The organism is Indolivaga macrotermitis (assembly GCF_900128985.1).
GTDB lineage: Bacteria > Bacteroidota > Bacteroidia > Bacteroidales > Dysgonomonadaceae > Dysgonomonas_A > Dysgonomonas_A macrotermitis.
Genome location: NZ_FQUC01000009.1, coordinates 57,672 through 115,342 on the forward strand (window position 1 = coordinate 57,672; position 57,671 = coordinate 115,342).

Annotated in this window: 57 protein-coding genes (2 of these 57 cut by a window edge); 33 read left to right on the plus strand and 24 right to left on the minus strand. The window is 36.3% G+C overall.

The genetic code is table 11. The features are described 5' to 3' along the window. The 13 genes from BUC12_RS12425 to radA form a co-directional block, all read left to right on the plus strand. Positions 1-342, plus strand: the 3' end of a protein-coding gene (locus BUC12_RS12425) for a glycosyltransferase family 2 protein (protein WP_139262055.1). It extends 627 nt beyond the left edge of the window; the window shows 342 of its 969 coding nt (coding positions 628-969); its start codon lies beyond the left edge, outside the window; the stop codon is at positions 340-342. A gap of 4 nt (positions 343-346) precedes the next feature. Further along, a complete protein-coding gene (locus BUC12_RS12430; protein ID WP_062179780.1) occupies positions 347-1,174 on the plus strand; it encodes a glycosyltransferase family 2 protein in 828 nt (275 codons plus the stop codon). A gap of 1 nt (position 1,175) precedes the next feature. Further along, the gene (locus tag BUC12_RS12435; RefSeq protein ID WP_062179783.1) at positions 1,176-2,090 is read left to right on the plus strand and encodes an alpha-1,2-fucosyltransferase; all 915 of its coding nucleotides are present in this window, start codon (positions 1,176-1,178) and stop codon (positions 2,088-2,090) included. Between the two features lie 20 nt (positions 2,091-2,110). Next, on the plus strand, positions 2,111-3,388 hold the full coding sequence (locus BUC12_RS12440; RefSeq protein ID WP_062179785.1) for a glycosyltransferase: 1,278 nt from the start codon (positions 2,111-2,113) through the stop codon (positions 3,386-3,388). A gap of 1 nt (position 3,389) precedes the next feature. Then, on the plus strand, positions 3,390-4,235 hold the full coding sequence (locus BUC12_RS12445; protein ID WP_062179788.1) for a class I SAM-dependent methyltransferase: 846 nt from the start codon (positions 3,390-3,392) through the stop codon (positions 4,233-4,235). Positions 4,236-4,264: 29 nt separating this feature from the next. Beyond that, positions 4,265-5,428: a glycosyltransferase family 4 protein gene (locus tag BUC12_RS12450; protein ID WP_062179791.1), complete on the plus strand. Its 1,164-nt coding sequence runs from the start codon at positions 4,265-4,267 to the stop codon at positions 5,426-5,428. Continuing rightward, positions 5,428-6,237 carry a glycosyltransferase family 2 protein gene (locus BUC12_RS12455; RefSeq protein WP_062179794.1) on the plus strand — a complete coding sequence of 270 codons (810 nt, stop codon included), beginning with the start codon at positions 5,428-5,430 and terminating at the stop codon, positions 6,235-6,237. Before BUC12_RS12450 ends, BUC12_RS12455 begins: the two co-directional genes overlap by 1 nt. Positions 6,238-6,242: 5 nt before the next feature. Next, on the plus strand, positions 6,243-7,148 hold the full coding sequence (locus BUC12_RS12460) for a hypothetical protein (RefSeq protein WP_062179800.1): 906 nt from the start codon (positions 6,243-6,245) through the stop codon (positions 7,146-7,148). 5 nt (positions 7,149-7,153) lie between these two features. Next, positions 7,154-8,032, plus strand: coding sequence for a glycosyltransferase family 2 protein (locus tag BUC12_RS12465; RefSeq protein ID WP_062179802.1), 879 nt, complete (start codon positions 7,154-7,156; stop codon positions 8,030-8,032). Between the two features lie 16 nt (positions 8,033-8,048). Further along, a complete protein-coding gene (locus tag BUC12_RS12470) occupies positions 8,049-8,867 on the plus strand; it encodes a glycosyltransferase family 2 protein (protein ID WP_062179807.1) in 819 nt (272 codons plus the stop codon). Positions 8,868-8,942: 75 nt separating this feature from the next. Beyond that, entirely contained in the window at positions 8,943-9,482 is a 540-nt protein-coding gene (locus BUC12_RS12475) for a shikimate kinase (RefSeq protein WP_062179810.1), read from the plus strand. Beyond that, complete coding sequence (locus BUC12_RS12480) at positions 9,482-11,179, plus strand: T9SS type A sorting domain-containing protein (protein WP_062179813.1); 1,698 nt, start codon at positions 9,482-9,484, stop codon at positions 11,177-11,179. The genes BUC12_RS12475 and BUC12_RS12480 overlap by 1 nt, the downstream gene beginning before the upstream one ends. Positions 11,180-11,199: 20 nt before the next feature. Continuing rightward, positions 11,200-12,564, plus strand: coding sequence for a DNA repair protein RadA (gene radA / locus BUC12_RS12485; RefSeq protein WP_062179816.1), 1,365 nt, complete (start codon positions 11,200-11,202; stop codon positions 12,562-12,564). On the opposite strand, the gene BUC12_RS12490 is transcribed toward radA, so the two are convergent. From BUC12_RS12490 to BUC12_RS12505, 4 genes are all read right to left on the minus strand, one after another. Further along, on the minus strand, positions 12,553-13,233 hold the full coding sequence (locus BUC12_RS12490; protein ID WP_062179818.1) for an RluA family pseudouridine synthase: 681 nt from the start codon (positions 13,231-13,233) through the stop codon (positions 12,553-12,555). The genes radA and BUC12_RS12490 overlap by 12 nt on opposite strands. A gap of 128 nt (positions 13,234-13,361) precedes the next feature. After that, the gene (fabG, locus tag BUC12_RS12495; RefSeq protein WP_062179821.1) at positions 13,362-14,108 is read right to left on the minus strand and encodes a 3-oxoacyl-[acyl-carrier-protein] reductase; all 747 of its coding nucleotides are present in this window, start codon (positions 14,106-14,108) and stop codon (positions 13,362-13,364) included. A gap of 33 nt (positions 14,109-14,141) precedes the next feature. Then, positions 14,142-14,738 carry a TetR/AcrR family transcriptional regulator gene (locus tag BUC12_RS12500; protein WP_062179824.1) on the minus strand — a complete coding sequence of 199 codons (597 nt, stop codon included), beginning with the start codon at positions 14,736-14,738 and terminating at the stop codon, positions 14,142-14,144. A gap of 159 nt (positions 14,739-14,897) precedes the next feature. Then, positions 14,898-15,650 carry a glycoside hydrolase family 25 protein gene (locus tag BUC12_RS12505; protein WP_062179826.1) on the minus strand — a complete coding sequence of 251 codons (753 nt, stop codon included), beginning with the start codon at positions 15,648-15,650 and terminating at the stop codon, positions 14,898-14,900. A gap of 284 nt (positions 15,651-15,934) precedes the next feature. On the opposite strand from BUC12_RS12505, the gene rplU reads away from it, so the two are divergent. Together rplU and rpmA are read left to right on the plus strand one after the other, a co-directional pair. Further along, positions 15,935-16,246, plus strand: a complete 312-nt coding sequence (rplU, locus tag BUC12_RS12510; protein WP_062179829.1) for a 50S ribosomal protein L21 — start codon at positions 15,935-15,937, stop codon at positions 16,244-16,246. Positions 16,247-16,267: 21 nt separating this feature from the next. Next, the gene (gene rpmA, locus BUC12_RS12515; protein WP_062179833.1) at positions 16,268-16,537 is read left to right on the plus strand and encodes a 50S ribosomal protein L27; all 270 of its coding nucleotides are present in this window, start codon (positions 16,268-16,270) and stop codon (positions 16,535-16,537) included. Positions 16,538-16,620: 83 nt separating this feature from the next. Here the strand turns inward: rpmA and BUC12_RS12520 are convergent, their stop codons facing one another. From BUC12_RS12520 to BUC12_RS12530, 3 genes are read right to left on the minus strand one after another with little or no spacing between them, the layout of a single operon-like run. Beyond that, on the minus strand, positions 16,621-17,361 hold the full coding sequence (locus tag BUC12_RS12520; RefSeq protein WP_062179836.1) for a DUF4276 family protein: 741 nt from the start codon (positions 17,359-17,361) through the stop codon (positions 16,621-16,623). Between the two features lie 18 nt (positions 17,362-17,379). Next, on the minus strand, positions 17,380-18,522 hold the full coding sequence (locus BUC12_RS12525; RefSeq protein ID WP_062179838.1) for an AAA family ATPase: 1,143 nt from the start codon (positions 18,520-18,522) through the stop codon (positions 17,380-17,382). A 26-nt stretch (positions 18,523-18,548) separates the two neighbouring features. Beyond that, on the minus strand, positions 18,549-19,448 hold the full coding sequence (locus BUC12_RS12530; protein WP_062179842.1) for a hypothetical protein: 900 nt from the start codon (positions 19,446-19,448) through the stop codon (positions 18,549-18,551). 306 nt (positions 19,449-19,754) lie between these two features. Between BUC12_RS12530 and mdh the strand changes: the two genes are divergently transcribed. From mdh to BUC12_RS12575, 9 genes are all read left to right on the plus strand, one after another. Then, positions 19,755-20,696 carry a malate dehydrogenase gene (gene mdh, locus BUC12_RS12535; protein WP_062179844.1) on the plus strand — a complete coding sequence of 314 codons (942 nt, stop codon included), beginning with the start codon at positions 19,755-19,757 and terminating at the stop codon, positions 20,694-20,696. 70 nt (positions 20,697-20,766) lie between these two features. Next, positions 20,767-21,504, plus strand: coding sequence for a hypothetical protein (locus BUC12_RS12540; RefSeq protein ID WP_062179847.1), 738 nt, complete (start codon positions 20,767-20,769; stop codon positions 21,502-21,504). Between the two features lie 6 nt (positions 21,505-21,510). Beyond that, a complete protein-coding gene (locus tag BUC12_RS12545; protein ID WP_062179850.1) occupies positions 21,511-22,227 on the plus strand; it encodes a hypothetical protein in 717 nt (238 codons plus the stop codon). 116 nt (positions 22,228-22,343) lie between these two features. Then, positions 22,344-23,468, plus strand: a complete 1,125-nt coding sequence (gene dnaN, locus BUC12_RS12550) for a DNA polymerase III subunit beta (RefSeq protein WP_062179852.1) — start codon at positions 22,344-22,346, stop codon at positions 23,466-23,468. A gap of 82 nt (positions 23,469-23,550) precedes the next feature. Next, a complete protein-coding gene (locus tag BUC12_RS12555; protein ID WP_062179855.1) occupies positions 23,551-24,321 on the plus strand; it encodes a 3'-5' exonuclease in 771 nt (256 codons plus the stop codon). A gap of 2 nt (positions 24,322-24,323) precedes the next feature. Beyond that, entirely contained in the window at positions 24,324-24,830 is a 507-nt protein-coding gene (locus tag BUC12_RS12560; protein ID WP_244893474.1) for an SRPBCC family protein, read from the plus strand. A gap of 137 nt (positions 24,831-24,967) precedes the next feature. Then, on the plus strand, positions 24,968-25,552 hold the full coding sequence (locus BUC12_RS12565; RefSeq protein WP_062179861.1) for a 50S ribosomal protein L25/general stress protein Ctc: 585 nt from the start codon (positions 24,968-24,970) through the stop codon (positions 25,550-25,552). A gap of 11 nt (positions 25,553-25,563) precedes the next feature. Beyond that, positions 25,564-26,127 carry an aminoacyl-tRNA hydrolase gene (pth, locus tag BUC12_RS12570; protein WP_062179864.1) on the plus strand — a complete coding sequence of 188 codons (564 nt, stop codon included), beginning with the start codon at positions 25,564-25,566 and terminating at the stop codon, positions 26,125-26,127. A 25-nt stretch (positions 26,128-26,152) separates the two neighbouring features. After that, on the plus strand, positions 26,153-26,578 hold the full coding sequence (locus tag BUC12_RS12575; RefSeq protein WP_062179867.1) for an RNA-binding S4 domain-containing protein: 426 nt from the start codon (positions 26,153-26,155) through the stop codon (positions 26,576-26,578). A 120-nt stretch (positions 26,579-26,698) separates the two neighbouring features. Here BUC12_RS12575 and BUC12_RS12580 read toward each other — a convergent pair whose 3' ends face one another. After that, a complete protein-coding gene (locus tag BUC12_RS12580; protein WP_062179870.1) occupies positions 26,699-29,242 on the minus strand; it encodes an ATP-dependent Clp protease ATP-binding subunit in 2,544 nt (847 codons plus the stop codon). A 338-nt stretch (positions 29,243-29,580) separates the two neighbouring features. On the opposite strand from BUC12_RS12580, the gene BUC12_RS12585 reads away from it, so the two are divergent. The 8 genes from BUC12_RS12585 to yidC all read left to right on the plus strand — a co-directional run bounded on the left by BUC12_RS12585 (position 29,581) and on the right by yidC (position 40,821). Beyond that, the gene (locus BUC12_RS12585; RefSeq protein ID WP_082141905.1) at positions 29,581-31,134 is read left to right on the plus strand and encodes a peptide MFS transporter; all 1,554 of its coding nucleotides are present in this window, start codon (positions 29,581-29,583) and stop codon (positions 31,132-31,134) included. Between the two features lie 26 nt (positions 31,135-31,160). After that, on the plus strand, positions 31,161-32,576 hold the full coding sequence (locus tag BUC12_RS12590; RefSeq protein WP_062179873.1) for a peptide MFS transporter: 1,416 nt from the start codon (positions 31,161-31,163) through the stop codon (positions 32,574-32,576). A gap of 161 nt (positions 32,577-32,737) precedes the next feature. Next, a complete protein-coding gene (locus tag BUC12_RS12595; protein ID WP_062179876.1) occupies positions 32,738-33,157 on the plus strand; it encodes a YbaN family protein in 420 nt (139 codons plus the stop codon). Between the two features lie 147 nt (positions 33,158-33,304). After that, complete coding sequence (locus tag BUC12_RS12600; protein ID WP_062179879.1) at positions 33,305-33,607, plus strand: DUF3467 domain-containing protein; 303 nt, start codon at positions 33,305-33,307, stop codon at positions 33,605-33,607. Positions 33,608-33,961: 354 nt separating this feature from the next. Further along, positions 33,962-35,509 (plus strand): cytochrome ubiquinol oxidase subunit I, encoded by a 1,548-nt coding sequence (locus BUC12_RS12605; protein WP_062179882.1) that lies wholly within the window; start codon positions 33,962-33,964, stop codon positions 35,507-35,509. 37 nt (positions 35,510-35,546) lie between these two features. Then, complete coding sequence (locus BUC12_RS12610; RefSeq protein ID WP_062179886.1) at positions 35,547-36,713, plus strand: cytochrome d ubiquinol oxidase subunit II; 1,167 nt, start codon at positions 35,547-35,549, stop codon at positions 36,711-36,713. Positions 36,714-37,161: 448 nt separating this feature from the next. Beyond that, the gene (locus BUC12_RS12615) at positions 37,162-38,772 is read left to right on the plus strand and encodes a CTP synthase (protein ID WP_062179889.1); all 1,611 of its coding nucleotides are present in this window, start codon (positions 37,162-37,164) and stop codon (positions 38,770-38,772) included. A 93-nt stretch (positions 38,773-38,865) separates the two neighbouring features. Continuing rightward, positions 38,866-40,821 (plus strand): membrane protein insertase YidC, encoded by a 1,956-nt coding sequence (yidC, locus tag BUC12_RS12620; RefSeq protein ID WP_062179892.1) that lies wholly within the window; start codon positions 38,866-38,868, stop codon positions 40,819-40,821. A gap of 81 nt (positions 40,822-40,902) precedes the next feature. On the opposite strand, the gene pyrF is transcribed toward yidC, so the two are convergent. From pyrF to BUC12_RS12690, 14 genes are all read right to left on the minus strand, one after another. Next, positions 40,903-41,730: an orotidine-5'-phosphate decarboxylase gene (gene pyrF, locus BUC12_RS12625; RefSeq protein ID WP_062179894.1), complete on the minus strand. Its 828-nt coding sequence runs from the start codon at positions 41,728-41,730 to the stop codon at positions 40,903-40,905. A gap of 17 nt (positions 41,731-41,747) precedes the next feature. Continuing rightward, positions 41,748-42,833 carry a peptide chain release factor 1 gene (gene prfA, locus BUC12_RS12630; protein ID WP_062179896.1) on the minus strand — a complete coding sequence of 362 codons (1,086 nt, stop codon included), beginning with the start codon at positions 42,831-42,833 and terminating at the stop codon, positions 41,748-41,750. Positions 42,834-42,935: 102 nt separating this feature from the next. Next, entirely contained in the window at positions 42,936-43,628 is a 693-nt protein-coding gene (locus BUC12_RS12635; protein ID WP_062179898.1) for an LrgB family protein, read from the minus strand. Then, positions 43,612-43,968, minus strand: coding sequence for a CidA/LrgA family protein (locus BUC12_RS12640; protein WP_062180019.1), 357 nt, complete (start codon positions 43,966-43,968; stop codon positions 43,612-43,614). Before BUC12_RS12640 ends, BUC12_RS12635 begins: the two co-directional genes overlap by 17 nt. 249 nt (positions 43,969-44,217) lie before the next feature. Further along, positions 44,218-45,048 (minus strand): UDP-2,3-diacylglucosamine diphosphatase, encoded by an 831-nt coding sequence (locus BUC12_RS12645; RefSeq protein WP_062179900.1) that lies wholly within the window; start codon positions 45,046-45,048, stop codon positions 44,218-44,220. A gap of 8 nt (positions 45,049-45,056) precedes the next feature. Continuing rightward, a complete protein-coding gene (locus tag BUC12_RS12650; protein WP_062179902.1) occupies positions 45,057-45,374 on the minus strand; it encodes a metal-sulfur cluster assembly factor in 318 nt (105 codons plus the stop codon). Between the two features lie 108 nt (positions 45,375-45,482). After that, a complete protein-coding gene (radC, locus tag BUC12_RS12655; protein ID WP_062179904.1) occupies positions 45,483-46,184 on the minus strand; it encodes a RadC family protein in 702 nt (233 codons plus the stop codon). A gap of 84 nt (positions 46,185-46,268) precedes the next feature. After that, on the minus strand, positions 46,269-46,835 hold the full coding sequence (gene efp, locus BUC12_RS12660; protein WP_062179907.1) for an elongation factor P: 567 nt from the start codon (positions 46,833-46,835) through the stop codon (positions 46,269-46,271). A gap of 154 nt (positions 46,836-46,989) precedes the next feature. Further along, positions 46,990-47,814, minus strand: coding sequence for a serine O-acetyltransferase EpsC (gene epsC / locus BUC12_RS12665; protein WP_062179910.1), 825 nt, complete (start codon positions 47,812-47,814; stop codon positions 46,990-46,992). Between the two features lie 5 nt (positions 47,815-47,819). Further along, positions 47,820-48,758 (minus strand): acyltransferase family protein, encoded by a 939-nt coding sequence (locus tag BUC12_RS12670; protein ID WP_062179913.1) that lies wholly within the window; start codon positions 48,756-48,758, stop codon positions 47,820-47,822. Between the two features lie 9 nt (positions 48,759-48,767). Beyond that, positions 48,768-48,947: a hypothetical protein gene (locus tag BUC12_RS12675; protein WP_062179917.1), complete on the minus strand. Its 180-nt coding sequence runs from the start codon at positions 48,945-48,947 to the stop codon at positions 48,768-48,770. Between the two features lies 1 nt (position 48,948). Continuing rightward, positions 48,949-50,199: a glutamate-5-semialdehyde dehydrogenase gene (locus BUC12_RS12680; protein ID WP_062179920.1), complete on the minus strand. Its 1,251-nt coding sequence runs from the start codon at positions 50,197-50,199 to the stop codon at positions 48,949-48,951. A gap of 24 nt (positions 50,200-50,223) precedes the next feature. After that, the gene (gene proB, locus BUC12_RS12685; RefSeq protein ID WP_062179923.1) at positions 50,224-51,318 is read right to left on the minus strand and encodes a glutamate 5-kinase; all 1,095 of its coding nucleotides are present in this window, start codon (positions 51,316-51,318) and stop codon (positions 50,224-50,226) included. Between the two features lie 120 nt (positions 51,319-51,438). Beyond that, the gene (locus BUC12_RS12690; protein ID WP_062179926.1) at positions 51,439-53,076 is read right to left on the minus strand and encodes a C69 family dipeptidase; all 1,638 of its coding nucleotides are present in this window, start codon (positions 53,074-53,076) and stop codon (positions 51,439-51,441) included. Positions 53,077-53,601: 525 nt separating this feature from the next. Between BUC12_RS12690 and BUC12_RS12695 the strand changes: the two genes are divergently transcribed. Further along, positions 53,602-54,405, plus strand: a complete 804-nt coding sequence (locus BUC12_RS12695) for a hypothetical protein (protein ID WP_062179929.1) — start codon at positions 53,602-53,604, stop codon at positions 54,403-54,405. Here the strand turns inward: BUC12_RS12695 and BUC12_RS12700 are convergent. After that, positions 54,402-56,618, minus strand: a complete 2,217-nt coding sequence (locus BUC12_RS12700; protein ID WP_062179932.1) for a tetratricopeptide repeat protein — start codon at positions 56,616-56,618, stop codon at positions 54,402-54,404. The genes BUC12_RS12695 and BUC12_RS12700 overlap by 4 nt on opposite strands. A 15-nt stretch (positions 56,619-56,633) precedes the next feature. Next, positions 56,634-57,671, minus strand: the end of a protein-coding gene (locus BUC12_RS12705) for a cation:proton antiporter (protein WP_062179935.1). Its footprint extends 1,248 nt past the window's final position; 1,038 of the gene's 2,286 nt are visible here — the last part of the coding sequence; its start codon lies beyond the right edge, outside the window; it ends in the stop codon at positions 56,634-56,636.

A 57,671-nucleotide genomic window follows, 5' to 3' on the forward strand; every position in this document is an offset into this window, starting at 1 on the left:
GAGCAACAGATATCAAAAAAGAATATTCGATTAGAGTATTTTCAGCATTATTTCCGGAATAATTTTACTCCCGATGAACTCAAATGCTTATTCGATTATAATAATACAAAAGTTGTATACAAAATTGAACTTTTGAATAAGTTGAGTTTAGTAAACAGGCGGGAACATATTTTCTATGATAAGTATTTTGATAATTATATTGATATCCTTATCTACAGGAATATTCCCGATAAACAAGCCTTAGGATGGGGGGATGTATTCAGGATTATGAAGAATAATGTATCTTTACATATTAAGAAAACAGTATTAAAAATAAAACTAAAGTTTATTTTAGGAAAATAAAAATATGTTGGAGACTCCCTTAATATCAATTATAGTTCCCTGTTACAATCAGGCTCAATATTTACCTGAAACATTACAATCAGTACTGGATCAGGAATTATTGCAGTGGGAATGTTTGATTGTTAATGACGGATCTCCTGATAACACCGGGGATATTGCTAAGCAATGGTGCGCTAAGGATACCCGGTTTAAGTATCTGGAGAAAGCAAACGGAGGCTTAGCCGATGCACGTAACTATGGGATCAGGCATGCGCAGGGAAAGTATATTTTGCCATTGGATTCAGACGATAAAATTTCACCTACTTATACAAAAGAAGCCATTGCGATTTTGGATAATAATGCTTCTGTAAAATTAGTATGCTGTAGGGCTATGCTGTTCGATGGGGATAACGAGGAGTGGAAATTATTACCATATAGTTATGAGAATCTTTTATTCGTACGTAATTGTATGCACTGCTCATCTGTTTATCGAAACAGCGATTATAACAATACACAAGGTTATAATACAAACATGAAGGGTGGCTGGGAGGACTACGATTTCTGGATAGGTTTACTTGAAAGGGAGGATAAAGTAATTTTTCTTGATAAGATACATTTCTATTACCGGACAAAAGAAGTCTCTATGCGTACTCAGATTTCTAAAGATATGGAAGACTGTTTACGCAAGCAGATATTTAAAAATCATATTGATAAATATCTGGCTGAAATAGACCCTATCGAACAGTACCGGGAGTTAAAAGAGTGTAGAATGGTAGAGAGTTCGTTGCAGTATCGAATTGGTGCTTTTATCTCAGCTCCCGTTCGTATTATTCGTTCCATTTTTAATAAGTAAAATGATTTATATAGAGTTAAACGGCAGGCTTGGCAATCATCTGTTCCAGATAGCAACAGGAGCATCCTTAGCTAAAAAGCATGGAGTGGGTTATAAAGCCGTATGTCATGATGGATATAAGTTGGCTCCTCCCGATAATTGTTATGTAAAGGAATACATAGAGCAGTTCAGACCCAATATATTACGTAATATTGATATCCAGATAGGGCGTCCGGTTGCAGATTGTGATTACTATTATGATATAGAATACATTTACAAAGAAATCCCTTATATTGATGGACATGATTTGCTGCTCTATGGAGCTTTCCAGTCTGAGAAATACTTCGATAAGGAATTAGTTCGGCAATTATTCTCTATTCCAGATGATATAAAAGAATATATTTATTCGAAGTTTGGAGATATACTCCGTATGGGGGTGACTTCTATTAACGTTCGCAGAGGTGATTATTGCAAGTTGCCACACCAGTATGCAGTTTGTGGAATGTCTTATTACAATAAAGCCATTGACCGATCGGGACGGGATAAAAAATATTTGATTATAAGCGACGATATAGATTGGTGTAAACGTCATTTCAAAGGAGATAACTTTTATTTTGTAGATGATGAAGAGCCTATTATTGATTTATATATTCAAACGCTTTGCGAAAATAATATAATCAGTAACAGTACTTTCAGCTGGTGGGGAGCCTGGTTGAATCCGAATCCCGATAAGGTCGTTATTTGTCCTGATCCTTGGTTCGGAAAGTCCTACAGTAATTATAGTACACAGGATCTAATTCCTGATGAATGGATACAAGTGGAGAACGAACTCTCATTCGATTTAAAACTGTTAGCCATATATTTACGGACAATAGAAAAAATTCAGAAGCTTGTGCCAAAGTCTCTCAAACAAAAAATAAAACAATTAAGAAAGTAAACAGAAAACAGAAAACAGAAATGAAAGTAGTAACACTAAGCACAAAAGATTCGTTTGGCGGAGCTGCCCGTGTTGCTTACCGTTTGCATGAAGAGATAAATGCAATGGGGATAGATAATATGCTTTTAGTTAATAATAAGCGAACATCCAGTTCTACAGTGTGTCTGGCTTCTGATTTTCATGATCATCTGAATCGTTTTACCTATCAACTGAAAAAATATGATATGAAGTATCAGGAGTTTAAACGGAGACGTAACTGGGCCCGTTATCCTGATATGCAAAATAAGATATTGTCGGATATAGCTGTTTCTTCATTAAATAATGCTTTAGATAAAATTGATTTTGATCTTATTCATATGCATTGGGTAGGAGAGAGCTATGTCGATTTTACAGAATTTAAGTCGGTAAAGAATCCGATAGTATGGACATTACATGACTGTTTTTCGTTTACAGGCTTATGCTCTTATTTCGAAGATTGTGATAAGTATAAGACTCATTGCGGAGCTTGTCCTCAGTTAGGATCAACGAAAGAAAAAGACTTTAGTTACAAAGTATTCGATATGAAGTATGACCGTTATGCACCGTTAAAGTTTCATATAGTAACTCCCAGTAAATGGCTTGCAAAAGCAGCATCAGAAAGTGTATTATTAAGAAAATATCCGATAACAGTTATTCCTAATGGTATAGATACTGAGGTTTTTAGACCAAAAGATAAAAAGGATGCAAAGAAATTATTATCTTTACACCCTAATAAAAAAACAATACTTTTTGGAGGTATATCAGCAATGGCTGATCCCCGTAAGGGCGGTAGTCTGTTGAAACAGAGCCTCGAAATATTATTAACAACTACTGACTTAGAAAATCAGGTGGAGTTGTTAATTTTTGGAGCTGAACAAAAAGATAATATTGACTTTGGATTTCCGGCTAAATATTTAGGGTATGTATCAGAAGAGGCAGATCTCTGTAATGCTTATAATGCGGCAGATGTAACGATTGTACCTTCTACACATGAGAACCTCCCAAATACTATTCTCGAAAGTTTATCATGCGGAACTCCGGTTGTTGCTTTCAATATAGGAGGAAATCCTGACATGATCGATCACACTGAAAATGGATATCTGGCGACTCCTTATGATACAACAGACCTTGCTAAGGGTATAGAATACTGTTTAAAGAAAAATAATGATAATATTTTAGGTAGAAACGCCCGTATAAAAGTATTGGATCATTTTAAAATAGAAGACATTGCAGAACGCTATGTCGAATTGTATAATAAAGTATTGAATAAAAATATATAATATGGATAATGTAAAATGTCTGATTTGCGGAGGTGATACAAAGCCTGTATTCACAACAAAGGTATTGCATAAATACGATGTTACTTATCATCGGTGCACATGTTGCGGATTTATTCAGACTGATACTCCATATTGGCTGGATGAGGCATATAGTAGTGCTATTACCTCTATGGATATAGGTCTGGTATACCGTAACTTAGTGTACTCTCCACAGGTAGAGCATGTGATAAAAACATCATTCGATTACAATAAAAATTTTTTGGATTATGCCGGCGGATATGGATTATTTGTCCGCATAATGCGCGATAAAGGTTTTGATTTCTATTGGGATGATAAATATTGTGACAATCTTTTTGCTCAATATTTCACATTGGAAGAACTTCCCCAAGGTCAGAAATTTGAAGCTGTTACAGCATTCGAAATATTCGAACACTTGGTTAATCCCTTAGAAGAAATAGAAAAGCTTTTCGGATATGCCGATTCTATTATCTTTTCGACAGAATTAATCCCTCATAAAGAAATAACATCGCACAATGATTGGTGGTATTTCGCACCCGAAGGAGGGCAACACGTTGCATTCTATTCGGAAAAGGTATTTGAAACTATAGCAAAGAAATTCGGATGTTCATTCTATTCCAATGGAAAAGATTTGCATATCCTGACCAAAAAGCCATTATCTAAGAACCCACTGGCATTTACTAAACGTACGACATGGGATAAGATTGCTGATAGGCTGATGGGAATATTACAAGGCACGAAAAACAATAAACCTGCACCTGTATATCTGCCAAGTAAAATAGGGCAGGATGTAGAATATATAAGGAATATTGTGCATAAAAAAGATTAAAGGATTAGGAATCAAAGGATCACATAATAATGAAGATACTGTATGATCATCAGATATTTGAACATCAACGTATTGGAGGAGTTTCCCGTTATTTTACAGAAATAATAAGAAATCTTCCGGATACGGTTCATCCTGAGGTTTCGGTACAATATTCATTTAATGAGTATCTGAAGAATTTAGATATCCCATTCGTCTGGAAGAATCAACTTCTTTCATATTATTCATTTTTACCATCTATAGAATTTAAGGGTAAAAAAAGGCTGTTTTCCTTCTTACAAAAAAGGAATCCTGCTAAATATCCCGATTATCTGGCAATAAATAAACAGAAATCGATCGAAGCAATTAAAAGAGGTAATTTTGATATCTTTCATCCCACATTTTTCGAAGATTATTATCTTGATTATTTGAACCGCAAACCTTATGTGTTGACTGTTCATGATATGATAATCGAGCTCTATCCGGAATTTATCAATAGTCCCCTATTTATTCAGCGCAAGAAAAAACTGGTAGATAATGCTGCCCATATTATTGCAGTATCGGAAAATACTAAACGGGACATAATCAATGTATTTGGTACCTCGGAAGGGAAAATATCGGTAATATATCATGCTTCATCTCTGGCAGATAATAAAAAGAAGCCCAACGAGTTGCCCGAGAAATATCTCCTATATGTAGGAGACAGGCGTTTAGGATATAAGAATTTTGGTTTTTTCATATCAGCTGTACAGCCGCTCCTTTTGTCTGATAAAGACTTATATGTGGTTTGTACCGGAGATCATTTTACCGAAGAAGAAACCCGCTTCTTTGACCAATTGGGTATAAGAGACCGGCTCAGGATTGTTTTTGTTGAAGACGATCAGATGTTTGGTTTGTATCAGTCGGCTCAGGTTTTTATATATCCATCTTATTACGAGGGTTTTGGGATTCCTGTGCTAGAGGCATTTCAAGCAGGTTGCCCATTGGTGCTGGCCGATGCCAGTTGTTTCAGGGAAGTGGCTAATGATGCCGGATTGTACTTTGCTCCAAAATCACCGCAAGCTTTGCGTCACGCAGTTCTTGAAGCTATGAATAATAAGGCGACAAGAGACAGTTTGATTCAGAAAGGACAAGAAAGGTTAAGCGATTTTTCATGGAGCAAAAGTGCTGAGCAAACAGCAGAAGTATATAGAAAAGTTTTGAATAATAGAGCATAATGAAAGTATCTGTAATAACTATATCTTTTAATAATGCAGCAGGACTTCGGCGTACTATCGAAAGTGTGATTGCTCAGGATTATATCGATTATGAATATATTGTTATTGATGGAGGGTCAACTGACGGAAGTAAGGATATTATAGAGCAATATGCCAATCACATTAATTATTGGGTTAGTGAGCCCGATAAAGGTGTATATAATGCAATGAATAAAGGTATTGCTATTGCAAACGGAGAATACCTTCATTTCTTAAATTCGGGCGACATATATGCTTCAACAAATGTACTGAGTTCGGTGTTTGCCAAGCCTTTCACAGAACCTTTGCTCAGAGGTTGCCAGATATGTGATTACGGTAACCGTACCGAAAGGTGGGAGAATTTAGGAAACAGACCTGTTACAGTATACGATATGTTTGTGAATACTATGTTGCATCAAGCCACATTTATTCGGAAAGATATGTTTCAAAAATACGGATTATATGACGAAATACTTAAAATAGTATCAGACTGGAAATTCTTTTTTCAAGCCATTCTAGGAGGAGAACAGACTGCGTTTGTCGATACGGACGTAGTTGTTTTTGAAATGGATGGTATCAGCACAAATAAGTCTCACGGAGAACAACATCTTGCCGAGCGTAAGCAGGTTATAACTGAATTAATGTCTGCTAATTTATTGCCGGATTACGAACGCTTAAAAACACTGGAAAATAATGTATATATCATTGAATTTGTGAAAAAGAATTCACTGGCAGGTTTAGTATTCAAAATACTGAACAGGATGTATAAGTTATTAGGGATAAACAAATAAGAGATATGACAAATAGCGAAATAAAAGTAGGATATTTAATATCGTACGATTATGAGTACATTAAAAATTCTTTACCACTCATTTATGATGATGTGGAGTATATAGCTATTGCTGTAGATATAAACCGTAGAACATGGATCGGTAAACCATTCGAAATACCTGAAGAGTTTTTCCAATGGCTGAAGGATTTTGATACACAGAAGAAGATTCACCTTTATGAAGATGATTTTTGCGATTTGAATCTCACCTCTATGCAGTGCGAAACTCGTGAGCGCAATATGCTTAGTCAATTTATGGGCGAGGGTGGATGGCATGTGCAAATAGATGCTGATGAATATTTTATCGATTTCAAAAGTTTCAAGGAGTATATTTCCAAACATATGAATTACGATGTGGAACAAGTACTGTTAGCTCCTTTTTATACAATATATAAGGAAGATGATAATGGTTTTTATGTCGTTAAAGAGGCAGAAGAGTATGTACCTGTAGCATTTAATAATCCTAAATTTATAAGAGCCAGATACACTGAATGTAAAAATACACATGTGGTTCCAAGTCCGATCTTACACCAGAGTTGGGCCAAAGATGTGGAGCAGATAAAGAAAAAAATAGAAAATTGGGGGCATAAAGACGATTTTGACACCGAAAAGTATTTTCAATTGTGGAATTTCGTAGATTCGTATACCTATAAGCATTTAAAAAATTTACATCCTTTAGCAGAGAATGGTTGGCGGTCTTTAGAGTATGTTCAAACAACTCAAATTCCTGAGCTTATAGAAATACTAAAGAAAGAAGAAGCCGAAAAAATGTTGGTAGAACAAGAGCAGCAGGAATTAAAACCATCTGATTTTATACCTCCGATACATTACCGAATTAAGCGGTTTCTGAAAAGAAAATTTAGACTCAAATAACGAGAATGGAAAAGTATCCAAAAATATCTATCGTAACTCCGAATTATAATCAGGCGAAATATCTGGAAGAGACAATCCTTTCAGTATTAGGGCAAGGATATCCTAATTTGGAATATATTATTATAGATGGAGGTAGTACTGATGGATCTGTTGATATAATTAAAAAATATTCGGACAGGCTCTCTTATTGGGAAAGTGTTCCGGATAAAGGAATGTATGATGCTATACAAAAAGGATTTGCCCGTTCAACGGGAGATATTATGGCTTGGATCAATTCCGATGATATGTATCAATCTAAATCTTTCTTTACTGTAGCCGAAATTTTTAATTCGTTTAAAGAAGTTACCTGGTTATTGGGATTTCCTTCTGTATACGATGCCCAAAGCCGTATTGTAGAATGTCCTCATACAATGCGTCAATGGTCTAAATATGACGTATATATAGGGCAATACCGGTGGATACAGCAAGAGTCGGTGTTCTGGAGACGGTCTTTATGGGAAAAAGCCGGATCAAAAATAGAATATACATTAAAATATGCCGGGGATTTCGAACTGTGGAATCGTTTTTTTCGCTTCGAAAAATTATATGTAACGACAGCAATTTTGAGTGGATTCAGAATGCGTGATGATCAACAATTGTCAATGTCTCAGAAAGATGCTTATGATAGTGAAATACAATCGGTATTATCAGCAAATAAATATACGGATGAAGAACGAGATATATTGGGACGTTATCGAAAATGCCGTTCCCGTTTTGATTTCTTCTCCCGATTTAAAATACTCAATGCAAAATTGTTATTAGACAAGTTTAAATTAGATAACTTTGGGTATCCGCCGGTAATATCATTTGATCGTAAAACGCAAAGTTTTACAATGAATAAATAAATTTCAGATATTTAGAATGAAACTTTCTATTATTACTATAAATCGAAATGATAAAGAAGGTCTTGAAAAAACAATAGCTAGTGTTATTAACCAGTCTTTTCAGGATTATGAGTTTATTGTCATAGATGGTGCTTCTACTGATGGAAGCTTAGAAGTAATACAAAGTTACTCTTCTCAAATTCATTATAGGTTAAGTGAATCCGATTCGGGCATATACAATGCTATGAATAAGGGAATAACCAAAGCAGAAGGCGATTATCTGTATTTTCTTAATTCAGGTGATGCCTTTGTTTCAGATAAAGTGCTGTTAGAAGTTTTTGATAATGAATTAACAGAAAACTTTGTCTGTGGGAATATCATATGGAATAGAGACGGTATTCTCACTGAAGATAAAAGCTATAAAGGACGCGACTGGCTATTTTCTTTATATGATTTATACTCAGGGTTCTTATCTCATCAGGCATTCTTTATCCGTAAAGAAATGTTTTATAAGTACGGGCTTTATGACGAACGGCTGCGTATTATGTCTGATTGGAAATTATTTTTTGTAGCCATCGGAATCAACCATGAAAAGGTTCAGTATGTTGATGTTACATTAACGATATATGACACAAACGGGTTGAGCAGTACTATAGGGGGAAAGGCGATCTTAGAAGAAAAGCAGATGGTGGCTAAAGAAGAATTATCACCGCAAGTTTATAAAGAATTAGATCGGTTATACTTTTTGAGCCGTCATGGTTTTTGGGTGGACTTTGTTGTATCTAAAAAATGGATAAATTTCATATCAAAAGTATTCCTGAAGATATGTACCACATTGCGTTTAGTGAAATTATAGTATAATAAATGAGAATTTATTATAATTAAAGGCTCACTTAGCCTATATTTAGTTATTTTTGCAAGAAACGCTTTAATGAAACGTATTTTTTTAATAGGGTATATGGGGGTTGGCAAAACAACCGCCGGAAGAGAATTGGCTAGAGTAATGAATCTTGAATTTATTGACTTAGACCATTTTATCCAAAACCGATATAGTAAGACTATTTCTCAAATGTTTGAGGATGAAGGTGAAGAGAAATTCAGAGAAATAGAGAATAAAATATTAAAAGAGGTCGCTCAATTTGAGGATGTTGTAATTTCGACAGGAGGCGGTGCCCCTTGTTTTTTTGATAATATAGATGTTATGAATACATCAGGAATTACAATATACCTAAAAGCCAGTCCCGAATTGTTATCTGCTAGGTTGAATACTTGTAAAGAAAAACGGCCTTTGATAAAAGATAAGAATGAAGAGGAGTTATTAGCATTTGTTGCTTATAATCTGGAGAAAAGAGAACCTTTTTATAGTCAGGCACAAATAACTTTCGAAACGGAAGAATTAGTCAATAAAGAAGAAGTAGAAACGTATGTTTTAGGTCTGCTTCGTACAATAGAAAATCTACAACAAAACTAATGGGTATTTTATCTATGGATAGGCAATTGAAATATTATATCTTAACAGTATTGCTAATAATAAGTGCTGCTGTTAAATCACAAATAAGTGAGGGTGGAACCCCTCCTAGTTTTCAATATACTACTTCATTGAGGGCTGCAGTTGCTCCATATGAAGTCTCTGTCAATATAGATAAAAAGAGACTGATGTGGGAAGATAGTATTGCTGCTATGAATCATGGAGCAATTCGTGTAGCCGAAACTTTTCCCGTAAATCTAAATATTGATAGTACCGGAGTTTGGTCAGTATTACCTGATTCTCAAAAAATATGGCGACAAACAGTTACTGCTCCCGATGCTGATGGCTTGATCATCAGTTATAAAGAATTCTACATACCCGAAGGGGGAAAGTTATACATATATAATAGTGACAAATCTCAAATATTGGGAGCATACACAAATCAGACTAACCGTGCAGGTGGAGGATTTGCCAATGAAATAGTACGAGGAGATACTTTTACTTTGGAATATGTAGCATCCGATATTTCGGACGAAAAGCCACGGATCGAATTACTTGATGTAGGTTATGTTTATAATAGAGCGGCTTTATATGCTGCTAGTGACAATGTACTGGTATATGGCGATGCCAGTAATAATTGTATTCAAAACATAAACTGTTTTCCTGCGAGTAATCCATGGAGAGATCAGAAGAGGGGAGTTGTTATTGTTATTAGTAAGCGTAATAGTCGTTGGTGGGCTTGTACTGGTAGTTTGATAAATAATACAAGGCAAGACGGAACCCCTTATGTACTAACAGCGGCTCACTGTTTCAGTAATGATCATGGCGTTACATATGCAGGATTCGAATCTATAATCTATTACTTTAATTATGAGGAGTGGGGATGTACAACCGGAACTAAACAACCGGATATAACCCAGACAGTTGTAGGGTCTACACTAAAGTCTTTCATCCCTTTAAAGCAAGGAGGTGATGGTGCTTTATTGCTATTATCCTCTTCTGTTCCTGCATCATACAAGGCATACTTTAACGGATGGGATAATAGTTCTGCAATAGCACAGAGTGGAGCAGTTATTCATCAGCCTTTAGCTGATATAAAAAAATTGACATTATATGATACACCTTTGGCTACTGCTACATTAACAGCAGAAGGTGTGACGGCTGCTACTTTAGCTCACCTAAGAGTGGTATATGATGGAAATGGAGTCACTAATTCAGGATCATCAGGAGCTCCTTTATTTAATGAAAATGGCTTAATAATTGGAATTCTTTCAGCGGGATCCAGTACATGCTCTTCCCCATTCGGCCCGGATTATTATGGTAGGCTAAATTATCTATGGGATAAGTACTCAGATAGTTCTTTACATTTTAAACAATATTTAGACCCTGATAATACAGGAGTAACATCTTTAGTTGGGTATGATCCTAATGGTATTGTTGCAGGAACTGATGATATTATAGATAGTTCAGTAGATTATACTTTATTCCCTAATCCGGCTGCAAACGAGATAAATATAAATTCCAAATCGATAATAAGAACAGTGGAAATATTTGATATTGCAGGTCGTTTGTTATTTAGCAAGAAGGGTTATAGTTCATCGACTTTGTCAGTTAATATCAGTGATTGGAGCCGTGGGGTTTACACTGTTGTTATTCAGAGTGGAAATGGTAAACAGACGGACAAATTTATTAAGAATTAAGTTTTCGGAGACAAATAATTATGGCTAAAACTAAATCGGTGTATGTATGTAGCAATTGTGGAAACGATTCACCTAAATGGTTAGGAAAATGTCCTATCTGCGGAGAATGGAATACATATGTAGAAGAGGTTATTGCTAAAGATTCGGAAAAGAAACGGGTTGGGGTGTTTCTCGATACACCAAAAGCCAAACCAATATTATTAAAAGATGTACTGACTGGTGAAGAACCTCGTCTCGATATTCAAGATGGGGAGTTAAACAGGGTTTTAGGGGGCGGTTTGGTTCCCGGATCATTGATCCTTTTGGGTGGAGAACCCGGTATCGGGAAATCAACATTAATTCTGCAAACAGTACTTTCTCTTTCTTCATTAAAAACTTTATATATATCAGGAGAAGAGAGCGCCCGCCAATTAAAACTACGTGCTGACAGGATAAATCCTTCGAGCCAAAATTGTTACATTGTCTGCGAAACTAATCTGGAGCAAATATTCGTTCATATACAGAATACTAAACCCGATTTTGTGGTGATAGACTCTATTCAAACGATATTTACCGATGTTGTAGAGTCTTCCCCCGGTAGTGTGTCTCAAGTACGGGAATGTTCTGCGGCAATTCTTAAGTTTGCGAAAGAGACAGGTACGCCTGTTATCTTGATAGGACATATTAATAAAGAGGGTAGTATTGCAGGCCCTAAAGTATTGGAGCATATTGTGGATACAGTACTTCAATTCGAGGGAGATCAGCATTATATGTATCGGATTCTTCGTAGTATAAAGAACCGCTTTGGTAGTACAGCCGAATTAGGTATATATGAAATGCGTCAAAATGGGTTGCGTGAAGTGAGCAATCCTTCAGAATTGTTATTAACACAAAATCACGAAGGGCTGAGTGGTGTGTCTATTGCAGCAGCTATAGAGGGTGTAAGGCCTTTTCTGATAGAAACGCAAGCATTGGTAAGTACGGCAGCATACGGAACACCTCAAAGATCTGCAACTGGATTCGATATACGGCGAATGAATATGCTATTGGCTGTTTTAGAGAAACGGGCAGGGTTTAAGCTTATTCAAAAAGATGTATTCCTGAATATTGCCGGAGGATTGAAAGTGAATGATCCGGCTATTGATATGGCGGTTATTAGTGCTGTATTATCATCCAGTCTTGATATTTCTATCGAAAGACATGTTTGTATGGCCGGTGAAGTTGGTCTTTCAGGCGAAATCCGACCTGTAAACAGGATTGAACAACGGATATTAGAGGCTGAAAAATTAGGATTTACTAAAATTCTGATACCTCATAATAATCTAAAAGGCTTTACAACGAAAGTTGGTATAGAAATAATAAGTGTACGGAAAGTAGATGAGGCATTCCGTCAATTATTCGGATAATTGTTTTTCGAATGCTTTCCATAGATTATCATCGGGAACAGGAGCTGTTACTTCAATTAATTTATCTGATACAGGATGTATAAAGCTGATACTCCGTGCATGCAAACTTATTCCGCCGTCAGGGTTAGAACGATCAGCTCCATACTTTAAATCACCTTTGATAACACAGCCCATCTTAGCCAGCTGGCATCTGATCTGATGATGGCGACCGGTTTCCAAGTCGATTTCCAGAAGATTGTATTTATCTGATCGAGCTATTAGTTTATAATGTAAGATTGCCTTTTTAGAATTGGGCTTTTCTGTTTCATATCCATACGATTTATTTTGCTTTTCATTTCTTACCAAATAATGGATCAATGTTCCGACAGGCTCTTTTGGTTCATTCTTAGATATAGCCCAGTATGTTTTCTTTATATCTTTTTCTTGGAACATCTTATTTAGGCGCGGTAAGACTTTACTTGTTTTAGCAAATACAACGATTCCGCTTACCGGTCGGTCTAGTCTGTGAGTTACCCCGCAAAATACATTCCCCGGTTTATTGTACTTTTCCTTTAACCATTCTTTTACTATTTCAGATAGAGGTTTATCCCCTGTCTTATCTCCTTGTACAATTTCAGAAGTGGTCTTATTTACTATTATGATATGATTGTCTTCGTATAGTACGGTCATTTTCGTTTTGCTATAAAAAATAAAGACACAAAGATATATAATCTTCATGTCTTTATCATATGCTTAAAAATAAAAACCGTATGGTTTCTATTTGTCTTTAATACAAAAAACAAGCAAGTCAGAGGTTTTTACATGTTCATACCACCACAAACAGGGATAGCCTGTCCGCTTACATATGAAGATAGGTCAGAGCCTAAGAAGACTGCAACATTTGCAACATCTTCCGGTGTACCTCCACGACGGAGAGGAATTTGCTCAGCCCATTTTGCTTTTACTTCGTCAGACAAAGCTCCTGTCATTTCTGTAATGATAAATCCGGGACAGATTGCATTTGCACGAATACCTCTTGATCCTAATTCTTTCGCAATTGATTTAGCTAAACCAATCATACCCGCTTTAGATGCAGAGTAATTTGTTTGTCCGGCATTACCTGAAAGACCTACTACCGAGCTCATGTTAATGATACTTCCGGCTTTTTGTTTCATCATTACAGGAGTAAGGGCATGAATAAAGTTAAATGCTGATTTTAAATTCACATTGATAACCATATCCCATTGTTGCTCACTCATACGCATCATAAGCCCATCGCGTGTGATTCCTGCATTATTAACAAGAATATCAACACGTCCAAAGTCTTTTACTATTTGGTCTACAACTTTATGTGTATCTTCAAAATCTGCTGCATTAGAGGCATAAGCTTTCGCTTTTACACCCAAAGCGGCAATTTCTTTTTCGGTTTGTTTAGCGTTGTCGTCAACAGCTAAGTCTGTGAATGCAATGTTTGCTCCTTCCTGAGCGTATTTTAATGCGATAGCTTTTCCTATACCTCTGGCAGCACCTGTAATAATGGCTGTCTTGCCTTCCAATAATTTCATAATAAGTTATTAAGTGAATTAATTAATTTATTGTTAATCTGATTTTTTCTTTTTGATTCCCTGAAAGATTAAGTGGGATATATTTAAATACCTGCGTTTATTATCCGAGTCAATAGGATTTATAAGTCCCCGTATATATGGAACTTCGAGGCCTCTGAGAGCATTATGAAGGATTTCGGCAGTAAAGTCTACATCCGGCATACTCAATGAGCCTTCATCTACTCCTTTTTGTAATATTTGTTTCAGAATTTCTGTTTCTTTTCGGTCAAAAGTTTTACGGACATTCTGTACTCTCCAAATGTCTCTGAAAAAGTCTGCTCGAAGATTACCGTTCCGGGCAACAACCTTTTTTACGGCATCCAGCCGGGTATAAAAGAACAGCATTAGCTTTTCGTCAGCCGGTAAATCTTTTGCGGCTACATCTTGCAGTGCTTTAACCATATTATCGAGCTCTGTTTCGACTACGGCTTTGTATACTTCATTCTTGTTATTGAAATAAGTGTAGAGCGTACGCCGTCCTTTGTGTGATGCAACGGCTATATCATTCATGGTTGTATTTTCGACTCCCAACTTAGCAAATAACTGCCGGGCGACGTCAATAAGCATATTTCTGGTTTTTGTAATTGCCATAAATAATGAAACTGCACAATGATTGATATTGTGTGCAAAAATAATAGAAATTATTTAAGAGTCTGTTTAAATATTTGCGAAACTTTCATAACAGGCTCTGATAAATGCTTCTTAATGACTTTTTGATACTTTTATGAGAGTATTTTCTTCTCTTTTGGTTTAATCAACTGAATCCTCATGAATCCTTTCTTTCCGTAGCCTTTCAAGATCAGTATGTGTTCCATTGAATACATTTATATCGACAAATGTATCTATACCTTCCAATCTTCCTCTGTTCGCATATTGCCAAAATGCCCACTCTCTTCCTTCTTCAAGTTCCGGATTTTTATAGATATCCCTTATCCATATTGGGTTTGTTGTTAATTCATTCTTTAAATATAAATCATAAAATTCTTGAGTAGCATATATAATGGCTTTTTTCTTATAGTGTTTTTCAATAATCGAAATGAATTCAACAATTTCATTAAATAAATCGGGCATTCTATTTTCTTCTTTACAGTTTCCTCCAAACTCTAAATCGACAACAGGAGGTAAGGCCAAACTATCCAAAGGTACCACTTCTATATAATTGGCGGCTTGCTCCGATCCTTTACTACAAAAAGAAAAGAAATGGTAGGCTCCGACTAGTAATCTTCTCTTTTTTGCGTTATTCCAATTGTCTTCAAATTTACTATCCCTATGCGTTGCTCCTTCTGTTGCTTTAATAAATACAAACTGTACATATTTACTTTCTTTCTCAAATAATGTATCCCAATTTATTGTCTTTTGGTGATGAGATATGTCAATTCCATGTATGGGATATTTGTCAAAAGATGGGTAATTAAACCGTAAATATCCTGATTCTAATAGTTTATATAGAGTGACAACAGCAATGAGTATTACTGCAAATAAAACAATATATTTTCTTGGCATATTGAGAGGTTGATTAAATTTAATTGGTAAAAGTAATATAAGAAGTGTTTAAGTAAAAAGAATTATGTGCATGGTAAATTAAATAGAAATTCAGTAGCAATGTACAGAAAAAATTCTATTAATTATCGGATACTCTTCTAAAATAAGGTGAAAAATGCAAGGCTAAATATTGTGTATTTGATTGATTTTTTATATTTTTGTGCCCTGATTGCTAATAGGCTAACAAGTAATCGCACTAAAGTGATTCGCCTCAGGCACATAACTTGTAAAAATTTATATTGCAAATGTACGCAATTGTAGAAATTCAAGGTCAACAATTTAAAGTTGAAAAAGGTCAAAAATTGTTTGTTCATCATGTAGGTACAGATAATGGTTCTGACTTCGAAGTAGAAAAAGTATTATTAGTTGACAACAGTGGTTCTGTAACTGTTGGTGCTCCTTATGTAAGCGGTGCAAAAGTTGTTCTTACAGTTGGTGACAACGTAAAGGGTGACAAAGTATTGGTTTTCCACAAGAAAAGAAGAAAAGGACACCGTAAATTGAACGGTCACCGTCAACAATTTACAGAAGTTACAGTTAAAGATATTATTGCTTAATCAGTTAAAATTTAGAAGAAAATGGCACACAAGAAAGGTGTAGGTAGCTCGAAGAACGGCCGTGAATCGGAAAGTAAACGATTAGGCGTTAAAACATTTGGTGGTGAAATTGTGAAAGCAGGTAACATCATCGTTCGTCAAAGAGGAACAACTCATCATCCCGGAGAAAATGTAGGTATCGGTAAAGACCATACTCTATATGCTTTAGTTGATGGTGTAGTAGTTTTTCGTAGAAGAAAGAATGAAAGATCTTTTGTTTCTGTTCTTCCTAAAACAGAAGCAGAGGCTTAAATAAAGGTCTTGTAAATTATAAAAAGACAGCTTGAATTTTCAGGCTGTCTTTTTTGTTTTATTAAAAAGAAGGAGAGAAAGTTTCAGATATTTGTTGTTGGCTGATGTACCAGCTTTGCCTTCTTAACAGATTCTATAGTTGTAATCAAAGTATTGAGAGCCGGAATCTTCGGGCGAAGATCACGTCTGATCTTGTTGAAATCTAATCTGCTGACAAGTTTTTCGACTTGCCAGTGTTTCTTGGTATATGATTTTCCGACTAGTTTGTAAATCCTGTTTAGATCTTCAGAAGGATGTTCTCTCGATACAGGATCTATATTGTATGGGTCGAACCCTAAGTGCCGTTCGATAAAACGGCCTGTAAGGCGTTTATCTATTTTCATGAAGTGGCTGGTTTCTGCTAAAAACCAGGTTTCTACTTCACGGACAGCAATAACAATGTCAAAAGGATTGTTAAGTTCTCTTAGTGAATATGGCAGGAATTTCAACCCTTTTTCGAGTCTGGGAAGTTCATCAATAGGTAATGGATATAAATCGCGGAGTCCAACAATACAATTATACCCACTCTCGCGAAGGCTTTTTATATTATCTAATATTTCGGATTTTACGCGGTTGTCAGAACCACAATCATAAATGAGGGCTGTAAACGTCGGTTTACGCGAAATGCTGTAACTGCGTACAAATTCCCGTTTAGGAGCATTGGTCCCTCCCGATATTTTTTTTTGTATAACTGTTACGTTGCTACTGCCAATAATCTCTTTAACAAGCCTATTGACAAAAATTTGTTCCGTTTGCCCTTCGACAAAGAATGCGATTTTCTTCATGTGGTTGACTCGTACCGTTTATTCTTCTTCCTGATTCTCAAATCCATGCAAATAGAAGTCAGTTGCAAGAAAATCGAAATTATTTAAACCGGTATATTTAAAATCATCAAAGATATCTTTTGAATTATTATAATTATAGAAGTGTGAACACTTAGGCAAACGTTCGATTACCGTCCAGTATTTCAACGGTATTTTATTCATAATATACCTGTCGTTGGTAGTGATAAAAATCTGAATATATGAGTTGTTTATTTTATGTATAAGTATATTTATCAACGACTTTGAACGGGCAAAATCCAAACCTTCGCCTAAATCGTCAATCAAGAGGCATACCGATATCTTGCTTTTTATAGCGAAATTCAGCTGTATGATAAAAGACAATGCCCTGAACATTCCCTGAGACATATCCAGTTGAAGGGTAGGGGTTGGCAGCTCTTCTTCCTGAACGGATATGCCAAGGCCTTTTCTATTCCGAAACAGATCTACATCGCTGATTGGATATCCGATCTGGTTCATATCATCAATAATAGCATGTATAAAGTCGGAACCGAAATCTTGTTTACCTTTAGAAAATATAGATATGATATTATCCGGATCCAATCCTTTTGCTAACAGAAGGTTATCCAGCTCATTGTCCGATACAAGCAATGTGTTTTTTTCGAACTGGTTTGTAAATGTATAATGCCGTAAAGCATTGCTCCACTCGTAGATTTCAGCTATGTATGGATAGTCTTCGGTTTGTTTATGAAGTGATGTGATAATCTCGGTCTCTGGAATAGTAAGAGGTTGCACACTTTGAGTTTTTTCTGAAAAGATAGTTTTATTTTCCCTATTTATTTTTTCAACCCCATCTACTTTGAGTACTTCACTTACTATGGTATAATCTTCAATAGAAATGTCATATTCATATCTTACGGAATCTTCCCTAAGGGTTATCTGATACTTAATATCAGGATATTTCAGATCTGATACTTGCTTCCTCGTAGATAGTAAACGTGCGATATCACAAATTACTGAAAGAGTACGGCTTTTCCCAACAGCATTTTTTCCGACAAATAAATTAATATTATCGAAATTAGTAGGATTTCCATCTTTGTCTTCTATACCCCATTCATAGGGTTTACCTTTATACCGTACGTATTTTAAGCTTTCAATAATCATGTTTTTTTCTTTTTAGATCCCGATGGTTATTTTTCTAATGTAAATGATCTGGACCCGATGCGGCTTCCATCTGCGAAGATATCTACACGATAAGTCCCCGGCATAAGGAATTCTTCTACTTTCCAATAAAGAGTTACAGGAACTTCTTCTCCTCCATATTCGATAACCCGCTGCATGGAGTATTGGATATTACCGTTTTCGTAAGGGAATGTATTTGCCCGATTTTTGACTAAGACATCATCATCGGGTTTCATAATCCGTACATAAATAGTTCTTTCTCCGGGTTCGGCAGTTATATTTTTGGTTATGGTGAATGAAACAACGAGTTGTTCTACTTTCTTGATATTCTTTTGTACTTTACCTTTCGCATTGGTTGCCTGTACACTGATGCCGGTAGCGTCCAATTTAGCTGCACGGGTTACTTTTTCATTCAGATTTGCCTTTTCTTGCGATACCTGATTCAGTGTCCGGGTAGTTTCCTGATATTTATTGGTAATCTCTTCTTTTTCTTTTGTTAATTTTTCATTAGCTCTATTTAAAGAATCGATCTGGGCAATATAAGATTTCAGAATTTTCCTCAAACTTGTCAGCTCGTTTGTCAATCGGTTTATTTCGGCTTTATCTGTTGCTTTTACAGTCCTTAATTCTTCACGTAGCCTCTGTACTTTTGCTTGCTCGTTGCTCAATTGTTGTAACAATGAGTCATTTTTTATTGAAATCTTGAATCCTTCGTATTGGGTATCTATACTCTCATATTCGTCTTCCAACTGTTGCTTTGATATCTCATTAACTTGTTGCATCTCTTCCAGTTGTGTGTTTTTGGAAAAAATGAAGTATACGGCAACTCCTATGCCGACAAGCAATCCGACAATAATTGCTATTAATACTTGTGTATTTCTGGAAGATGTTTTCTTGTTTTGTTCCATAATTTGTATTTCAACTGGTCAGTCTTAATTTGGGTTTATATTTACCGCAAGTTATATAGTACTAATCTTTATTATAATGCAAATATATCATGTTTTCCAGAGAAAATATCTATAACAAAGGTACTTTCAATATTTTTAATAAAAAGTCAAAAATTAAATGACTAAATTGTTCTTATATTACAAATAACAAGCTAATTTTGTTTCTCTATAGGGTTATAAACCTTGTTTATGATGAAAAAATGAGGTTCCCTACTCTAAAAATGAACATAATAATACTTTTATATAAACTATAAACAAAGAATAACGATGTCTAAAGTAACAGTAGTAGGTGCCGGTAATGTAGGTGCAACATGTGCAAATGTTTTAGCATTTAATAAAATTGCGGACGAAGTTGTAATGCTTGATGTAAAAGAAGGTGTTGCAGAAGGAAAAGCAATGGATATGAATCAAACAGCTCAACTGCTTGAATTCAGTACAAAAATCAATGGCGTAACTAATGATTATGCTGCAACTGTTAACTCAGATGTAGTGGTTATTACATCAGGTATTCCTCGTAAACCCGGAATGACTCGTGAAGAGTTGATCGGAGTGAATGCCGGTATTGTTAAGAGTGTTGCAGAGAACATCCTTAAATATTCACCTAATGCTGTTTTGGTAATAATATCTAATCCAATGGATACGATGACTTATCTGGCTTCTAAAGTAACAGGCTTACCAAAACATAAGGTTGTTGGTATGGGAGGAGCATTAGATAGCTCTCGTTTCAAATACTATTTGAGTCAGGCTTTAGGGGTAAACCCAACAGAAGTAGAAGGTATGGTTATCGGAGGGCATGGTGATACAACTATGATTCCTGTAACCCGTTTGGCTACTTACAAAGGTATTCCTGTTTCGGACTTGTTGTCAAAAGATGTTTTAGATAAGGTTGTTGCCGATACAATGGTAGGTGGAGCAACACTTACCGGTTTACTGGGAACTTCTGCATGGTATGCACCAGGGGCAGCCGGAGCAGCTGTTGTTGATGCTATCTTACATGACCAAAAGAAAGTAATACCTTGTTGTGTCGCTTTAGAAGGCGAATACGGGCAAAACGATATCTGTATTGGTGTGCCTGTAGTATTAGGTAAAAACGGATGGGAAAAAGTTATCGACCTGAAATTGACTGCAGAAGAAAAAGAAAAATTTGAAGCTTCGGCTGCAGCTGTCCGTAAAACTAATAATGTTCTGAAGGAAATTAACGCAATTTGATATAACTGTAAAATGATAAATAAAAAGGAAATCCCGATGAGGTTTCCTTTTTTTATTTATTTTTGCTTTTATGATAAAAACAACATTAAAGTATATAGATCTGTTCCGTTCTTTATTCTTCTTAGTTTTATTAGCCTTTATTTTGGCCGGATGTCAGAACACCAAAGACCAGGTGAAAGAGATAGATTCGGAGTTAACAACACTGTATGATAAAGGTTGTAATTTTGATACTGATTCAATAAACTTTATTAAGCAATTTGAACGTGATTTGCGGGAACCGGTTACATTCCATTATAATCTGGATAGTTTAAGCACACGTATATCCATAAAATCATATGATGATATTAAACTTTATACAATGACAGTCGAAAAATGTATAATGTTAGGAGAAGGGGTATGGACTGGTAATGATGAAGAATTAATGTATATTCAATTTCAGGGAGAAGATAAGAATGTATATTTACGGAAATTGGAAAATTGGGGTGAAATAGTTGAAATTCACAAGATAATGGTTCTTAAGGAATACTATTATGTTATAGTTTCATTTTTTATGAATGAAGAAACCAACGAAAGAGGAGGCGGTGTGATCAGGGTACTAAAAAAAGTAGACAACAAACTGTTGAGAACCAATACGCTCTTTCCCTTTGATAATATGTTTGAGGATGGTCGCAACTTACGGATGGATAATTTTCATTTTGATACAGAAACAAATACCGTATCGTATGATGAATATGGTTATACGCCGGGGGTAGACGACACTCTAAGGGTAATAGGGCGTGATAAATGGGAATTGAAATACTATAGATAAGCAGACATGAGAGTAAAAGATCTTTTACTTGTTTTTATTTCAGGGGTTTTTCTCCCTGTTTTTGCGCAAAGCGGCAAGGTTGAACAAACAGATGTACTAGAGGCTGTCTGGAACGAAAAATATGTGGTATATGAGATTCCGGATGATGCTCTATCCGGCAACTATAGTTCTCTGTTATATCCATATATTCTGAGAGAAAACGAACAGGATACTACCTTTTTTTCTGCTGAAATCTACTGGAATAGTGTTGCTATAGATGGTCGTTATATTTTAGAAATAACACCTTTACAAGTTTTACTGTATAGTTCGCATGATAATTCTAATCCTAATTATTTGTATTGGATGGCAAATCTTCAGGAGAATGAATATCGTAAAATTATAAGTCATTTCCGGATATTAGTGATTCATGAATCTGAGGTGATGCTGGAGCCGTATTCGGGGAGGCTATGTTTTATATATGATTGGTTATTTACAGATCCGGCATTGTTGAGTTCCGGAAATATAAAGAGTATAACCAATAACACTAAATACGAAAAAATGTATGATCAGATAACTAAAGATCATCTGTATATTAACTTTTTTGTGTTGCTGAACGAAATTAATTCATGCCTTGATAATCGTCATATTTCTGTTCCGGAGAAAGAAATTTTCTTTTCTACCCAGATATTGCGAATGATAAACAATACGGATGAATTAGCAGCGCCTTCAACTGTCGCAGAATAGTGGGTTGGTTCTATTTGTAGTTAAAGAAAAATATCGTTACATTTGCTTTGATAAAGATCAAAGAAAAAATACTCGATCTGTTTATTTTATATCGGTAACTTAATAAAACTAAATATATGAGATTTGTTGTATCCAGTACTGCTTTACTGAGTCATTTGCAGTCAATAAGCAAAGTAATCAATTCAAAAAACACATTGCCTATTCTAGATTGTTTCTTATTAGAACTAAGCGATTCGAAATTGACGCTTACTGCAGCTGATACAGAGACACGTCTTGTTACATCATTAGAGGTCGGTGAAGTTCAAGGTTCCGGAAAGCTGGCTATCAATGCACGGAATTTATTAGATCCATTGAAAGAATTGCCGGATCAACCATTGACGTTCGAAATAAACGACGATAATCTCGAAATATTTATTTATTTCCATAACGGGAAATATAATTTTATAGGACAGAGTGGCGAAGAATATCCACAACCAAAAGAGTTGAAGGAAAATGCTATTAGTCTGACTATAGATCCTCAATTACTATGTACAGCTATCAACCGTACACTGTTCGCGAGTGCTGATGATGAATTGAGACCTGTGATGAATGGTATCTATTTTGATATTACGACAGAGGATTTGACGTTTGTTGCGTCTGACGGACATAAGTTGGTTCGTAGTAAAACATTATCGGTAAAAGGTTCTGAAAGAGCATCCTTTATTTTACCGAAAAAACCGGCAAACTTATTGAAAAGCCTTCTGCCTAAAGAATCGGAAGAAGTATCGATTAAATTTGATGAAAATAATGCATATATAACCATGTCGAGTTATACAATGACATGTCGTTTTATAGAAGGACGCTATCCGAACTACAACTCTGTAATACCTCAGAATAACCCCAATAAAGTAGTGATAGACCGGTTGTCTTTTCTTAATGCGTTGAAACGTGTATCCGTCTTCTCTAATCCAGCAAGTAGCTTGGTTAGGTTGCAATTGTCCGATAATCAAATGTTAGTTTCGGCTCAGGATATAGATTTTTCAACAGCAGCAGAAGAAACAATTCCTTGCCAGTATGATGGAACTGCTATGAATATAGGTTTCAAATCTAACTTTTTGATCGAAATCCTGAATAATATTCCGGCAGCGGAAGTATCAGTTGAACTTTCTGATCCATCGAGAGCCGGATTGATTTTCCCTATCGAAAAAGACGAAGCCGAAGATTTATTGATGTTGCTTATGCCAATGATGCTTAACGACTAATAAATATAGAAATATAAGAATATGAAGATATTATCATTTCGTCAAACGGGATGATAATATTTTCATTAAATACTCGTACTAAATGGAATTAAATTTAAAGAATCCTATAGTTTTTTTTGACCTCGAAACTACAGGCACAAACATTACTCACGACAGAATAGTTGAAATTTCAATACTTAAAGTTTTCCCGAATGGAAAACAAGAAGTCAAAACCAAGCGCATTAACCCCGAAATGCCTATACCTAAAGAGTCGTCGGATATACATGGTATAACAGATGAAGATGTAAAGGATGCTCCGACATTTCGGCAGGTGGCTAAGTCTCTGGCCGATCAGATCGAAGGATGTGACCTGGCCGGCTTTAATTCGAGCCGTTTTGATATTCCTTTGTTGGCAGAAGAGTTTTTACGTGTAGGTCTGGATGTTGATTTCTCTAAAAAGAAGCTTATTGATGTTCAGATAATATTCCATAAGAAAGAACAACGTACCCTGGAGGCTGCTTATAAGTTTTACTGCGATAAAAAACTCGAGGATGCTCACTCTGCTGAAGCAGATACAATAGCTACATTCGAAGTATTAAAAGCTCAGCTAGATCGTTATGAGGATTTACCTAATGATATGGCTAAATTGGCAGAAGACTATTCTTTCTTTAATAATAATGTCGATCTGGCAGGGCGTATTATCAAGAATGAAAACGGTATAGAGGTCTTTAACTTCGGTAAACATAAAGGAAAGCCGGTTTCGGAGATTCTAAGAATAGAACCGAGCTTTTATGCATGGATGATGGATGCCGATTTTCCCTTAAATACTAAACAAACCCTGACAAAGATAAAATTAAGGGAAATGAATAAATGAAGATGATGGCATGTTATATATTGCTGTTCATTGCTGGACTTATTCTTGTCGTTTTCATTGTCGGACTGTGTCTGCCCAAAGAGAGAGTGGTCATATGCCAGACAACATTAAATGCTCCTCCCGAAAATGTATATAATATTGTAACAGACAATGATAACTGGCATTATCGTAAATCTATCCAAGAATTGCGTATAGTGGATCGTAACGGAGGCGCTGAGAAATGGGTTGAAACATCAGCAGATGGAACCACTATAGATTTTGCTACCAGAGAAAAGATTCCATATTCATTTTATTCATTCGATATGGAAAGTAAGCTGTTTAAAGGATATTGGACGGCTGATATTAAAGAAATAGCTGGAGGTAAGACTTTATTTACAGCAACAGAATATATACAAGTGAAAAATCCGGTCATTAAAGTGTTATCATATTTATTCTTTGATATAAAGAAATTGATGGCTGACTACCAAAATGACTTAATGCTTGAAATAGAAAAGAGAAATTCTAAGTAATAGGATATAAAAGTTCATATATGGTATTTGAACTTCATAAATAAAGATTTATCTTTGCAGTCGCTTTTCTTGAAAGCCCGTGTGATGGGAACTAAGGAATAGTCCTTAATTTGAGTAACACAATTTAAAATTAGAAAATGAAAACATTTGAATTAAAAGGATCATTAAGATCAGACTTAGGAAAAAAAGCTACGAAAGCAGTTCGTAGAGAAGGAGTTATTCCAGCTGTTATTTACGGTGGAGAAAAATCAACAGATGCTATCTCTTTCGGAGTTGCAGCTTCGGATGTACGTAAATTAATTTACACTCCAGAGATTTTCCTTGTGAATTTGACGCTTGACGGAAAAGAATATAAGGCTATCTTGAAAGACATTCAGTTCCATGCTGTATCGGATGAAGTTCTTCACTTGGATTTCCTTCATGTATTTGAAGATAAACCAATCGTTATCGAAGTTCCTGTAGTATTAGATGGTTTGGCTGAAGGTGTTAAAGCCGGGGGTAAATTATCTTTGGATACTCGTAAACTGAAAGTGAAAGCATTGTACAAAAATGTACCTGAGAAACTTCACATCAATATTGAACACCTGTCTCTAGGTAAATCTATTCAGGTAGGAGAATTGAGTTTCGATGGTCTTGAGTTATTAAATGCTAAGAATGCTGTAGTATGCCGCGTTCAATTGACTCGTGCTGCAAGAGGTCTTGCTGCTAAGGGCGGTAAATAAGAGAGACATTAATGAAATACTTAATTGCTGGTTTGGGCAATATTGGCGACGAATACCAATATACCCGGCACAATATAGGATTCAGAGTATTGGACGCTTTAGCAAAGGCGTCCAATATTGTTTTCACCGATAGGCGTTATGGAGAGGTTGCAGAATTGAAAGTGAAAGGTAAAACTTTGATCTTGCTAAAGCCCTCTACATATATGAACCTTAGTGGAAATGCTATACGGTATTGGCTGAAGGAAGAAAAAATACCGGTTGAGAATCTTTTGGTTATAGTCGATGACCTTGCGTTGCCGTTCGGTTCGCTTCGGTTGAAAGGAAAGGGTAGTGATGCCGGGCATAATGGTTTAAGAAGTATCCAGTCCATATTAGGTACGCAGGTTTATTCGAGGCTAAGGTTTGGTATTGGAAATGATTTTGCTAAAGGACGGCAAGTCGATTATGTATTAGGTGAGTTTTCGGAAGAAGAAGAAGCCGCTTTGCCTGAGCGTCTGAAAACTGCAGACGAAATAATAAAAAGTTTCTGCTTGGCAGGTTTGCAAAATACTATGAATCAGTATAATAACAAGTAAGAAGCTGTAGTATAAGTTTGTTATTATGAAAGAAGATAAAAACGAAGTACGTATAGACAAATGGTTATGGTCGGTCAGACTATTTAAAACCAGAACTCTGGCTGTAGAGGCTTGTAAAAAGGGAAGGGTTTCGATACAAGGGACCACTATAAAACCATCAAGAAATATTAAGGTCGGGGAGATCATACAAATAAGAAAATCTCCGATATCTTACTCTTTTGAAGTATTAGCGCTTGCTGATAAGCGGATGGGAGCAAAGCTTGTACCCGAATATATGAAGGATGTAACTCCTGAATCTGAATATAAAATCCTGGAATTAAGCAAGGCCAGTGGTTTTGTTGATAGGGGAAGAGGGATGGGACGCCCAACAAAGAAGGATCGCCGGGATCTGGAGGACTTTATTGACGATTCGTTTTTCGACGAATGGGATTTTGATTCGGACGAAGGTTGAGAAATTTATAAGTTCTTTTTTTTTTGTAAGATATAGTCTTGTAGAACTATATTTTAATTATAAAATAATAAAGGGATGCCTAATATTTAAGCATCCCTTTATCTATGTTATAGTTTCTGATTATGAAACAGTTTCTTCAACTTTCTGAGTGACTTTTATTTTGCCTGCTTCTTTATCTAAAGTAGCCTCAATAATGTCACCTTCTTTTAAGTTTCCGGCTAAGATCAATTCCGCGATTTCATCTTCGAGGTATGTTTGAATAGCTCTTTTCAGAGGTCTTGCTCCAAATTGAACATCATATCCTTTATCCGCAATAAAGTCTTTAGCCTCGTTTGTCAGTACCAGAGTATAACCGAGTTCTTTGATGCGTTTGTTGAAGTCGCTCATGTCAATGTCAATGATCTTATTGATAGATTCTTTGCTCAACTGATCGAATGTTACAATATCATCGATACGGTTCAAAAATTCAGGAGAGAATGTCTTATTTAATGCTTTCTGAATTATGCTCCTTGAATATTCGTTGTTCACATTGTCAAGGGCATTACCTGCACTGAATCCTACACCTTTTCCGAAATCTTTCAACTGGCGTGTTCCGACGTTCGATGTCATTATAAGAATTGTATTCTTAAAATCAACCTTATGTCCAAGACTATCAGTTAGATGTCCTTCATCTAATACCTGTAATAACAGGTTGAAGACATCCGGGTGGGCTTTTTCTATTTCATCTAGCAATACAACAGAATAAGGTTTCCGACGTACTTTCTCAGTCATAAGTCCACCTTCTTCGTATCCGACATATCCGGGAGGCGCTCCGACAAGACGCGATACATTGAATTTCTCCATATACTCACTCATATCGATACGGATAAGTGCATCTGCAGAGTCGAATAACTGTTCTGCGATCTTTTTTGCTAAGTGGGTTTTACCGACACCGGTTGGTCCTAAGAACATAAATGTACCGATTGGTTTATTGGGGTCTTTAAGTCCTACACGGTTTCGTTGTATAGCCTTCACTATTTTATTAATCGCATCATCCTGCCCGATAACAGCCTTTTTCAAAGATTCTTTCATGCCCAGAAGTTTCAATCCTTCAGCCTCTGCAATACTTTGTACCGGTATGCCGGACATCATGGATATTACCTCTGCTACTTTTTCTTCGTCAACAGTCTGTGGTTGCTCCTTCAGTTGTTTTTCCCAGTTTGTTTCTTCCTGTTCCAACTGAAGTAACAACTGGCGTTGTTTATCCCTGAAACTGGCAGCAAGTTCATATTTCTGAGCTTTAACTGCACTGGTTTTCTGATCGACAATATCTTTCAATGAATTTTCAAGTTCTTCTATAACAGGTGGAACATTGATATTAGCCAGGTGCATTCTGGAACCGGCTTCATCAAGAGCATCGATTGCTTTATCAGGGAAATTACGGTCTGTGATATACCTGTCGGTCAGTTTAACACAAGCTTCGAGAGCTGCGTCTGTATATTTAACATTGTGATGGTCTTCGTAACGCTCTTTGATATTTTTCAATATCTGGAGAGTTTCTTCTGCAGTAGTTGGCTCAACCAACACTTTCTGGAAACGCCTTTCCAAAGCACCGTCTTTCTCAATATTCTTTCTATATTCATCCAGAGTCGTTGCTCCAATACATTGTATTTCACCTCTGGCCAAAGCCGGTTTCAACATATTAGCAGCATCAAGCGATCCGGTTGCACCTCCTGCACCGACAATAGTGTGTATCTCATCTATAAATAAGATGATATTGGGGTTTTTGGACAACTCATTCAGGATAGCTTTAATACGTTCTTCAAATTGTCCCCGATATTTAGTTCCGGCAACAACAGAAGCCATGTCCAGAGATATAACGCGCTTGTCGAATAATATTCTGGATACCTTCTTTTGAATGATACGTAAAGCCAGACCTTCAACAATAGCTGATTTTCCTACACCCGGCTCACCGATAAGTATCGGATTGTTTTTCTTCCGGCGGCTTAGTATTTGAGCCAGCCGTTCAATTTCCTTTTCGCGGCCTACTATCGGATCTAACTTGTTTTCCTGTGCAGCCTTAGTCATATCTGTACCGAAGTTATCCAGTACAGGTGTATCAGAGGCTTGGCGCGATTGTTGAGTGTTGACATTCTGGTATGGCGCTGCATTATCCAGAGAGTCATCATCTTCGTCGTCTGTAAAGTCTGCTCCCATTTTAGGAGACAGGTCTTTATCGATATTTTCGTCTAAATTTTTGATATACATAAATGCTCCTGCGTAATTAAGATTTCGTGATTCCAAAGCTTGCGCTGCAATATTGTCACTGTCTTTTAATATTGCCAATAGCAAGTGTTCCGAATCTGTTTCTCTACTTTTGGTGAGACGAGCTTCTAAAATGCTAAGTCTCAAAATTTTTTCTGTATTTTTAGTTAAAACTACCTCTTTGTTTTCAGTATTAAGAGGCATATCATGTTGATTGGTAATGCGGCTATCCACATCCAGCTTCAAATCGTTCAAATCTATACCAAAATCACCCAATGCCTGTATGGCCACTCCTTCTCCGTTGCGGAGAATTCCAAGCATCAAATGTTCAGGTCCCAGATAAGAGTTCTGAAGGCGTCCGGCTTCCTCACGACTATAATTCATGATTTTGCGGACTCTTTGTGAAAAATTATTCTCCATAATCTTTATACCTTTTTATTTGATGTGTTGTATCATACAAATATATGAATTGTATTCAACTTCCTACTAATTTTTAAGTTCTACTAACTCTAAACAAAAATGATGCCACAAAAGTTGCTGTGGTTTTTATCATTTTATCTATGGGCGAAAGACAACCTTTATTAAGTAAATATATAATTCTTTCGGTAAAGGTGGCGGTGATGTATAGTTAAATGTCTTAAAACGACCTGTAAATAAGAAAGAAAATAGCATTAATCAGATAAAGATTGACAAAATGAGACCTGACTCAATTATTTTTTTTATTTTTGTCATATAAAGAAGTATAGAGACATATAATAATGAGAACATCAGATCCGGAGTTGGGCTCGTCTGAAGAGTCGGCTCGAAAAGATGGAGGCGCATCTGCAAAGAGTGCAGAATTGACCTTAGAGCAAATACAAAATTTTGAAGGTAAGTATCCTAAACAGTTATGGTATCTGTTTACGGTAGAAATGTGGGAACGTTTTTGTTTCTACGGAATGCGTGGGATTTTAACCATATTCATGGTTGATCGTTTATTCCTTCATGAGAAGGAAGCTAACCTTAAATACGGAGCTATACAAGCTTTCGTTTATGCCTTTACTTTTCTGGGCGGTATTTTTGCAGACAAAATACTGGGGTTCAAAAAATCCCTGACTTTCGGTGCTTTCATGATGATTCTTGGTAATGCTCTTATTGCTGTATCACCGGATCATTTCTTTTATATTGGTATAACCTTGTCGGTGATCGGTACAGGCTTTTTCAAACCGAATATTTCATCGATGGTCGGATATTTATATAAAGACGGAGATTCGAGAAAGGAAGCCGGTTTCAGCCTTTTCTATGCAGGTATCAATGTGGGTGCTTTATTAGGAGGTGCAGTTTGTGTCTGGTTAGGTAAAAATCATTCATGGAGTTTGGCCTTTCTGGCTGCTGCGATTGTAATGTTTCTAGGATTGGTAACTTTCACCCTGACTAAAAAACACCTGGGACCTATTGGAGACAGTCCTCTTAAGGAAGCTTTACCAAAGGTGAGATTGAAAAAGGAGGTTTTTGTATACATAATTGCCCTTCTAACTATTCCTCTTATTTATATAATGATTCAGAATACCGATTATACCGATTACTTTATGTATACAATCGGTCCTCTGGCATTGATATATTTCTTCTATCAGTTTATGAAGGTGTCGACAAAAGCTGACAGGAAAAAACTGACAGCCGCCTTAATACTGATTCTTTTATCTATTGTCTTTTTTGCATTATTCGAGCAGGCAGGAGGTTCTCTTGCTTTATTCGCAAAGAATAATCTACATGATAAACTTCTATTCTTCCATATCGATCCTAATATTGTAAATAATGGCGCCAATGCCTTTTTTGTCATAGCCTTTGCGCCGTTGTTAGGCTTGGTCTGGGTTTGGCTCGATAAAAGACGTCTGGAGCCAAATACAGTTGTGAAATTTGGTATTAGCTTTATTTTGCTGGCTGTATCATATTATATATTGTTTTCGACACGCCTATTTGCGAATGAAAATGGTATCACTTCGTTAAATGTCTTTACGGGAGCCTATTTTGTGATGACTATAGCCGAGCTATGTTTGTCGCCAATCGGTTTGTCTATGATTACAAGTCTGTCACCGAAGCATCTTTCAGGAATGATGATGGGGCTTTGGTTTCTGGCAAGTGCATACGGACAGTATCTCGCAGGACTTATCGGTGCCGGTATTTCTAACCCGAATGAAAATGCAACATTACTTGAAAAACTAGATTCATACACAAGTGGATACGGGCAACTGGCTTTGTATGCTGTAATAGTAGGGGTTCTGGTATTGATATTTTCCCCCATTGTCAGGAAACTGATGCAGGAAGTGAAATAAATTAAAAAAACTATATCTTATATTTTATGTCAACGGAAACAAAAGTTTTTAGAGAACCTTCCGGGAAAAAATTCTTAGGACATCCTGTCGGACTCTATCTGTTATTCTTCACAGAGTTGTGGGAACGCTTTTCATACTATGGAATGCGCGCCATACTAATTTTATATCTTACAAAATCATACCTCGAAGGTGGACTTGGCTTTGATGAATCGTATGCCGGTCTTTTGTATGGATGGTTTACCGGATTAGTATATTTTACCCCTCTCATCGGAGGTTGGCTGGCAGATAAGTATCTAGGACACCGAAAAGCAATTACTATAGGAGGTTGCACTATGTTTCTGGGGCAAATGGTTTTGTTTCTGGTGGCATCTAAAGCCGGGCTATATGCCGGTTTATTGTTATTGATCATCGGTAACGGATTCTTCAAGCCTAATATCTCGACTATGGTCGGTGGCTTGTATAAACCGGGTGATGCTAAGCGCGATTCAGCATTCTCTATATTCTATATGGGTATCAATGTTGGGGCATTCTTTGCGCCTTTTGTCGTGGGACTAATGGCTAATACGTGGTTTGCGGATGTTGATAGTACAACCGGCAAAATATTACGTCATGCTTATAATTATGGTTTCCTTGCTGCTGCTGTAGGTATGCTGATCGGACAGATATTATTTAATACTTTATCTAATAAACTTTTGGGTGATCTTGGTGTTGAACCTGTTGGCGATAAAAAAGAAGAAGAGGCGATCCGTGAACTGGATAATGTAGCTACTCAGAAGACCCCTCTGACTAAAGAAGAAAAACAACGTACTATTGCTATTTTTGTATACTTCTTCTTTGCTATATTCTTCTTTGCCGGTTTTGAGCAGGCCGGATCTTCCTTTACGTTATATACCGAAAAATTCATAGACAGATCGGTTGGCGATTTTATGATTCCTACCGAATGGTTCCAATCGATAAATCCACTTTTCATTGTTTTACTGACTCCCGTTTTCGCTATGTTCTGGCCTTCTAAGTTGGGGCAAAAGGTTAGTACTCCTGTTAAAATGGGTATGGGCTTAGTATTATTAGGTATTGGATTCTTATTCATGCTTGGTGCTACTTTCCAACGGGGCGGAGATGTTGCCGATACAACAATAAAAGCAAGTATCTTCTGGATGATATTTACTTACTTCCTGCATACAGTAGGTGAGCTGTGTTTATCACCTGTAGGTCTGTCAACTGTAACAAAACTAGCTCCTCCTAAGCTGGCTTCGCTATTGATGGGTGTATGGTTGTTGTCTTCATTCTTCGGTAATTTGATAGCCGGACAGGTATCATCGGCAACCAGCTCTTTAGGAGCAGGATCAGTATATCAGGTTCTCGCTGTTGCTGCGATCGCATTCGGGGTTGCTCTATTGTGCCTGAATAAGGTGTTGTTGAAAATGATGCATGGCGTACGATAAAATATAATAATAAAAGAGAAACCGCTTTCGATACTTATTCGAAAGCGGTTTCTTTTTATCTATAAGGATTGATTTAACATCGGGATGTTTCATTTTGATCAAAGAAGCTCTATTTTTGTATAGAACAAAAGATTCAAAATTACTTCAACTCCGATCTTTATATGAGAAAATATATATTTATTATTTGTGGGACTATAAGTCTTGCTCTAGGGCTTTTAGGTATTATTACTCCCGGACTGCCAACAACTCCTTTTATTTTACTGACAGGCTTTCTGTATGCTAAGAGTTCTCCGAAACTATATAAAAAACTGGAGGATAATAAAGTGACAGGAATGTACCTGAAGCGTCTTCAGAATGGTCTTGGCTGGAAAGCCCGTCTGGCCTCTATTTCGTTAATGTGGGTTATGATATGCATTACAGCTTTCTGGGTATTTGAGGATGGAAGCACTATGCGGTACGTCATGTTAGGTTTGGGAGGGATTGGTACAATAGCCCAGTTGATTGCTTTAAGAAAGAGAAAACCCAAAGTTATTGTACAGGAAATTGAAATAGAAGAGGAAAAAGAGAATCGTTATCAATAATATTGATGAACAATATAAATAACTTATGAGTTATATAAGGAAATGGCATCTGAAAAATTTTGCCATTCTGACAGATTTAATTTTCTTTGTATAAACAATGGTTAACAAATAAAAACTGTTGAAATATAAACTTATTTAAAAACAATTATGAGCGAAAAAGATCAACAAAATCAAATACAAATAGAATTGACAGAAGATGTTGCACAAGGAACATACGCTAATCTGGCGGTGATAACTCACTCTTCTTCAGAGTTTGTCCTTGATTTTATCAGAATAGTACCGGGTGTGCCTAAGGCCAAAGTTAAGTCTCGTGTAATTTTATCACCTGAACATGCTAAACGTTTATTATTGGCTTTGAATGATAACATAAGCCAATACGAAAGAATACAAGGTAAAATAAACCTTGACGGAGGATCGGTTGGTGATTTTACGCCTGTAGGGCAAGCTTAAGCCGGAAGATTCCGGTTTATGATATTTTAATTTATCTTTACAAAATTAGTAAGAGGAAAAACTATCCTGTTATCTGTTCTCTCTTACGGGGTGAGCAGATAATATGGAGGTCTTCCGATAATAACCAAATCTTATACTACTGAATCATCATGAATCAATTATTATAGGTTAATAATTATAATTTATATGGAAAAGGATAATAACATACCCAAGTTTAACTTTTTCAGGATGTTTCGTGGTGGTTTCAATAGTATGGTATTCGAGAATACGGTCTGGGGTTATTAAGTAATGTATCATATTTAAGATACAATGAAGCGGGTCAAAAGCAGAATTAACTAATATATCATCTATCTTATGGAAATTTTAAACTCTTCACTGATTGACTGGTCAAGAGCTCAGTTTGCTCTAACAGCAATGTATCACTGGCTGTTTGTTCCATTGACATTGGGTTTGGGAGTCATAATGGCTATCATGGAAACGGCGTATGTTCGTACAGGGAATGAGCAGTGGAAACGAACTGCAAAGTTCTGGATGAATATCTTCGGAGTGAACTTTGCCATAGGTGTCGCAACAGGTATCATTATGGAATTCCAGTTTGGAACCAACTGGTCTAATTATTCGTGGTTTGTAGGGGATATTTTTGGTGCACCTTTAGCTATTGAGGCTATAGTTGCATTTTTTATGGAAGCCACATTTATTTCTATAATGTTTTTCGGTTGGGCACGGGTAAGTAAAAAAATGCACTTGGCTGCAACATGGCTGACCGTAACAGGGGCTACACTTTCGGCATTATGGATATTGGTTGCCAATGCATGGATGCAATATCCCGTAGGAATGGAATTTAATCCTGATACAGTACGTAATGAAATGGCTGATTTTTGGGCAGTTGCTTTATCGCCCGTAGCTATTAATAAGTTTACCCATACAGTTGCATCCAGTTGGGTGTTCGGAGCTGCTTTTGTAGCCGGAATTACTGCCTGGTATATGCTTAAAAAGAGAGAGCCCGAATTTACGAAACAAAGTATGAAAGTGGCAGCTATCTTTGGGTTTGTAGGTATTGTACTCACTGCTTGGACAGGTCACGGATCTGCACAACAAGTCGCAGAAAAACAACCTATGAAGCTGGCAGCTATGGAGGGTTTATATGACGGGCAAGAGGGCGCAGGGCTAATTGCTTTTGCAATACCCAATCCCGACAAAAAGTCATACGACGATGGGGTAGATCCATATATAATGAAGATAGAAGTACCAAAAGGTCTGTCTGTGCTTGGGTTTAGTGATTTTGATGCATTTGTACCCGGTATAACAGATATTATCAAAGGCGGATACAAAGACTATAAAGGAGATGTGCAGTTGTCTTTTGCCGAAAAACAAAAAGCCGGAAAAAAAGCGATTCAGGCTTTGGCTGATTATCAAACAGCTCAGAAAGACAGAGATGCTGCTGCAGCTGAAAAGAACAGAGTTATACTGAAAGAGAATTACGCATATTTCGGTTATGGTTATCTGGATAATCCTGACCAATTGGTGCCTCATATACCATTGGTATTCTGGTCGTTCCACGTAATGGTATATCTGGGAGGTTTCTTCGGCGCATTCTTCCTGCTTTTGTGGTTCTTTAATTACAAGAATAAGCTCGAAAACACTAAATGGATGTTATGGATTTCTATCATATCAGTGCCATTGGTTTATATTTGTAGTCAGGCAGGTTGGTTAGTTGCCGAAATTGGCCGTCAACCATGGTCTATACAAGATGTATTGCCTCTACAAACGGCTATATCAGCGTTGAGTGTAGAGTCTGTAAAAATAACATTCTTTATTTTCCTTATATTATTTACTGCGTTACTGGTCGCAGAGATTCGTATTATGTTGAACCAAATTAAAAAAGGACCTAAAGCCGAATAAGTGCTTAATCCGGATTTAATTATAATAAAATATAACTATGATTGATTATTCATTTTTACAACATTACTGGTGGTTCATCATTAGTCTGATCGGCGGTATATTCGCATTTCTGATGTTTGTTCAAGGCGGACAGTCAATGCTGTTCTCTCTGGGTAAGGAAGATAAACACCGTTTTTTGATGGTCAATGCTTTAGGGCGTAAATGGGAATATACATTTACAACATTAGTAACATTCGGAGGAGCTTTATTCGCTTCATTCCCTTTGTTTTATTCGACTAGTTTCGGAGGTGCATACTGGGTATGGATGCTGATTTTGTTCTGTTTCGTTATACAGGCTGTATCCTACGAATATATGTCTAAACCCGGTAATACATGGGGAAAGAAAACGTATCAGGTATTCTTGTTCCTGAATGGTTTATTAGGTACCTTCCTTGTTGGGGTAGCTATCGCAACCTTCTTCACAGGAGCAGAGTTTGCTGTGAATAAAGGTAATATAGCTAACTTAGGAGTTGAGAATGTAACGGGTGTGGTTATCAGTCAATGGCAAAATCCATTGCATGGATTAGAAGCTCTTGGTGACTTCCGTAACTGGTGTCTGGGATTTGCTGTATTCTTCCTTACACGTACTATTGCTTGCTTATTCTTTATAAATCGTCTAGACGATCAGGAATTAGTGGCGCGTTCGCGTAAATTCTTAATTTATAATGCGCTGCCATTCGTTGTATTCTTCTTGGTTTTTGTGATCTGGACTCTCTTATCAACAGGGTATTCGGTAAATCCCGAAACAAAAGCAATAATAGAAGGTGTTGCTAACAAATATTTCTGGAATCTGGTAGAATTGCCGGTTGTAGGTATCGTATTCTTAATTGGAGTGGTTTTAGTTCTATATGGTATTATCCGGACTATACTGTCAACTTCATTCACTTCCGGAGTTTGGTTTAGCGGGGTAGGAACTGTGCTTACAGTATGTGCTTTATTACTGATAACAGGGTTTAATAATACACCTTATTATCCGTCAAGTGTAAATCCGCAAAGTTCGCTTACACTTCAAAATTCATCATCGAGTGAGTTTACTCTTACAGCTATGTTCTATGTATCATTACTTGTGCCTTTTGTACTGGCATATATTATCTATGCATGGAATGCTTTGGAAAAGAAAAAATTCAAGAAAGAAGATTTGAAAGAAGACGGGCACGTTTATTAATCGATTGAAATTTATTGAAATAGAGTAGGGGATGGCTTTTTGGTCATCCCCTGTTTTTATCTATGAATAAAATGTTACACATTGAAAATGAAAAAATAAATTCAAAAATGGTGTCACTTTTGTCACCTTTGTCACCTTTCGAGAGTTTATCGTTTGAAAATCAATAGCAAAGAAACGTGACAAACTAAACAAAAAGTAGACAAACAATGTATACCTATGTTTCTTTTTGCAGGACACTTAATGTTTACTAAATGATCTGACATTTTGGAAAAATAGGACAGCATAACGGGCAATATCTATTGATATTTTTTGTACTTTTGCAGACTTAGAGTCGCAGAGTTATTTGTTGCTTTGGCAAGTGCAATTATATCAAATAGTTACTATTAAATGATATGTGTGATGTGCTTGCTTTATTGATTTGTGAATATCTATTATAAAATATACAATCGTGACTGATACTAAGTACATTTTTGTAACCGGAGGCGTTATATCTTCTTTAGGAAAAGGTATTATTGCATCCTCCCTCGGCAAATTACTTCAAGCCCGAGGATATAAAGTAACTATCCAAAAACTAGACCCATACATCAATATTGATCCGGGTACCCTCAATCCTTACGAGCATGGCGAATGCTATGTGACTGTAGACGGACATGAGGCCGATTTGGATTTAGGTCATTACGAACGCTTTTTGAATGAGCCTACCCACCGGGATAATAACATTACCACGGGACGTATTTATCAGAATGTTATAAATAAAGAACGTAAAGGCGATTATCTGGGTAAAACGGTACAGATAGTACCTCATATTACTGACGAAATCAGACGTAATATAAAATTATTGGGTGCAAAATACAACTATGATTTTGTGATTACAGAGATCGGCGGAACTGTTGGTGATATTGAATCTCTACCTTTTATTGAGAGTGTACGTCAGTTACGCTGGGAGTTGGGTGCAAAGAATAGCTATTGTATTCATCTGACTTATGTGCCTTATATTACAGCAGCTGGAGAAGTAAAAACCAAACCTACACAACATTCTGTTAAGAATTTGCAGTCGTCCGGAGTTCAGCCCGATATGCTGGTTTTACGGACAGAATATATGCTGAATAAGGATATTCTACGCAAGGTGGCGTTATTCTGTAATGTGGATGCAGATGCTGTAGTGCAGTCTGTAGATGTTTCTACAATATACGAAGTTCCTCTTAAAATGCAGGAACAGAATATGGACGAGATCATTTTGCGTAAGCTGGGTATTACTCCCGGTGCTAAACCTGAATTAAAGTCTTGGAAAGATTTTCTGGACAAGAAGAAGAACGCAAAAGAAACGATCAGTATCGGACTTGTCGGAAAATATGTCGAATTACATGATGCATATAAGTCTATTAACGAGTCGCTGTTACAAGCTTCTATATATAATGACCGTAAACTGGATTTACAGTTTATACATTCGGACAAATTGACGGATGAGAATATATCTGAGAAATTGTCAAATTTAGATGGCATAGTTATTGCTCCCGGATTTGGACAACGAGGAATCGAAGGTAAGTTTAAAGCGTTGAAGTTTGCCCGCGAGAACGACATACCGACTTTCGGTATTTGTTTAGGTATGCAGTGTATGGTGATCGAATATGCCCGTAATGTTTTGGGTATGGAGGATGCCAATTCGACCGAAATGAATCCTCAAAGCTCGTATAAAGTAATTGACCTGATGGAAGAACAGAAGAATATTACTAATATGGGCGGATCGATGCGGTTAGGTGCATATAAATGTTGCCTCGAAAAGGGTACATTAGTTTATGCAGCATACGGGAAAGATGTGGTTGAAGAACGTCATCGTCATCGTTTCGAGTTTAATAACGAATATAAAACTCAATTTGAACAGGCTGGAATGAAATGCACGGGTATTAATCCTGAAACAGGATTAGTAGAAGTCGTAGAAATTCCAACACTCAAATGGTTTTTGGGTGTACAATTCCATCCGGAATACAACAGTACAGTAATAGCTTCTAATCCATTGTTTATGAGTTTTGTAAAAGCAGTAATTGATAACAAGAAGTAAAAAAAATACAAATAATAAGTAATTATAGGTTGTAGATACTTATCTGACAAGTAATATAAAAGCAACCTTTATTAGTAATTTGCACAGTAATCAATGGATAAAAACACAGGTATTGGCTTTGTTTTAATAGCCGCGATAGTGATTGGTTTCACGGTATTAATGAAACCCAGCCAAGAGGAACTTGCGAGAGAGCAACGATATCAGGATTCTATACAGAATGTTCAGGCAACACAATTAAAAGAAGATATACAAACTGCCGATTCGGCAGACAAGGCTAAACAGTCGGTAGTTGGCGATTTTTTCGATGCCACTACAGCTCAGCCTATAAATGATAGTATTCAGTCTGAAACTACTGATTCTTTATCTGTATCTGCGTTACCATCCGATAGTGGTGTGGAACAAATTGCTACATTAGAGAATGAGAAAATTAGAATTAATTTCTCAACAAAGGGTGGTCAGATGCTTAGTGCTCAACTTAAAGACTACAATACATATGCGGGCGACTCTTTGTTTTTATTTAAAAGTGACGCAAAGCTGGCACTTGAACTAATGAACAAAAAGGGAATAACCCTTAATACTTCTCAAGCTGATTTTAGAGTTATTCAGGGATCAGGAGATGCGCAAACACTGGTGATGCGTATGAATTATTCTGACTCTCAGTATATCGACTTTATTTATGCTCTCTCTCCTAATAGTTATATGTTGAATTTTAACATAGCTGTTGTGGGGATGCAGGATATGCTAAGTGTCGATTGCCTGGAAAGATTCAAACTAAACTGGACTCAAAATTTACGAAGACAAGAAAAGAGTAAAAGTAATGAGCAACGTTACTCTCGTATTCATTATAAAGGTACTGATGGTAGTTTCGAAGGACTTAGCGAATCAAATAGTGAAACAAAAGATGTGCCTACCGGAGTAAAATGGGTCGCATTTAAAGATCAGTTTTTTGCTTCTGTATTGATTACTGACAATGAGTTCGTTTCTCCGGCTTTGAGTTCTACGGTTTTAGAGTCGGAAGATTACTTGAAAAGCTATTCAGCAACATTATACTTTAAGCCGACACTGGCGGAAAAGGGAGCATTGGTAGGAGGCTTCAAATATTTCTTGGGGCCATTAGACTACTATATGCTTAAAGGATATGATGATGGTGTTGAAAATACTCAGCAATTAGATCTTGATAAACTAATCCCTCTGGGATGGTCACTCTTCCGTGTTGTGAATCAGTATTTTGTAATGCCTCTATTTAACATGTTGGAGGGAACAGGTTTACAAATGGGACTTGTTATATTACTTTTGACGGTTATTGTTAAGATTATAATCTCTCCATTAACATACAAGTCTTTCATGTCGTCGGCGAAGATGAGAGTATTGAAACCTCAGGTTGATGAGATTAATGAAAAATATCCGGGACAAGAGAAAGCTATGGAACGCCAAAAGGCTGTTATGCAACTCTACAATCAAGCAGGGGTAAACCCGATGAGCGGATGTATACCTATGCTATTACAAATGCCTATATTATTGGCGCTTTTCTCTTTCTTCCCTTCGGCAATCGAATTGAGACATGAAAGCTTCTTATGGGCATCTGACTTATCTACTTATGATGCGATAATAGAGTGGAATACGAATATCCCTTTAGTATCCAGCTGGTTAGGTAACCATATAAGTTTATTCTGTATATTGATGACTGTAACCAATATTGTCTATACGAAATTCAACATGGATGCTACTAATACTGGTCAACAGCAAATGCCGGGTATGAAGTATATGATGATGTTTATGCCTGTTGTTTTCTTCTTTGTATTGAATAATTATCCTTCAGGACTTACATATTACTATTTCTTGTCGACTTTGATGACAATCATAATCACTCTGGTTTGTCGTTGGGTCATTGACGAAGAGAAAGTATTGGCTAAATTAGAAGAGAATAAAAAGAAGCCAAAGAAGAAAGGTTTTATGGCTCGTTTACAAGAGCAAGCTGAACAGGCACAAAGAACACAGCAACAGCAACAAAAAGGCAAAGGTGGCTCTCAGAACAAAAAGAAGAAGTAAGCTTTAGATATCTGACTAAAATAAAAGCGATTATCAAAATTGATAATCGCTTTTATTTTATATTGTATTGGGGATATTCTTTTATTGGAAAATCTCTTTAAGATAACCGGCCATTTCCTGTTGGATTTTCTTAGCTTCCTGAGTAGCTGCACTCGCAAACTTTTCAGTCGGATCTGCATAGATAATACCTCGCGAAGAGTTTACCAGCAAGCCGCAATCTTTATTCATTCCATATTTTACCACTTCTTCAAGAGAACCTCCTTGTGCACCTACTCCAGGTACTAATAAGAAATGATTTGGTGCATATTTCCTTATTTCGGCAAACATAGAACCTTGGGTTGCCCCTACCACATACATAAGTTGTTCGTCGGTAGCCCATTCCTGAGACTTTTTCAATACTTTCTCAAATAATTTCTCTCCGTTCGAGTCCTCAGTTAACTGAAAATCAGCAGAACCTTTATTTGAAGTCAAAGCGAGAAGTATGACCCATTTATTAGGGTATATAAGGAATGGCTTTACACTATCTTCGCCCATGTACGGCGCAACTGTAACCGCATTGGCTTTTAAGTGTTCGAAGGCTGATTTTGCATACATTTCAGATGTATTGCCAATGTCTCCACGTTTGGCATCCAGTATGATAAACTGTTGTGGATATTTGGTTCTGATGTATTCAATGGTCTTTTCCAATGCCCATATTCCTTTTATTCCGATACTTTCATAAAAAGCAGTATTTGGCTTATATGCAACACAATAAGGGGCCGTTGCATCTATTATAGCTTTGTTAAAACTATAAATAGGGTCCTCTTCTTCAAGAAGGTATGCTGGTATTTTAGTTAAATCAGTATCTAGTCCTACACAAAGGAAGGATTGTTTTTGTTTGATATTTTCTATCAGATTTTCTCTAGTCATCGAAGTATGTATGTGTTTTATAATTCGCTTTCTTTTAATCTTTCTGTATTTTCCACTATTGTCAGTTGATCTATAATCTGTTGTATATCACCATCCATAATAGCAGACAAGTTATAGAGGGTGAGATTGATACGATGATCAGTAACACGTCCTTGCGGATAATTATATGTCCTTATTTTAGCCGAACGGTCTCCGGTGGAAACCATAGTCTTTCTTTTAGATGCTATCTCGTCCAGATACTTTTGATATTCCATGTTATAGATACGTGACCGTAGTTCTACCATGGCTTTAGCTTTATTCTTTAACTGTGATTTTTCATCCTGACACTGAACTGTTATACCGGTCGGAATATGTACTAAACGTATTGCTGAATAGGTTGTATTGACAGATTGTCCTCCATGACCCGATGCACAGAATGTATCGACACGTATATCGGACTCTTTTACTTCTACATCGAATTCTTCTGCTTCGGGAAGTACTGCGACCGTTGAAGCCGATGTATGAACACGTCCCTGTGTTTCCGTAGCAGGAACACGCTGTACGCGATGTACTCCCGATTCGTATTTCAGAACCCCATAAACCCCTTCGCCTGAGACAGTAAATATAATTTCTTTAAATCCACCGGAAGTTCCTTCTGTATAACTGGTAACTTCTGTTTTCCAGCCTTTTGTTTCGCAGAATTTTTGATACATCCTGTATAAGTCCCCTGCAAAGATAGCGGCTTCGTCACCTCCGGTTCCACCACGTATCTCTACTATAGCATCTTTACTATCCTGCGGATCGGCGGGTACAAGGAGAAGTTTTATCTCTTCTTCTAAAACAGGTAAGCGGTTATTTGCGATATCCAATTCTTCTTTCGCTATTTCCCTGAAATCATTGTCTGTTTCATTTTCAAGAATATTCTTGGCTTCCGAAATACTATTAAGGACTTGCTCATATTCTTTTCGTGCATCAACTATTTTTTCTAAGTCTCTATATTCCTTATTTAATTTAACAAAACGCTTCATATCCGATATAACATTTGGATCGGTAATTAATTTACCAATCTCTTCGAAGCGGATTACTAAAACATCTAATTTTTCGAGTAGTGATTGTTGGCTCATTTATATTGACTCCTTATATATGGTGCAAAGATAAGAAAAAGGAGGCAATGTCTCTCCTGTTTTTACGGGGTAGCGACATTCCTCCTTAATAAAAATGCTCTCTTATGATATTAGACTGTGTATGAAAGGAATGAGCAAGGCTGTCATCACTCCCATTAGTCCTATAGCCAGTCCACTGATTGCACCTTCTATTGTGCCCATTTCCATTGCTTTAACTGTACCAACACTGTGAGCTGACGCTCCCATTGCCAGACCTTTGGCGATACTACTCTTTATCCCAAGAATACGTAGGACATAGGGGCCTACAATTCCCCCGTATATACCACAAAACAAGACTATTACAGCAGTCAGAGAAGGCATGCCTCCACTTTGAGTCGATATATTGATGGCGATGGCCGTAGTTACAGATTTGGGCTCCAAAGTCATAACTAAAGCTTCGTCAGCACCAGTTAACTTAGCTAAACCTATAACGCTGATAATGCCTGTGACACTACCAACAAATACAGATGTAAGTATCGAAACCACATTTCCTTTCAGATATGACATCTGCTCATATAATATATAACCTAATGCAACAACAGATGGTCCCAATAAGAAGCTGACAAATTGTCCGCCCTGTTGGAATTTATCATAATCCATGTGGGTGAATTGCAGAAATAGGATAATTATTGCAATCGATATAATCAAAGGATGCAGTATTGCTATTTTAGTTTTCTTAAATATCCATTGACCAAACAGATAGCTTCCGAATATAAGAACCAGTATAAATTCTGGTGTTTCAATTAGAGCTTTCATCTTCCTTCTTTTTTTCCATTCTTTGTTGAACTAATCCCACTACAGCAATTACCAAAATAGTACTGATAGAGCAAGTAATGATAATTGATGCCCAGAATTTGCTGAGTACGCCAAAAGAAGTCATAAGACCGGCTCCTGAGGGTATAAAAAATATAGCCATATTTTTAGTAATGGCTTGAGCTGTAGAGTCTACATGATCTGGTTTGATTACTTTGAGATAAAGAGCCATAAACAATAACATCATTCCGATTATACTACCCGGAATGAATCCCTGAATGAGGTAACTTATGCATTCTCCAATAAAATAAAACAGGAGAATGATAAATATACCTTTTACCATTTTCATACACTTAATACCTAAAATTACTTATGCAAAGTTATATTTTTTTAAGCAGAAGAGATTCGATTTTGGATATTAATTCATCAAAATCAGAATGATTTATCCCCTATCGGTATATAGTAGTAGATTCGATGTTTTTTAGAGAAGAAAAAGAGAGATAATATTTTCTTTTATCTCTCTTTATATAAATGTGTTATCTCTTCTATTTTTATAGATTCCGATAGTTTTATGGTATTTGAATCTGATTTTTTAGCTTTCCTCTTCAAATACTTCTAAAGACATGGTTTTTCCGTCAAATACCGCATATGAGAAAAAGGTAATCCAGTCTCCAAGTATGATAATTCTTGAAGATGCGGATAACATGAGATCTAACATAATATGTCGATGTCCAAAAACAAAAAAGTTAATAGCTGGAGAAATCTCCAATTCTTTTTTTGCAAAAAGGACAAGATATTCCTTGTCTTCTCCGAGGTACTTTATTACGCCTCCTGTCGCCCTGCTATGGTTAGACCATTTATGGGCAATGGCTAAGGCCCAACGGGGATGCAGTGTTGCAAAAGCTTTTTGACAGAATTTGTTATGGAATAGGTAGCGTATTATCTTGAATGATTTAGACTCATCACCTAAACCATCTCCATGTGCAAGGAAAAATTTCTTGCCATAAAGATCCACAACCAAAGGTTCGGTATGTATTATCATACCACATTCTTTTTGTAAATAATCTGTGAGCCAAACATCGTGATTACCAATAAAGAAATGTATTTCTATTCCTGAGTCGGTGAGTTCTGCTATCTTACCCAATACACGGGTAAATCCTCTGGGTACTACATATTTGTATTCGAACCAAAAGTCGAATATATCTCCTAATAAATAAATAGTCTTGGCATCTGATTTAACAGAATCAAACCAACGACATAATTTCCTTTCCACATCGTGATTAAGAAAGCTATTATCTGAAGGTTTTTTACTATTGGGAAGAGTTAATAACCCTTTATCTTCTTCTCTTGTTTTGTTATTGGTATGTGAAGCAGAACCTAAATGAACATCTGAGAGGAAATATATTTTCTTTTTTTCGGACATAATATTACTTACAAAAATCCTAATTCGAGTTTAGCTTCTTCACTAAGCATGTCTTTATTCCATGTAGGGTCGAATGTAAGATTTACGATCACATTCTTTATATCTTTTATCGACTCAAGCTTTAGTCGTACATCTTCGAGAATAAAATCTGCTGCCGGGCAATTAGGTGCAGTTAATGTCATGGTAATTGTTACATTCTTCTCGTCATCAACATCTACATTATAAATGAGTCCGAGATCATATATATTAACCGGAATTTCAGGGTCATATACCGTCTTTAGCATACGTACTATTTCTTCTTCCAATTGCATTATATTATTATCCATTTGTCTGTTTTATTTAAAGTTTATAGTTTACAAATTTAAGGAATAAATGTCTTGGTTGTATCCGAATTATTATAAATCGGTTTTTTCATTGATTATAGAATTTATCTATTATAATCTGTCCTTATCCTTATAACTGTAAAATCCCTGATCGGAAATAATTACATGATCCATTAAATAAATATCCAGTAAAGAACAGGCTGCATTTAGTTTTGTTGTGATGGTATCGTCCTCCCGGCTCGGTGTAAGGTTGCCTGAGGGATGATTGTGTATTAATATGATATTGGTTGCCAGATTCTCAATTGAATTCTTCATTATCATACGTATATCTATTACTGTACCGTTTATACCACCTTTGCTTACTTGAATCTTTTTTAATATTTTATTCGAATTATTCATGAGTAAAACCCAGCCTTCTTCGTGCCTGAGGTCGGATAATATCGGGTTGAATAAATTAAATACGTCTAGACTGGAAGATATTTGTGTTTGTTTTTCATTCTCAGTAAGTTTTCTTCTTTTTCCTAATTCCAGAGCGGCGATGATAGTTATAGCTTTAGCTTCACCAATACCATTGAAATTCTGGATTAGATCATTGATAGTCAATTTACCGAGTGAATTCAAGTTGTTATTTACCGAATGTAAAATTCGCTGCGAAAGTTCTACAGCTGTTTCCAGTTTATTACCAGATCCTATCAAAATGGCTAGTAACTCAGCATCGGATAGCGCTTGTACACCTTTCAGCAAGAGTTTTTCGCGGGGACGGTCTTCTTCTGCCCAGTCTGTAATGCGTAGTTTTGGTTTTATATATTCCATGAGTGTTGTAGAGCTTTCTAAAATGAAAAAATCGTGTTCAGTACAAAGCTAAACACGATTTGGATGAATATCAAATAATATTCTTTATTCTTTTACTCTTTCAACGTAAGATCCGTCACGAGTATTAATTTTAATTTTCTCTCCTTCATTAATAAATAAAGGAACACGCACTTCTGCGCCAGTTTCTACTGTGGCGGGTTTTAATGTATTAGTTGCGGTATCTCCTTTTAACCCGGGCTCAGTGTAAGTCACTTCAAGGACAACATTCTGAGGAAGTTCGGCCGTTAAGATCGTTTCAGTTTCAGCATGTACCTGAACTTCAATAGTATCGCCTTCCTTTAAAAAAGCTACACCTTCTATCTGGTCTCCGGCTATAGATACTTGTTCGAATGTTTCGTTATTCATGAAATTGTATCCCATATCATCCTTATATAGGTATTGATATGGACGTCTTTCGATTCTAACTTCATCTAATTTGATTCCTGCGTTAAATGTTCTCTCAAGAATACGGCCTGTAGTAACGCTGCGCATTTTAGTTCTTACGAAAGCAGCACCTTTTCCGGGTTTTACATGAAGGAATTCTATGATTACATAATATTGACCTTCGATGTCAATACACATACCGTTTCTTATATCTGCAGTAGTTGCCATAAAATATATTTAGATTATTAAAATTCTTTGTTTTAAATTTTTACGATCAGTTAATAGCTAACAATCAAGACCGCAAAGATAGAAAAATATTATAAAGCTTTACAAAAATTATTCAACTCGAAAGATTTTTTATTCAACACAATTCTCGAGTTAATTAAATTGTGTAATTAAAAGAATCGGCATCCCCAAAGTCTTGGGCGGTTTTGATCCTTACTTCCGAGTTATTGAACACAACTGAATATGGTACAATACTTCTGGTAAGCCATGCATTTCCCCCTATGGTAGAATCATGTCCAACAACAGTAGATCCTCCTAAAATAGTAGCTCCGGCATAAATAACGACATTGTCTTCTATAGTAGGGTGGCGTTTAGTTCCTTTTAATTCTTTAGTTACAAACAGTGCACCGAGTGTAACTCCCTGATAAATCTTCACATTTTCACCGATTATACTAGTCTCACCTATAACGATACCGGTACCGTGATCTATAAAGAAATGGTTGCCAATATTTGCTCCGGGATGGATATCTATTCCGACCTTGGCATGTGCATGCTCCGAAAATAACCGGGGAATAATAGGTACTCCGGAATTAAATAGTATATGGGAAATACGATGTACCGAAAGAGCATAAAATCCAGGGTACGCCAATATTACTTCTTCAATGCTACGTGCTGCCGGATCGTTGTGTATATAACATTCGGCTTCTTTGCGTAGTCCCGTTTGCAGATCGGGAAGTCCCGAAATAAATGAATCTACAATGCTTTCGGCTTTTTCACGTCCCATTAAGTTAGTAATATTCTCGAGAAGAACAGAGTATACAAAATGGAGCGGACGTGTAGAGCAGGTATAATTACCGGTACATACCGGAAACAGCAATTGCTGGAAAATAGTATCTAAAGCTTCTTCCAATTCTTTTTTATTTATAGGAAGAGCATTTTCTTTAGAATTAAGTAAATCAGATATTTGAGAAAGAGTATTCATATCAATCAGAGAAATATTTTGATGGTTTTATTAACCTGAATAATCAGGTATGCGATGATGAACGTAGTAATAACAACATAAGGGAATGTTATTACATCTATATCAAAAAGAAGAGCAGTCCATCGGATAATGATGGGATGTATATAGAACACAGCCGATGATAATAACGGAATTACACCATTGCTTGTATCCTTACCCATCTTCCCATTTATAAGGAAATAAATAAATAAGGCAGGGCATATAAGGAAGAACGAGAAATATAGATTATTTACTCTCTGCTGCTCCATATATATGTATACTTCAGTAAATAGGATGATTGCGAAAAGTACAATTATATACGGCAGGATTTTTTTTATTCTTTGCAAGTCGAATTGTCTAAGAACGTATCCTATAGTGACCATCGGTATACCAAAAAATATGAAGTTGCGGTATTTTAATAACTCAAAGTTATCATATGGATTTTTATCCTGAATCCAGTATCCAATGCAGAATAGAGTGAAAGCTATTATTAATAATGCATATTTGTTTTTGATGATTTTATGTATAAAGAACAGCATAATTACTGCTCCGATTAATGCCGGAAAATACCAAAGATGATAATACCCTGTAGCAAAAATGATAAAAAATGACTTAATATCCAGATAAGGGTAATAACATGGCAGATAGAATATAGCCCAGACTATATATAACTTGATCAGTTTTGTTACATATTTAATAACCTTAGCTCTGTCGTCGAGATTTAAAAAAAAGCCATTTATGATAAAAAAAGCAGGCACGGCAATTCTTCCTAAACTATAAGTTGTTTCCCATCCTAGGATATATAAGAACTGATTCCATAAATCATTTCCTTCGGGTGGATATATAGAGACAAAGGGGTTATGAGCTATAATTACACAAATACTGAGTGCAATTTTAAAATAGTCTAATGTAATATTTCTTTCCATAACAAATTGTTACTCGTCTTCTCTAATATACTTGCTGTAGCGTTTACGGTCATATACCTTTTTACTCTTATGTATTTTAGAGGTACTGGTCCAACCTGTTGAGTTTTCCATTTGTATTTCTCTATCCGCTTTTTTTACAGCTTTTATATAATCTGTTATAGTAATTCTCTTTTTTGTTTTCTTTTTCATTTCAACTTCTTATCTGCCCATTCCCTTCGACAATCCATTTATAACTACACAATTCTTGTAGAGCCATGGGGCCTCTGGCGTGCATTTTTTGTGTACTGATACCAATTTCAGCACCTAGACCGAATTGAGCTCCATCTGTAAAAGCTGTAGATGCATTTACATATACACAGGCAGCATCAATTAATGCCTCGAATAATGTAATGGCATCCTGATCTTCCGAAATAATAGCTTCACTGTGTTTTGAACCGTATTTAGAAATGTGATTAATCGCATCCCTGATACTGTTTACTGTTTTAACAGACATTTTATAATCTAAAAACTCAGTACCAAAACTATCCTCGTCAGCCTCTTTCAGTAATTTATCCGGATAATTTCCCGATAATACACTGTATGCCTGCTTATCGGCATATATAATTACATTGCTATCAGCTAAATTCTCGCAAAGATATGGCAAATCGGATATACGGTCTTTATCAATAATAAGACAATCTAAACTATTACAAACACTAACACGTCTGGTTTTGGCATTATGTATAATTTTCCGGGCTATATCCCTGTCTCCATCTTTATGAAAATAGGTATGGCATACACCTGCTCCTGTCTCTATAATGGGTATACGCGAATTCTCCTGAACATAATTTATCAGAGAACTTCCTCCTCTCGGAATAATTAAGTCTACGTATTTCCGGGCATTCAGTAGCTCATCTATAACTTCACGTTCTTTAGGCAAAAGTATGCAAGCATTAGGATTTACACCATTTTCATCCAGAATATTACGGATAATCTCAATTATTGCCAGATTTGAAAAATAGGCATCCGATCCTCCTTTTAAGATACAAGCATTACCGGATTTAAAACATAACGAGAATACATCGAATGATACATTCGGACGAGCTTCAAATATTACGCCTACTACGCCAAACGGAACAGTTTTTTTTATAAGGTGTAATCCGTTATCGAGAGTACGATCGTCCAATATCCGCCCGACAGGATAGGGTAGTGCTGCAACTTTTCGAATATCTGAGATAATACCTTGCAGACGTTCTTCTGTTAACTGAAGCCTGTCGTATTTGGGGTTTTCTTTATCCATCCGCTGTAAATCTTTTTGATTTTCAGAAAGGATATGGAAAATTCTGTTCTCGGTTTCTTTGGCAATTGCTTCAAGGATATCATTTATCTGAGTTTCACTCAATAATAATAAATCCTTGCTGGCTATCTGTGCTGCTTCAAACAGCTTATCCGTGTCGTCCATAATTTTATGTACTATAATATATATTTATTTGTCTATGTATAAGTAATCGTAATGTATTACCGGTTTCGATTTATTTTGCCCGATAAGTTTAGATACAGCTTCGTTGTCAAAGGTTGTTCGTCCAACTCCTATCTGAGTCCCTGATTCATCTATGATTTTTACAATATCGTCAGCTTCAAATGTACCGACTACTTTGGTTATCCCAACAGGAAGAAGGCTTACAGCCTTATTACTGATGAGAGCCTCTTTAGCTCCATCATTAATATGTATTTCTCCTTTGGCAAAACTTTCGGAGTGGGCGATCCATTTTTTTACGGTTGAAGTACTTTTTGCTGATGGAATAAAGCGTGTACAGACAGTCTCCGGTTTATTGAATAGATCGGGTAATATGTTATCTTTCTTGCCGTTTGCAATAATAACCTCAATTCCTTCTTCTGCTATTTTCCGGGCAATATTATATTTGGTTTGCATACCACCTCGTCCCGAACTCGATTTTGAGGTTTGTATAAATTCTTCAATATTGTCTTTTTTCGTGTTTATCTCGGTTATGACTTTTGATTGGTTATCCGAGGGGTTTCCATTATATATCCCATCTATATTGCTAAGTATAATTAGTTTACGGCAATTCATCATAGTGGCTACCAACCCTGACAACTCATCATTGTCAGTAAACATCAATTCATTGACCGAAATAGTATCATTTTCATTCACGATCGGGATAATTCCGTTTTCTATCATGACAGACATACAATTCCGCTGATTCAAATAGTGGCGTCGTGTACCAAAATCTTCTTTCGTAGCTAATATTTGTCCACATATGATATTATAATGTCCGAACAAAGTGTAATATTGGTTGATTAACCGTACCTGACCTATTGCCGAGTATAATTGGCGTGCCGATACCAAGTCCAGTTTATTTTTTGGTTTCATGATAGATTTTCCTGAAGCTACAGCTCCAGACGAAACCAGTATAATTTCATGTCCGGCTCGTCGAAGCTCCACTATCTGGTCTACTAAGGCCGACATTCGGGTTATATCCAACGAGCCGTCTTTACGCCCTAAAACATTACTTCCGATTTTAATAACAATACGGCATTTTTCGTTTGCCTTTGCTTTCATATCTATCTTTTCTTCTACTATTATAGTCAATATCACAAAAATAATAAAAATGGGCTATAAAAAACAAAAGCCACAAGAATAATCTGTGGCTTTATATTATCTACAGGATGAAAGTTACTCTTATTTGTAATGAGTTTTATATCTATCACCGGTTTCTTTAGCCACTCTGTCGTAATATGATTGCGGGTATCCTACACGTTCGGGAGAAGAAGGGCTACCGTATTCGTTCCGAATGAATTGTCCGTCTTTTTCTTTGCGAACCACTCCATCCATGTATTTGATTGTTAGAAATTCACCCAATTGTTTCCATCTATCGAAGGCATATTGCGCCTGGCTAGTACTGTATGCAGTTAAGAAGGCACGTGCTTCAACTTCAGATTTATTATACAACTCTTTAGCTCTGGATTCAATTTCCGGCTGTTGAGCTAAAAACTGGCTTTCCAGTACTTTCTGTACTTTTTGTACCTCGGGGTACATATAATTGTATTTGTTATATACCATATTAGATACCCAGTTGTGGATCCAGAATCCGGAAGTCCAAGAAAATGTATACAGGTCTCCGTTTCCGACTCTGTAACATTCGGGTGTTTCCGTAATAGAGCAGTACATTGGAGTAAATACAGTCTGGGCAGCATCATCTACACCAAACCAAAGAATTCCACCTATTGCATTGGGTAACCACGAACGCATTTGAGACACAAAAACAAATCCTGTCTGTTGGGTCGCAATAGGGCGTTCGTTACAATACTGTACCGAGTCCGATTTCCATTCAAGAGGAGCCCATCTGTAGGGAGATTCAAAAGGGCCGGCTCCTATATCGTAACGTCCATCCAGAGGCGTACCTTCATAATGGTCGCGCATCATATCCTGCACATCAGCTAAACTAAGTTTTCTATCCGGTTTGATATATAGTGGCATAGGCTCTTGAGTTTTACCTTGAGCGTAAGTCACAAATTTAGCCATGTCTTTATTATATCGATTGAAAAAGCTCCAGACACGGGCTTCACAAAAGCGTTGTCCTCCAAAGTCAAGAGGGTTATAAGCTTTAGCAAAACTGAAATCTGCATCTTTTCCGGAGAAATAGCCTTTTTCTTTAGCAAAAGATATTACGTCTTTCGAGTAAATGCAGTTTTGAGAATCATTTAAAGGAAATTGCTGTATTCTGGCCTGATTAGCATGTGCTGATATACAATCGTCCGGAATGCGCACTGCTACCCATACAGTACCTTTATTTCCTTTGCCTTTCCCGATCATTTCCAAAATCCAGATTTCATTAGGATCTGCGATGGAAAAAGACTCACCACTACTTGCATACCCGTATTCGGCAACAAGGTCGGTCATAATTTTTACAGCCTCGCGAGCATTTTTAGCCCGCTGCAAGGTTATATATATCAGGCTTCCGTAATCGATTATGCCATCCGGATCAACTAATTCTTCCCGTCCACCGAATGTGGTTTCACCTATGCTTAACTGATGTTCGTTTGTATTTCCGACTACGTTATATGTTTGTGCCGCTTGTTTTATTTCGCCTAAGTATTTACCGGTATCCCATTCATATACTTTAAGTATCTCGCCGGCATTATAATTTTTTGCAGGCCAGTGATATAATTCGCCATATAAAGCATATGAGTCGGCCGAATAAGAGATTAGCGTCGAGCCATCAGTGGATGCAGCTTTTCCAACAAGCAGGTTTGTGCAAGCAAACCCATTAGAGAAAGATGTAGCCGCCAGAAAAAGCAGAAATAAAACTTTCTTCATTATAATTATTCTTTTTTTTATTAAATTTATCTTTGTAAAGATACGTATTTTAGTTGAACTCTTTGTTTGATGATTATATCCGGAGTCAATTTATTACAGAGAAAGTATCTGTAAAAGCTTTATTGTAGTAATAAAATGTAAGATAGGTATTTCTGACGCATTTCTTAAAATATCGAAATTTTTTCTAATAAATTACTAACAATATATGTTGTAAAATATGTTTTTTTATTTGGCAAGTAATTCAGAAATCTGTTTCTTTGTATCGATAACCTAAAACAATCTTTTTACCTTAAACACTAATACCTAAATTAACTCATAAAAGGAGGTTTTGTGAAAAATCTCCTTTTATTCTTTTTATAACCATCCTTTCATTCTTTTCCACATCTTTTATATACATATAAAATTTTTCATACATTTGTTGGTGAATTTTTGTTAAAACAAATATAGGCTTTGTATTGTTTACATATAACAAATATTTATATATTTAACAGGTTTGATTATTGTAACTTCACATTTTGATATTGTATGAAACGATTATGTTTATTCTCCATTTTAGTATTCTTTCATATTTTATATTCTTTTGTTTTTGCTAACCCTGCTAATTCTATTAACGAAGAGGGGGCTTTCTATTCGGTATATGGTTTATCGCCCAGGACTACAGCTGTTGTAGTCAATTTCGGTGAAGGTGATGCCGATTTGACAGAATTAGATCATATATTTGAAGAGATAGATGCATTGGATTCTATTAGGTACGGTTATTTCGACTATTATTATGAAAATGCTAAATTATATAAGACCTTACAATATTATGATACTACCGGTGTCTATCGTTTAATGAGCAATAAAAGAGTGACGGATGCTATAAGACCTCAGGTTGCAAAAGAATTTTATATATATGGGACAAAAGGGCATGAGTTGAAAAAGGTTCATGATGTGGTTTTTGCACTGGATGAATGCCGTACTAATCTATTTGCTTTTACTTTAGATGGGTTTGACAAAAGAAAGAACGGAGAACCTCTATTCGCAACAACACAAAAGCTGGATCTGAAATATGGAAACGATTATCAGGATATCGAATTAAAAGTAAACGAATACTACGCTAGTATTGAAGCAGATTATGCAGATAGTATATCGACTGTAGTTTATGCTAATATAGGAAATATATATTTTACATATACAGATGATTTCAAATGGAATCAGGCCTTTACATCATATGATGATACCCAATGTTTTTTTCCGGGACGAGCTATTTTTCGTTTGGAAAATGACGGAACCCTGACTGCTATTTGGGGAGATGGGCTCGACTTATTTGGAATTCCTTGTGATTAATCCAACTTATATCTAATCTCGTCAAATAATAAAGGAAAGAAAGAATTCTCTATTCCGGCAGAAATCAATTCAGTTTTATCTTCTTCAAACAATTTAATAAACTGGTCAAAGTCAGAAATTTTTACGGCGGCATTCAGATAATAATCTAATGCAGCTTTTTTGTTATTAAGGCATAACTGTACATGACCTGCATTTAGATAATCATGAGCATTAGGTTTATCAGCCAATATTCGTTCATAATATTTTTCTGCAACATCTAGTTTTCGAAGTAAAAAAGCAGTCCAGGCAATAGGTCTCCATGCTTTATTTGTTTTAGTTTCGAGTACTTCTATTTTGAAATAACAGTTAAGAGCTTGCTCATATTGACCTAATTCCAGATAACAATGTCCGATATTTAATTCGAGATTGAGATTATTTGGGTTTAGTTGTGCTGCTCTTTGGTAATATTCCAATGAATGTTGTGGATCTTTCAGTGAGCGGTATGTCTGAGCTATTCTTTTTATAATCCAACTGTTATCAGGAGAAAACGTTTCTGCTTGCAAATAGGCATCTAAAGCACCTTGCAGATTGTTTTGTATCTGTTTACAGTACCCTATTTTTTGCCATATATCCGAATTTGTTATATTCTCTTTGATCAGCTTCTCATAGATGGCAAGAGCATCGGCAAAGAAATTTTTATCGAAGCAAAAATTCGCTATCTGCAACATATTCTCTTTGTCTGCAATAAGAGGTGCTATTGATTCTTTGTCATAAAAATTTAATCTCAGAGTGAAAATATCTAAGAAGTTATTTTTATACGGATACAGTTTGAAGAACCTGTATAGGTCTTGTATGTATTGATTAGATATAACTTCTTCGGAAATAGTCGGGTGCAAGGCTTCTGCTTCCTTTTGAAGTTCTTTTAATTGTTCTGACTCCTGACTGAATCGTTGAGCCATTATTTCCCTCTGAGCAGAGGGTATTTGCAATAGGCTCAGAGCAAACGAATATTTATCGGAATTACACATGTGACCCGAGTTAAGTACTGCAGTCTGTAAGAATCCGTTTAATCCGTCTTTTCCTGAAAATATAGATTGCAGTTCAGAATAACTTGTGTCAAAAGCCAGAAACCAATTACTCATTTCTCTGAAGAATGTAAAATTCTTAAGGTTTGCAAAGGTAGAGTGGAACACGTCTGCGCCTTCCATTTGCAGGCTCGAGTATTCCTGTAGCTTATTGGCTAATCCTGAATTCTCCAGTTCCTTTTTCCAATCGGGATTTTTATCGGCGAAGTCTGTTTCGCCCATTAAATCCTCCATGTTTAGTTTTTTTCCGGCAAGAGAGTTGAATTTCATCATTTCAGGAATGATCTCTTCGGTTAATTTCCGGCTTATTTCTTCAGTTTCTCTTGATCTGATTAATTGTTTTACAACACTAAGGACTGATTTCCTAAAACCTTCATCTTCCGATAGAGCATCCAGTCTGAATTGGCATTCGGGGTACAGAGGCCAGCGTACATCATACATTTGCAGTACTATAATAAGACCTACTATAGCTCTCTGTCTTATCGCCATATGATGACTCTTACATGCATCTATAAGAACTATTGTTTTCCGGAAATCAAATCTATGGAATAAACTCAAAGTCAAAGCAGATATGAAAAGAGCCCTTTCCCTGATAGGGATATCGTCGTTTGAAATGAAATCAAGATATTCTTGCTGATCAGATTCTGCCGATCTTGGAGATGTAAATACATAATTAAACAAATCGGAACCAATCCGTTCACGCCTGATAGCCAGATCTCTTTTCTGAGTAGCAGTAGAATCATCATAGTTCAGCAGATCGAGAACAGATAGCGAGGTTGAAATCTCTTTCAGTTGTCTGGTAAAATCATTAAAAATAGTCGCGGGTCGTGCAGCCTGAATACGCAACCTCTCATAGAAAATATTAGATGAGTCAATAGCCAGTAATTCGTCAGAAGAATCATCGGTTATTTCATAAAGAGACCGTAATATATTGCTATATATAGTTCCTTTTTGGCTGTCTTCCAACCCTTCGAACTGATAATGCAACATATATTTATAATTGGTTTCCAGTTCCGACAATTTCTCGGAGATATGCCAGTCTTGAGCATTGACTACCAGCTTGTGCAGAAGTTCAATTGCATTTTTCAACTGCCGTTTTGACAGGTATTCCAATATTTCTTTCTTTTGGCTAAGTATATTATTGCTCATTTTATTTCAATGCTTTTATTCATTTAATAATAAAACGGACGGCATGGACTTGACCCAATCAGGATGATTTTCTTTCAAGTTACGCCAGCTTTTGAGGCTTATCATAACAAGGTTGTGTTTATTGAAAATATCCCTATCTACCGGAATGTTATTATTCCAAAGCTGGAATAAGTAAGGGTTTACGGCTCTAATTTCTCTTACGCTTTTGACGAAATCGATAGAACTGTCCATCAGCCCGATCGCATCCCATAAGGTAATTCTGGCATATGAGTGGCGAGCCATTCGCCCCATAAACTTCCCGATAAAGATATCATCTTGGTCAAGTACAGGTACTATCACGTTCTTAATCTCTGTAAGACCTCTATCAAGAAATATGCCAACCGGAGCATTACTGTGTGTTAAGATAGAACGTGTACCTTCATCCAGAGAGATACTGTTAGTTTTAGCAGCCTTTTTGGTTTTGGTCATCCATGAGTAAATACGGGTAGGGATATGTAGTATTTTGTTTGAGACTCCAAGCATATAACCCAGAATATTTCCTTTGCCCCCATAGATGGAGTTATGCGCGTTAATAAGCAAAAAATCGTAACTTCCTTCATTTGCCATCTTTGCTATTTTGCGTGTCGGATTGGATGCTACCTCGAAAATAGTGGTTATTGGCTGGTTAAGTGCTTTTGATGCAAATATAACAGGTTCGAAAACATCATGTTCTTCATCTTCCATATCGTGCTGATACAAACCATTTCCGGGGGAAATATGTACCATATCTATTTCGGAATATTGCTGATCTTTTTTCACAAAAGAGTTCGCGATAAGTAAAAGCTTACGGCCAACAATAGATTCTTCGAATGATACAAGTATTTTATATGGTTTCCGTTGTTTAACTTCGGATGCTAAAGGTTTATTCTTAAATATTTTTTCTATGAGATCTAAGATGGGACTTGTTAAGAATGTTGTAACAAGAGCCATAACGACCATCATTGCAAATATTTCGGGTGTAAGTATTCCCAGATCGTAGCCAATATTGAGCACAACTAGTTCCATCAGTCCTCT

What these genes read in the sequence shown, in the direction of transcription:
- BUC12_RS12500 (WP_062179824.1), bottom strand. Translation starts at nt 14,738, where the DNA reads ATGGCAATTACAAAAACCAGAAATATGCTTATTGACGTCGCCCGGCAG.
- prfA (WP_062179896.1), bottom strand. Translation starts at nt 42,833, where the DNA reads ATGAGCCAACAATCACTACTCGAAAAATTAGATGTTTTAGTAATCCGC.
- BUC12_RS12455 (WP_062179794.1), top strand. Translation starts at nt 5,428, where the DNA reads ATGAAAGTATCTGTAATAACTATATCTTTTAATAATGCAGCAGGACTT.
- BUC12_RS12565 (WP_062179861.1), top strand. Translation starts at nt 24,968, where the DNA reads ATGAAAACATTTGAATTAAAAGGATCATTAAGATCAGACTTAGGAAAA.
- dnaN (WP_062179852.1), top strand. Translation starts at nt 22,344, where the DNA reads ATGAGATTTGTTGTATCCAGTACTGCTTTACTGAGTCATTTGCAGTCA.
- BUC12_RS12680 (WP_062179920.1), bottom strand. Translation starts at nt 50,199, where the DNA reads ATGGACGACACGGATAAGCTGTTTGAAGCAGCACAGATAGCCAGCAAG.
- BUC12_RS12645 (WP_062179900.1), bottom strand. Translation starts at nt 45,048, where the DNA reads ATGTCCGAAAAAAAGAAAATATATTTCCTCTCAGATGTTCATTTAGGT.
- BUC12_RS12635 (WP_062179898.1), bottom strand. Translation starts at nt 43,628, where the DNA reads ATGAAAGCTCTAATTGAAACACCAGAATTTATACTGGTTCTTATATTC.
- BUC12_RS12530 (WP_062179842.1), bottom strand. Translation starts at nt 19,448, where the DNA reads ATGGAACAAAACAAGAAAACATCTTCCAGAAATACACAAGTATTAATA.
- BUC12_RS12580 (WP_062179870.1), bottom strand. Translation starts at nt 29,242, where the DNA reads ATGGAGAATAATTTTTCACAAAGAGTCCGCAAAATCATGAATTATAGT.
- BUC12_RS12650 (WP_062179902.1), bottom strand. Translation starts at nt 45,374, where the DNA reads ATGGATAATAATATAATGCAATTGGAAGAAGAAATAGTACGTATGCTA.
- BUC12_RS12695 (WP_062179929.1), top strand. Translation starts at nt 53,602, where the DNA reads ATGAAACGATTATGTTTATTCTCCATTTTAGTATTCTTTCATATTTTA.
- BUC12_RS12505 (WP_062179826.1), bottom strand. Translation starts at nt 15,650, where the DNA reads ATGCCAAGAAAATATATTGTTTTATTTGCAGTAATACTCATTGCTGTT.
- pth (WP_062179864.1), top strand. Translation starts at nt 25,564, where the DNA reads ATGAAATACTTAATTGCTGGTTTGGGCAATATTGGCGACGAATACCAA.
- BUC12_RS12640 (WP_062180019.1), bottom strand. Translation starts at nt 43,968, where the DNA reads ATGGTAAAAGGTATATTTATCATTCTCCTGTTTTATTTTATTGGAGAA.
- radC (WP_062179904.1), bottom strand. Translation starts at nt 46,184, where the DNA reads ATGGAATATATAAAACCAAAACTACGCATTACAGACTGGGCAGAAGAA.
- proB (WP_062179923.1), bottom strand. Translation starts at nt 51,318, where the DNA reads ATGAAAGCAAAGGCAAACGAAAAATGCCGTATTGTTATTAAAATCGGA.
- BUC12_RS12445 (WP_062179788.1), top strand. Translation starts at nt 3,390, where the DNA reads ATGGATAATGTAAAATGTCTGATTTGCGGAGGTGATACAAAGCCTGTA.
- BUC12_RS12700 (WP_062179932.1), bottom strand. Translation starts at nt 56,618, where the DNA reads ATGAGCAATAATATACTTAGCCAAAAGAAAGAAATATTGGAATACCTG.
- BUC12_RS12600 (WP_062179879.1), top strand. Translation starts at nt 33,305, where the DNA reads ATGAGCGAAAAAGATCAACAAAATCAAATACAAATAGAATTGACAGAA.
- rpmA (WP_062179833.1), top strand. Translation starts at nt 16,268, where the DNA reads ATGGCACACAAGAAAGGTGTAGGTAGCTCGAAGAACGGCCGTGAATCG.
- BUC12_RS12525 (WP_062179838.1), bottom strand. Translation starts at nt 18,522, where the DNA reads ATGATTATTGAAAGCTTAAAATACGTACGGTATAAAGGTAAACCCTAT.
- BUC12_RS12670 (WP_062179913.1), bottom strand. Translation starts at nt 48,758, where the DNA reads ATGGAAAGAAATATTACATTAGACTATTTTAAAATTGCACTCAGTATT.
- BUC12_RS12595 (WP_062179876.1), top strand. Translation starts at nt 32,738, where the DNA reads ATGAGAAAATATATATTTATTATTTGTGGGACTATAAGTCTTGCTCTA.
- epsC (WP_062179910.1), bottom strand. Translation starts at nt 47,814, where the DNA reads ATGAATACTCTTTCTCAAATATCTGATTTACTTAATTCTAAAGAAAAT.
- BUC12_RS12430 (WP_062179780.1), top strand. Translation starts at nt 347, where the DNA reads ATGTTGGAGACTCCCTTAATATCAATTATAGTTCCCTGTTACAATCAG.
- BUC12_RS12610 (WP_062179886.1), top strand. Translation starts at nt 35,547, where the DNA reads ATGATTGATTATTCATTTTTACAACATTACTGGTGGTTCATCATTAGT.
- fabG (WP_062179821.1), bottom strand. Translation starts at nt 14,108, where the DNA reads ATGAAATTATTGGAAGGCAAGACAGCCATTATTACAGGTGCTGCCAGA.
- mdh (WP_062179844.1), top strand. Translation starts at nt 19,755, where the DNA reads ATGTCTAAAGTAACAGTAGTAGGTGCCGGTAATGTAGGTGCAACATGT.
- BUC12_RS12555 (WP_062179855.1), top strand. Translation starts at nt 23,551, where the DNA reads ATGGAATTAAATTTAAAGAATCCTATAGTTTTTTTTGACCTCGAAACT.
- BUC12_RS12520 (WP_062179836.1), bottom strand. Translation starts at nt 17,361, where the DNA reads ATGAAGAAAATCGCATTCTTTGTCGAAGGGCAAACGGAACAAATTTTT.
- rplU (WP_062179829.1), top strand. Translation starts at nt 15,935, where the DNA reads ATGTACGCAATTGTAGAAATTCAAGGTCAACAATTTAAAGTTGAAAAA.
- pyrF (WP_062179894.1), bottom strand. Translation starts at nt 41,730, where the DNA reads ATGACTAGAGAAAATCTGATAGAAAATATCAAACAAAAACAATCCTTC.
- BUC12_RS12435 (WP_062179783.1), top strand. Translation starts at nt 1,176, where the DNA reads ATGATTTATATAGAGTTAAACGGCAGGCTTGGCAATCATCTGTTCCAG.
- BUC12_RS12460 (WP_062179800.1), top strand. Translation starts at nt 6,243, where the DNA reads ATGACAAATAGCGAAATAAAAGTAGGATATTTAATATCGTACGATTAT.
- BUC12_RS12575 (WP_062179867.1), top strand. Translation starts at nt 26,153, where the DNA reads ATGAAAGAAGATAAAAACGAAGTACGTATAGACAAATGGTTATGGTCG.
- BUC12_RS12440 (WP_062179785.1), top strand. Translation starts at nt 2,111, where the DNA reads ATGAAAGTAGTAACACTAAGCACAAAAGATTCGTTTGGCGGAGCTGCC.
- BUC12_RS12465 (WP_062179802.1), top strand. Translation starts at nt 7,154, where the DNA reads ATGGAAAAGTATCCAAAAATATCTATCGTAACTCCGAATTATAATCAG.
- BUC12_RS12545 (WP_062179850.1), top strand. Translation starts at nt 21,511, where the DNA reads ATGAGAGTAAAAGATCTTTTACTTGTTTTTATTTCAGGGGTTTTTCTC.
- BUC12_RS12450 (WP_062179791.1), top strand. Translation starts at nt 4,265, where the DNA reads ATGAAGATACTGTATGATCATCAGATATTTGAACATCAACGTATTGGA.
- BUC12_RS12605 (WP_062179882.1), top strand. Translation starts at nt 33,962, where the DNA reads ATGGAAATTTTAAACTCTTCACTGATTGACTGGTCAAGAGCTCAGTTT.
- BUC12_RS12475 (WP_062179810.1), top strand. Translation starts at nt 8,943, where the DNA reads ATGAAACGTATTTTTTTAATAGGGTATATGGGGGTTGGCAAAACAACC.
- efp (WP_062179907.1), bottom strand. Translation starts at nt 46,835, where the DNA reads ATGGCAACTACTGCAGATATAAGAAACGGTATGTGTATTGACATCGAA.
- BUC12_RS12540 (WP_062179847.1), top strand. Translation starts at nt 20,767, where the DNA reads ATGATAAAAACAACATTAAAGTATATAGATCTGTTCCGTTCTTTATTC.
- BUC12_RS12560 (WP_244893474.1), top strand. Translation starts at nt 24,324, where the DNA reads ATGATGGCATGTTATATATTGCTGTTCATTGCTGGACTTATTCTTGTC.
- BUC12_RS12590 (WP_062179873.1), top strand. Translation starts at nt 31,161, where the DNA reads ATGTCAACGGAAACAAAAGTTTTTAGAGAACCTTCCGGGAAAAAATTC.
- BUC12_RS12470 (WP_062179807.1), top strand. Translation starts at nt 8,049, where the DNA reads ATGAAACTTTCTATTATTACTATAAATCGAAATGATAAAGAAGGTCTT.
- BUC12_RS12490 (WP_062179818.1), bottom strand. Translation starts at nt 13,233, where the DNA reads ATGACCGTACTATACGAAGACAATCATATCATAATAGTAAATAAGACC.
- radA (WP_062179816.1), top strand. Translation starts at nt 11,200, where the DNA reads ATGGCTAAAACTAAATCGGTGTATGTATGTAGCAATTGTGGAAACGAT.
- BUC12_RS12675 (WP_062179917.1), bottom strand. Translation starts at nt 48,947, where the DNA reads ATGAAAAAGAAAACAAAAAAGAGAATTACTATAACAGATTATATAAAA.
- BUC12_RS12690 (WP_062179926.1), bottom strand. Translation starts at nt 53,076, where the DNA reads ATGAAGAAAGTTTTATTTCTGCTTTTTCTGGCGGCTACATCTTTCTCT.
- BUC12_RS12480 (WP_062179813.1), top strand. Translation starts at nt 9,482, where the DNA reads ATGGGTATTTTATCTATGGATAGGCAATTGAAATATTATATCTTAACA.
- yidC (WP_062179892.1), top strand. Translation starts at nt 38,866, where the DNA reads ATGGATAAAAACACAGGTATTGGCTTTGTTTTAATAGCCGCGATAGTG.
- BUC12_RS12585 (WP_082141905.1), top strand. Translation starts at nt 29,581, where the DNA reads ATGAGAACATCAGATCCGGAGTTGGGCTCGTCTGAAGAGTCGGCTCGA.